Below are 57528 nucleotides of genomic sequence, written 5' to 3' on the forward strand. Positions count from 1 at the left end.
CGGAATACTTCTGGAATGAACGAGGAAGCCACAAAATTTTCGAAGGTAAGATAGGTTCTGACTTGACTTCCTCTGAGGGTCATATTTACGACCATGGTATTGAAGGATGGAACAAGGATATCTATTTCAATCCAGCCGAACAAGACACTGATACTAAGATCCAGTCAGGAATGAAAGTCAGCTTTGAGCTTGGTTTCTCTCCTAGAGGCCCTATCGGATGGGATTTAAGTATAACGGAGTCTTACTAAATTTCTGTTCATATAATCAAAATATAATCATTTGTGGATTTTTGATTGAAATATTGTAGCTTCACTAAACTGGGGTAGTTATTCACACCTATACTGCTGAATACGCTCTGGTAGCCCGACCTTCCCACAGACGGGACATTCCCGCAGTGGTGTCGGCGGCAGGTCGTCCCAGGCGTCCAGTGCGGCCGCTAACTGTGCTTCCACGATTGGCGAGTCGGTCGTCGGCGGGCTTCGCGGAGGTGAATAGAAGCCGCTCCCGGACCGTGAGTGTCGTCTCTTCGGTCATAGTGAGACGGGATCGCTGGTGGCCCCGCCACCCATCGCCGGGGGCGAGCAACACCACCCTGAGCGGTTAGCGAATATCCGGCTGGAGCGGAGCGAACTCCTCCCACATCGTATGGTGGCGCTGACAGAGCGTAATCAGGTTTTCAATCCGGTTCGACCGTTCGTAATCCAGTACTCCATCGGCATCGATGAATGCGCCAAGCGGCGTAATGTGGTGGACGTTCAGGTCACGGTCCCAGCGTTCGCGGTGAGTATCGCGATCAATCGGACAGCCCGGCATCTGGCACTCGAAGCCGTCCCGTTCCAGTGCTCGTTTGCGCTGTCGGTACCAATTTGGCCCATATGAGATGTCCCCGTAGCCGCCCTTCCAAGTGGGGTGATCTGGGCCGCTCGGATGGCCGCGATATTCCATCCCGGCTGCCTCCACAGCCCGCTTCCATGATCCATATCGTCGGATGTACGGGTAGATCGTGATCTCCCCGTGTTCTCTCATATCCACAGTTGAGGGGACATACCCCAGTTCATCGCGGAGCCGAGTGAGCTCCGTCAGTAACTCTTCGTCCGGGATATTTCGCCGCGAATGTGGGTCAAAACCTGCCTCCTGAAGTGCAGCGTTCCAACTACCGAATCGCCGCTGGGCGACTTTCGTTGCGTACTCTCCTTGTTCATCCATTTCGTAGGCGGTCGGTGGCCGCCCAAGGTCCTCTTCGAGAGTCTGAATCGCTGAGATTACTTCTTTCGGTGTAATCTTGGCCGATTTCGTTGTCGATAGCTCTGCAGCGTCGAGTCCGATATTCCACGATCCGAATCGCCGTTTCACCACAGCTGGAGATACTTCCCCATATGCCTTCATTTCCGATACTGATGGAGAGTGACCGAGCATCTCGGCCACGCGCTGTAACTCGTCGATTACCTCCGTTTCTGAGTAGGAATGATCGAGTGGTTCAAGCCCAGCTTCCCGCAGTCCCTCTCGCCAACTCCCGAGCGTTGATTGGACGGCACCAGCTGTGAACTCTGTCTCTTCCTCAATCTCGGGTTGCATCGGCGTTCGGCCTTTTTGTTCGGCGACGCGTCTGAGCTCCTCAATGATGTGGTCCGGTGTGATTGACCGCTTGTGGCCTGCTATGTGGGCAGCAATCTCGACGTTCGTTTCGAACGATTCGCCGCAGATGTCGCACGTGTAATCTCCTTCGACTTTCATGCGTAGCTCCGAGCGTTGGGCACGCCCGCACCCCTCGTGGGGTCGGACAAACACGCCCGGTCGCGCACCGTTTCCCCCGGTTTCAGGGATAAATCTCAGACCGGGTTTCGAGGTCGTGGCTGCGCGCGCAGCGAAGCCCTCGTGAGCACCGCGAACGAGGGCACGTGAGACGAGCAACAGCGAGTCTCACGGAGCGAGCACGGAGCGGAGGGTGGGGTGGCGGGGTCTGGGTCGGTCCGGCACATGGCAAAAAAAGAGGCTGCTCCAACCGGCTATTCGTCCCACCAGCGGCCGCGCTCCGGGAAATGAAGGGTTGACCAGCCAGTGACGGCCAGTGAGATGCGTCCGTCGTACCAATTTTTCGCTGCTCCGTGGATGCGCACCTGTTCACCTTCTTCGATCCAGGGGGCATTCGATTTCTCCCAGATCGTCACCTTCGTTTTCCCGCTTTCGTCTGCGATCAGCCCAACTTGAGCGATGGCTGGCGAGTCACTATCCCAGAGCACCTCGATTCGACCTTCGACACTCACTTCTTTGCGATCGACGTCCTCGAGGGCGTCGATGGGCACGGTGCCCCCCGGGGCCGTCTGCAACTCCTCGAACACCCGCACGACCGCACTCGTTATGTCCGTGCCGTCGACGACCGCTTCGGCTAGGCGTCGACTGACCGCCGCCCGCGACCAGCCATCCACCCGCGTCGCGAGTCGGTCTGCCTCCGTGTTCACTGTCGCCAGTTCATCCTGGGAGAGCTCCACTCGGGGATCATCCCGTTCGGGGTCGGCCATCGGGTCCACGCTCGCGGCACGCGTCTGGAACGTCCGCCGGCGCTGCTTGCTCCCTTGCGCGGCGACCTCCCGCGTGCGCTGTTCCCGACCCTCCTGCGTTCCCAGCTCGGCCTAGGCACTGATGCGCTCCAGTTCGGCTTCCCGCGCCCGAATGCGCTCCTCCTGTTCGAGGGTGACGCCGTGAATCCGGTCCTCGCTCGTGTCCGCGATCCCGTCCGGGTGGTTCGCATCCACCTTCGCTTGGGTCTCCTGTTCGACCGCCGCCTCGAACTCCGGGGTCTCGTCGACGACCGGGAAGCCGTCTTCATCGACCGCCTGACTGCCCGCTTTCTCGAATGCCTGTTCATCGACCGTAACGACCTTTCCGCTAGCGTTGTTACTATACATTGGAATCTCACCAGATTCCGAAGGCGCTCACGCGCCGACTCCGCGATGCTACCACATCGCGGTTTTCCGACGACAACGACCGACAGAACCACCTGCGCGCTCTCGCTCGCGCCTTCGCGAGCGCCCTGTGGGCGCGAGCGAGAGCGCGCCTCAGGGAGGCCATCCAACCAGCACCGCGCGCCGACCCGCCCGGAGCGAGCGGCCAGCGGGATATGCCCGTTCGTGTCCGGCCCGATGTGCGGGTCCGTGTCCAGGGCGACTGTCGCCGAGAACGCGCGCCGCTATGTGGCGCGCGACAGCGCAGGCGGCACAAAGCGCTGGAACGCGAAAGCCCGCAAGGGGCGCAACCGACGGGGATACCCGCTGGCGTCGAGGGCACATACACTTTAGCCCGGCAGTCCGCCCGCTACTGCAGGCAGACCGCCCGGAATGGTCGGTCGCGAGCGACGCGGAGGGCGGAACGCGGCGAGCGGTGCGAGCCGATGAGAATCACACCAGCCAGCCGAGAAACCTACTGCTGGCTGAATACGCCGCCGCTGAGTCGTTCGGTCACGTGCCGAATACAGGCGGCTACAGGACGCCAAAGAAGAGCAGTACTGAAAGCGCAATCAGCTTGAAAGGCGAGCGACCAGCGGATCGACATCCACTCCGGAACCCCGGAGCGTCCGCTCGCTGGTGTCACAGCGACACCACGGCGGCACCTTGCGGGTCTGTGCGCTATTCGTTGGAAGCCACCGCGTTCCCCTCAATGGGGTACCACTGGTGGTCGTCCCACTGGAACCGCACGGGCCGTGCCGTCGGCCTGACCGCAGTATTCGTCGCCTGTTCGAGCAGCGTCCGTGAGGCGACGAGGTCGGCGTGCCCCTCGAAGCCGCACGGACACCTCAGCGTCTCACGATGCCGGCGCGTCTGCTCGCGTTCGCCGCACTCCGGACACGTCTGAGAGGTCCACGCTTCGGAGGTTGCTGCCACGTCGATCCCGTACTCCTCGCAGACGTTTGCGAGCTGGTCAAGACACTGACGGTGTGCCCAGAACGTACGGGCTTTGAGGTTCGCCTCGACCGACCAGTACTCGCCGAGGACGCCGGTGAGATCGCCGTGATAGATGGTTTCGACGCCGTCGTCGTAGAGTCGCTGGACCAGATCACGAAGGAGCGCGTTCACGGCGTGGTCCCACCGGCGGGAGCGCTTCCGATAGAGCCGCTGGATTCGCGTGCTGGTCTGCTGTCCCGCCGGGAGCTTCGCCTTGGCGTCGGCGATGCGCTCGGTCGTCTCACGGAACTGCCGGAACGGCTTCTGACCGCTGTAGTAGTACTGGTCGTCGGCCGTCGTCGTACACGCGACGAGGACGTTCGCGCCGATATCGAGCGCGGCGACGTCCGATCCAGTCGGCGTCGCCTGTTCCGCCTCGGGAACCGTCACCGGCTTGTGGGCGCGATATGTCTCGTCGACGTCGTCGTAGGAGAGATGGAGGCGGCCCTGGTTGCCCTGCCAGTGCGGCTCCCCGCGGACGGCAACCCGGAGCCGTTCGGCCCGACCAAAGCCGTACTCGTCTTTGAGCTGGCTGCCGATGGGGAGTTCAAGCCGTGAGCGCTCGCCCCAGCGGATCGTGTAGGCGTCGTTGCGGACGTAGGTCCGCAGGTCGCGGCCGTCGGCTTGGTTCCCCCAGTAGCCGGGCGGACTGACCTCCTGGTCGGCCTCCTCGACTGTTTCGAAGAACGACCGCCAGGCGGCGTCGTTGACGCGGGTGATCTGCTGGGTCGTCGCCGATCCCAAGATGTCGACGTACTCGTCGTAGTAGTCGTCACAGTCCCAGACGTTTTCGCCGGCGAAGAACCGCTGCCGGCGCTCGTAGGTGAGCTGGTTCCAGAGGCTCGCTGACGCATCGAGGAGGCGTCGGAGGATAGTTTCGTCTTGTTCCGACTGGGGCACGACCTCGAAAGTGTTAGTCCGCCTCATTGCTCGGACTTACCCCACATTCGCGGCACGTAGCCGAGCTGTTCGATGTCGTTTGCGTAGTCTCGAAGGAGCCCGATCAGGACCATCTCCGGGACGCCGTTCTCGGCCTGTTCAACCAACCACTCCTCCAGTTCGACCTCGGCCGCCTCAATCTTGGTGAGGTCGACCGACATCGGTCATCGCGCCTCCGTTTGACGGTACACCTGTCGCTGCTGGTGGTCTCGCATCTCAAATCACTTGTGCTGTACAGGCACGACCGACTGCGCCTGCACCCTTTGCAGGCGTTCAAAAATACCACCGTAATACGCAGTCAAAGCTGAGTGTCGTAGAACAGCTGATACACTCGGTTTGAATCGGTAAGTACAAATAATCGATGTAGCATAATAGGTCGGAACATCCATGATTCTCTTCAGAAGCATTGTGACCGATACAGAGCACGAATCTTGTAGCAGTAGCGGATCTGGACCCACCACTGAATATAAATGTAGTTGTTGTATAAATCAGGCAAGATACTAATGGTAGATCTTCGGGACTGGATTCGGGATGTTTTGAATCAGTCCGACCACAGCGATAAGCACCCACTTGAGGAACTCTCCGAGTCGGACATCGATATCGAAATCAAGCACCTGCAAACCGAAATTGAATCAATCGAGCTCAAAATCAACAAGCTTGAATCAGAATTTAATGCAAGAATTGAAAAAGCCGCTCAAGCGGACGGTCCAGACGCTAACCGCTTGAAGCTGGAGGCCAAGAGGGTTAAACAGCAATACGAGCGACTCATACGGGAACATCGAGAGCTTTTGGCAGAGCTAACAGCCCTATACGGTGTCCGCGAAGTCAAACGTCGTAGCACTGAGGAATTAGACATAGAGGAATTGCCGACCGAGTTACGACACCAGTTGACCGAGGCGGGTATCCAAAATGAAACACAGTTTCATGAACTCTATGTAGATACCCAGAGAAGCTTCAACAGCGGGGCAACCGCAGAGTCGCACGTCTCCGAATCGATAGACAACCTTGTCTCAGCACCCACGCCGACCCTGTCGGACGACTCCATAGCTGAGGTCAACGTGAAACCCATCAGCTCGGACGAGTCAAGTGCCGAACCGGAGCAAACCAGCCTGAGAGATCAATTGTCCCCAACCCCCTACACCCTCTGGCAGTTTCCGAAATCGGACGTCTTCGCCTATTTTTACTACTTTACCGACGAGATATACACCCAAGACGAAAGCAAATTCACTACCCTTGATGACCAGCTGACCCTACTGGGGCGCAACCGCGGCGGATTAGAGGTTGGCATCTTTGATCGGGACAGGATGGCCGAGCAGGTTTGGCAGCTCATTATTCGGGGCTTGTCAATAGACAACTATCCTGCGCTGGTCGTCGCTGATGGCCCCATCGGTGTAGAAGAAATTGACGACCAGACCGAAAACTTCAGTCCCAACGATGTGGAGTTCGCTATTCTTGAAAACGGAATTATTAGCGACACTATCTTGAAGGACCCTGACGAAACCCGTGACTTTCTGAATACACTGTTCGATGCGGCCCGTGACAACGAGATCAAGCGCCAGATGCGCCACGAGAAGGTCCTTGAGTCATTGACAGTAGCGAAAGAAGAGGTTAAAGACCTGTTTACTGTCAATTGAAATATCTGAACCCCCCTTTGTTTACGGATAGCAGGGACAGAATCTGTGGCCAATTCAGTGGATTTCCAACCGACCATCTGAGCCAGCCATTCGGGATTGAGTAAAACTCTCACAGCCTGCTATACTTGCTCTCTATTCCTCACGGATATAAAAAAGTCATAAAACCGACACTTACACGTCCCCTCTACAAATAGTCGGTCGCGAGCGACGCGGAGGGCGGCAGCGGCGAGCGGGGCGGGCCGTGACGTACACACCTGTCCAGCCGGCCGCGACACTCGGCGACCAAGCTACCGTCCTGGCGGACTCAGAAAGGGCGAGGCCGCCTCGGCCGTCCCCCGACCCCGCAAGCACCGCAGGGACGAGGAGCGCAGCGGTGGTCGCGGGATGCCGAGCGGCCGAGGGCTTTCAGGGAGCGTCGCTGTCGACGAATCCGATCGCGCTAGTGGTCTGGTGACCCGGCCGGTTCATCGAGAAGGACGTCGACGCCATCCTGGGTGACGACGAGTTGGATCCCTTCCACAGTGAACCGGACCTCGACATCGCCGGCGGAGGAGACGAGCAGTCGTTCCAGTGCCTCGACGTCGACAGCGTCGTGGAGCTGATACGAATCGCTCGGCAGGCCGTGGGTTTCTAGCGTCTCGACGATGTCAACGAGCAGATCGGGGGATGTATCTGAGTCTCTCGGGGTGGAGGGTGCCATTATGGCCTCGATGCGTACGTAGGACGAATCGTGGTTAAAAGTGGGGACTCGGCGGTAGCTCCCTCCGGGCCCCTCAAACGACGACTCAGTCGTTGTCCTGTGCGTTCAACTCCTCGAGGAACCAGCTGGCTGCCGTCCCGATCCGAACGCCGTCGACGTTGCGCATCTCGAGGTCAGTCGTGGCGGTCCGGAACGGTTCGTCGTCGACGAGGATACGGTGGATGACCGTCCGGACCGACTCCATTCCGTATCTATCGACGAGAGCGGCCATCGCTGTATCGAAATGCGCATCCTCGTGCTCGGTTCGCGGGTTCTGCGCCCGTTGGATCACGAGGTCGATCACATCGTCGACCGATGCGTGTCCGGGATTCCCGGTCTGCTCACGAACGTTATAGAGGGGCTCAGTATCAGGCATTTCGAGTCACTCCGTGGCGTCGTCCGTATCTTCCGCTGTAAGGACTGCGTCGGACAGCGACGTCGAAAGCAGCCGGTCCGGGCCGACCTCGAGGGTGACAGAAGACCCGCACGCGGGGCAGTCCATAGGTATCCCGAGGAGCGCCCGTCTGTTGAAGATAGTGGGGGGACGAGACAGTAACACAAGCAGCGCTGCTGAGGTCGCGGGGTCGGACAGGTACAGGCAACTGTAGATCAACCGCCGTAGTCGCCGTACCACTCGTGTCGACGACTGCTCGTCGGGTCAGTCCGTGACGATGTGGGCCTCGAGGTCACGGGTCCAGTACGTTGCCGGCCCACCTGGACTACACCGCGCACAGACCTGTATCGGGCCTTCGAGATGGCCGAGCTCAATCCGAAACCGCGTGAGCGCGGCGAGCGTGTCGACGACGAGGCCACAGCTATCACAGGCGTACTGATCACGTTCGTTGGGATTCGGCGTCTCCTGAATCGCACAGTCGACGCAAATCGGGTGGCTGACCCGCTCCTCTTTCCCCCAGGTGTAGGCGGTCCCGGTCTCTGTCCCGGGTGGAGCCTCGCAGAAGGCACAGCCGGCCAGCGTCTGTTGACTCATTCGTCCCCCTCGCCGGCGTCCACCGCTGCTGTCCAGCCCTCGTGGAAGACGGCGAGCTGCCACATCGATTCGAACGCCGTGCCGCTGGGCTCGTGTACGAGGACCCGCTCGTCGACGACCGGCGTGACCGTCCCGGTATCGAGCAGCTCTCGGACGAGGTCCTGTGCCGTCTCGTCGTCGAGATCCGCTGTCGACACTCGCCGGGTATCCCGATCCTGCGCGAGTAGTTCCCGCTCGAAGCGTTCGTGATCGTCTGTCGTATCATCGTGTATATCTGGCCCGGACATACGAATCAGGGGGCAGCACACGAACCGCCCCGCATCCATTCCGGGGCGCTGAAAAACAGTTGCTACAGTCACCTACCCTCTGTCACTACGTCGACCTGTTCTCACCCTCCACGCCCCACGCCATCGTCCGGGTGGCATCCCGGTCTCGCTTGGGCTGCGGCCTGGCACCTCGGCCCCGTTGGCCGCGAACACAACTTTGGGCGGCCACCCCCACCACATATCGGTTGATTTTTCGCCTGTCAGGTCCCCACAAATCGCAAGACGACGTCGCCTGACAGCCGATTTCATAGATTACGGGAGAACACACCTTTTCGGAGACAGCTGTCTAGTGGAGCCGTCGTGCGATTTTGGAAGGTAGGCCGGGAGAGATTTGACGGCTGTCTAGTGCCGCTCGGAGGAGGTGTCAGGTTGCACCGGCAGTCGATAGATTCCGTATCTTCTCCTCTCAGTGGTCTACCATTCTGACCTTCTCCCCCGAATACTACTTCTGGGAAGCTGTGGCTTGGATTTCAATCGTCCTGCTCGTTAGAAATAAGATCCAGAGAGTAGCGAACGGCCTCCTCGGTGCGATATGGATCTATCGAGGCTTTCTGCTTAACCGCATCTCCATGTGCTAACGGATTCTCGAGTACTGCCAGTTCATACGACCCGTCCTCGCTGGATCCATCATACACTCGATAGAGATAGAACCGTTCTTGATGGCTCAGAGCTTGTTGGACCTGGCCGTCATCCAAAGTCACGTACCCCTGTTGACTTGTACTGCTTTTAACCTCAATATATCGATCTATGAGGGCTCTGTCAGGGTCTGATTCGAATGCCTCTTTGCGTTCTTCCGTCTCGAAACTCAATACGTCACACCCATAGCTTTCGCTTCCCTGGATATGTGACACGAGAATTGGGAAACGACCGGCGTCGATTTCGAACCAGTACGCGAGTTTTTCCGCCCCTTCAGAATCAGGGACATCGTATGTTCCCGATGTCGACCGACTCTGTGATGTAGGGGCTGTTCGGCGAATTGTGATGGATCTTCCCTCAACCGTTTCGAAGTCCTGTTGTTTTGATGAGACGCCCTCTATCGATTCGTCAATGCCAGATTGTGCTGTCGAAGCAGATGTTTCATTGGTTGTCTGTTGTGAATTGACAGCCGATCCGTCGCGAGAAGGACTACCTCCTGATTGATCTCTTTCTGGTTTCTTGGTTCGATCCATCCCGTCCGTAACCTCTGGCGCAGTGAAAACCGAGTCCGACTCTACAGAGGTCTCTCCTGTGAGATGCGCTTTAGATTCCCGTAAGCGTTCCTTCGCGGATTCGTCACCTAAGAGCACCTCCAAACGCTGTCCCCGATCATCTGCCGTTGCGAGTGAGAGAATATCCTTACTCAACTTCTTATCGAGGACATCTGAAAAGATGTCTCCGACCAACCGGGCAAGATGATCATCAGTGACCTGAGGCCTCCCATCGAGAATATCGGGCACAACATACACTGTCGATTCGTCAATAAGGTACGATCCTTGCTGAAGTTCGATATCGAAAGTGTCGCTACCGACCGATGCAGTTGCCTTTACCGCGTTACATAGGACAATCTCTACGTCACGTATCGCCCGTAGCTCCCTGCGGTTATCGTCACCATCAACCCGGAAGGCGTAGATGAATGGTTTCAGGTCTTCTACCTCCTGCGAAAACTCTTCCCTATACAGATGGTGGTCGTGGTCGACGTCTGAAATGTCGATATCAGAGTTTGTGAGGCCGTCTACGCCGAAGAACTGTTTCACCTTCTCAGTACCCTGACGGTTATCGAGCATCAGTGAGGGATATCTGTCCTCGACTGGCGTAGGAATTGAGTCGGTGTTTGTGTATCGCAGCTCCGACACCGGATAGTAGCCTTCTACTCCCTCGTGAGTTCCGAACATTTCCCCATTCTCGATGAAATCAGCACGCAGAGATGCTGGTGGAGTCTCGTCACTTTCGCGGTTCTTTAGCAAGGTTCGATAGACCCGCTTTGCCACCTTTCCGTCCGGATCGCGATCAGGAAGGTTAAACAGGATTTCGTAGAACGATTCCCACGAAAGATCGGCGAGTGTATTCGTTACACCCAGGTCTCGGAGCGTTTTGGAGATATCAGTTTCGTCAACACCCAGTTCGGAGAAGAGCGGATATTCTGGATCTACTGCCGGATATCCAACTAAAGGCGAGATATCCTCCGCTAACGAAGCTGTCGAGCAGGTCTGTGGGGTCTGAAGATTAGTCTCTTCACCTTGGACAGGAAGCCACTGGCTCGTTCGGAGAATCCAGTAAGGGTGGGAAGGTACAGACTGCTCGTTAAGTGATTTCCAATTTTGGTGGTACTTGGGTTTGATTTCAAGTATCGCGTCTGATCCATTCTTCCGCCAGCGATTGGTCGTCTCTGGAATCGTCGCAAGCCATGCGAGTATCGCATACGGATGTGCGCTTTCGACGATCTCCTCAAGTTGGTCGACTGTCTCCACCCTTCGTAGCCGATAATTCCGTGTCGACGTAACGTCATTCGGGGTTTCTTTTGTTTCACTCCCGAACTCAGCTGGATAGTCTAATGTCTCGAGGACGTGGTCGAAGAAGTCAGAATTACTCATCTCACGTCGCTCTAATCGCGGCTCATCGGCGACACCCAACCAAAGCAAGAACGACTCTAGCTTGCTCACATCGTCACAGAAGTCTAATTCTGTGGGATTTACGACGAACAACTCCTGATCAACCGACTCATACAGATGTTCGACCAGTTTGCCGTTGGGGTACTCACCCGTTAGATAGAGAGAGCTGGCCTTCGCGAAAGTCCCGGTACGCGTCGGAATAACAATCGAGACTTCTGTGAGGGTAACCCCCTTGGCGCCAGCTTCGTAGAGGTCCCACAGCCCCCGTAGCATCTTCCGGCGCCAACGTCCCTCTGCATCCGGATCCTGAGAAACGCGGTCGTTCGCTTCGGTGACAACCGCCTGGACCAGCCCTGAAAGCTCGTACTCACGAATATTAAACGACGATAGCTTCATTCGCAAATCCCGAATGCTGGTTAATCCCCAGCTTGACTGCAGCTTTGATGCAAGATCAGGGTGAAGAATATCTCTTGGAACCCATGAGGGGAGTGTAATCGACTCTCCCTGTGGTGGGAGGAATGTCGTTCGTTCAGACGGGATTGTACTACCCTCGCCATCAATCAGAAGACGCGGTGGAGTCTCGTCTCCAATGAGATTATTATCGACGAGGCGGGTGATGATGCCTGCACGGGCTGTCATAGACAGGTCGCTAGAAATACTATCAAGTCGGGTTCGTAGGTCTGTGTAGTCGATGTACCCAACGTCTAGACGATCCAACTGGCTCCTTACATCATGACTATTCGTGTGGAGACAGACATCGTCGAATAGCTCTCCTTGGAGTAGGTCATCAAAATCACCGGAAATCCGTTTTGCCTCTGCGGGGGTTGTAAAGGAACCATCCTGTACTGGAATAAGAGAACGCGTAGCAACTTCTGACTCAAGCAACTGCTTGAACGAGGTTTGGTCTTCATCCGGTGCTCCCAGGTTGTTTAGCGTAGAACCGATTGGTCCAGTGGGAGAAACTGTACGGAGAGCAGCCCACGGAGTTTCTTCAGATCGATGGTCCTCCGCTGCATCAATCATCTTCGACGCTAATTGTTCAGCGACGAATCGATTAGCATCGCTCTCTATCAGGTGATTTCGTGATTCTGTCACCTGAAACGTGGCGTGCGCCAACATCGGAAATGGGAACGAGACCTTGGTAGGGAAGAAAACAAAGAGATCAGATGGTAGTTCTGTCCACCCGGTGTTCTCGGGGATAGCGATTTTAATCTCGTACCGGTCTTTGGTTTGCGAAGCGGTGGTATATTCCTCTGGAATTTCTCCTGAGTCTTTGAATATTTTCCACGTAGTCGGTTCACCGCTGCCGTGGTCAACAATAACTTTCTCCCCACCGCGTTCAACACTCCAATCCTCTTCTCGTTCTGGACTGCGAATCCGAAGATCGTCTACGCTCCGTAGGAACAACGTGAGCTCTTTGAATAGGGAGTTGATCTCCTTCTGGACTTGGTTCCGACTACCGCTGTCAGACAGAGGAATACAGATCACAGTGTCGTATCCTTGGGCCTTGATCTGCTGTCCTTGTTTGTAGACTTCCTCAAAACGTGTATCTACAACGTCGCTTTCTGAGAGAAGTCGTGGCGTGCTCAGTGTTGCAATCGGGTTTGAGGTACCTCGCTGCTCGTATCGCTTCGCTTTTCTATCAATTTCGTCGTTTTCCGCACGAAGTTTGTTCAAAAACTCAGATGCGAACTGTTCCGAGAATCCGATCGATACCTCTCCGCTCTGAATGAGTACGTCTGAACTCCAATTCAAAATGGACCGGAATCCGAGCCCCTTGTAGCCGATACATTCCTCCCGGAATTGCTTCGGGCTATTATCGCTGAGCATTAAGGAACTGATTCCCTCACGGGAGAAGGGTTCCCCGCTATTAGCGACGAATAAGCCTTCCTCTGTCAGTTCTATCAGGACATCAACCGAACCAGACGATTCCCAGCCGGCGTCGTCAGCGTTCTGAATGAGCTCCAGCAGTCCACGACCAGAATATCCGTCAATATGCTTCGTCTCCCGATTATAGTCTGAAAAGAGTCGGTCCTCGTCACGATGGTAGACGTCTTCCATCTTCTGGAGTTGGTCTTCCACCCAACTCCCCCACTCTTCAGGCGAAGTATTTGGCACACATTCAGACAGTCATCCGGGGGATTTATTGGTGTTGACCAGTTTTCCAGCTGAGAGCCACTTTGAGGTCCGAGTGAGTGGGTCGGCTATAACGACGAGGGCAATCCTTCAGAATGATCCAAATCACGTACCGCAGATCGAGATAAAGCAAAACCTCTACCGATCAAACGGAACAATCTGCTTCGCTCGATCCAATGGGGACAGATTGTCAGTTTTACTCTCTTGATCTTGCTTGATCTTCTGTTCAGACTCCCGATCCTCGAGAGCAGTTTCCAATCGGTTACGTTCCGAACGGACCGTCGCGAGTTCCGTTCGAAGCTGGTCAACCTCCGCTTCCAGATCCTCGATTCGCTCCGATTTCTCCTCCAGTTCAGACTCGAGACGCTCAACCTTCGCTGTCAACAGCCGGTTCTTTTCCCGGAGATGAGCTCGGTCCAGGTCGCCGGTTGGCTCATCGCTTACAGGAGACTCGGCAGGAGACTCCGATTCACCGTCAGCTCCGTCGTCCTCGGGCGTGACTGGGTCTCGGCCGTGGTTCAGGCCCGCGTCTTCGATAGCTGACAACGTCTCGTTGTAGGTTTCGTAGCCGGGGAATCCCTCGTAGGTTCCATCCTCACCCTCGCGATCGACGAACGCGTCTTCGGGACAAACCTCGAGCGCAACAGCCGCTTTTCGAACGGCCCAGAAGGGCATCTGGTCGTAGGTCCCGCCATCGACGCGTTCTGCCCCAGCCTCTGGAATCCACACCGGAATGTCGTAGCCGGCGCTCCGCAGTTCGTCGACGGCAGTCCAGTAGTCCTCCCCATCGAGGTCCGCATCGGCGTCGGAGAGGATCCCCGTCGCGAGCGCCATCAGTTTCGCCGGCCCGCCCCCGGCGTTAACCTTCGAATCGCCGAAGGTATTGGCCTGCTCGTCGACGAAACAGGATTGCCCGCTCTCACTGTGGCGCCAGCACGGGTCGAACNTTCGCCGGCCCGCCCCCGGCGTTAACCTTCGAATCGCCGAAGGTATTGGCCTGCTCGTCGACGAAACAGGATTGCCCGCTCTCACTGTGGCGCCAGCACGGGTCGAACTGCGGCCGCGGCTGGTTCGGATCCGTATCGTAGGCATCGCTCGCGTAGTGACGGGCAATCTCGGTGATGTCGATATCCTCGACAGCCTCGTAGACGTCCTCTTTGAACGGCGTAACGGGACGGCCTTCGAGGGTACCGTCGAGTTCTGCCATTCGCTCTTCGCGTCGCTGGAGCGCTGCCTCACGCTGTCGCTGGCGCTCCCGTTCCCGCTCACGCTCCGCTTCCACCCATTCCTCCAGCGTGGCCTGCCACCCCCCGTGGTCCTCGTACAGGTCCGGCCAGAGCGTCGCGACAAGCGAGTCGACGCAGTCCGTGTGCTCGACTCGCGTGAGGTCATCGGCCCAACTGACCGCCTGCTCGAGGAGTGCGTCGTCGACACCCTCGAACGGACGGAGTTCGTAGCGGACGTTGTCGGTCGCGATGGGCGTGACGACGGCATCGTGGTCGGCGTGGATCGAGAGTGGCGGCTTGTACTGGCGGTTCTTGTTGTTCACCCAATCGGGCTGAATGACGTCGCCGGCGCCGTCGACGCGCTCGTTCACGCGGGCCTCTGCCTTCTGGAGCCATGCGTTCGAGCGGTCGAGGAACTCGTTGAACACCCGTTCGAGCGCATCCGGATCGTCATTGAAGTGGTCCGCAATTGGTAGTGTGGCCTCCGGGGCCCCAAAGACGTACGCGCCCCCGACGGAGTCCAGCGCATACACCGCCTTCCGCGTGCCGTAGAGCGTTGCATACTCGTCGATGTAGGCGTCGAGGGTACGCTCGACGAGGGCACGCGTCTCGCCATCCAGGTCGCCTCGCTGCGGCTTGATGTCGTCGGCGAGGTCAATATCGCCCCAGGTGGGAACTGCCCGGAGGTCGGCATACCCNTCGCCATCCAGGTCGCCTCGCTGCGGCTTGATGTCGTCGGCGAGGTCAATATCGCCCCAGGTGGGAACTGCCCGGAGGTCGGCATACCCGGGGGTTGGGGGCTCATCCTGCCAAACGGTCGTCCCCTCAGACTCGTCGTAGCGACAGGGTTCCCACTGTTGGAAGGCGGTCGGTGTCTTGTAGGTGGTGACGGCATAGAGGGTCCGGTTGAGGCGGTCGTNCTCGTCGTAGCGACAGGGTTCCCACTGTTGGAAGGCGGTCGGTGTCTTGTAGGTGGTGACGGCATAGAGGGTCCGGTTGAGGCGGTCGTGAATCTCGTCGTAGTCACGATCGAGGCGGGCAACCCGTCCGCGCTGCGGATCCCCGGCCTTAATCGCCTCGACGTCGTCGTGGTCGCGTTTGATGTACCATCCGACGAAGTCGTTCAACCCGATGGTTGGATAGTTCTTGACAGTCGCNTTAATCGCCTCGACGTCGTCGTGGTCGCGTTTGATGTACCATCCGACGAAGTCGTTCAACCCGATGGTTGGATAGTTCTTGACAGTCGCCAGCGCCTCGTAGATGGGTTTGGCACGACGGTAGTGCTCGCGGATGGCTGCCTCGGAGAGCGTCATTTCGTGTGCTCCTGCACCTCCTGAGCGGGAGCGAAACGACTACGCACTGGCATCATTCGGTTCCTCCTGGTCGCCGGCGTCGTCCAGCTCGATTCCGACGTAACAGCGTCGCGTCTGACCGTCCAACCACTTCTTGTCACGCTCGAACGCAACGTGGTCGCGAAGCGTACGTGTGAACCGGTTTTTTGGCTTCACCTCGTACTCCTCGGCCGTCGCATATTGCTCGTACGCATCGTAGACCTCAGCGACCGCGACGACCCCGTCGCCGGATTTAACGATGCTATCGCGGACGAATGCTTGGATGCCGAACGGATCGTTCTCGTGGTCTTCCTGCTTCATAGATTGCTTATCGGCAGGTTCGTCTGGCTCCACACCTGCCAGATGGAGTTCATTGTTTTCGATCGCCTCAATGAGCCCAGCAAGGTCTTTGGTCGCGTCAGAGTCTCGAGTGTAGAGCTCGAGATTCTGCTCATCCTCGATGACACCTATCGCATACGAATCATCCGTGTACTCCGGAACGGGTAGGTCGGTACTGGGCACGAACGGGCGCTTGACAGGTACCCAATCCGCTTCGAACGCCTCACGTGACTCGTAGGACTCGGGAAGTTCTCCCGGCCTAAAGACGGTGTATGACTCGCTCTCGGCGTCGTAGCTGTACGTCGCCGGGAACTGATCTTTCGACACAGCGTCGAAGGAGTCGATCCGGGCGTGCTGGTCTCCGGCACTATCCTCGAGGACGAACGCACCGTCCCGCTCGAACCAGCGGGTGTGGCGACTACCACCAGTGGCCGGTCGGACGGCCGTCACTCCATCCGCGGCTCGCGCACCACCGTTGAATGTGACGTTGTGGTTCATCGTATACAGCCGTGTTTCCCCGGAGGAGAGCTGATTTCGCGGCTCGCTGAGGATTTTCGCAAGCCGGTCGGCAATCTCGTCAGCCGGCTGATCGTCGTGGTCTGCGACGACGAACAGCGGGATTCGCTCCTGTTCCTGGGCCTTCCGGAGGTTCGTGAGGACCTTCGCCGGCCGGACGTGGGTGGTGGTTTCGACCTCCACCTGGAGCTCCCGGTCGAGATCCGGATGCGTCGCGATGGCATCGGGGCGGGACTCCCCGTTCTGATCGAGGACCTCCACGGAGAACCCCGCAGTTGCGAGGGATTGCTCGACCGTTTCAAGGACTGCATCGTGGTGCTCGCCCCCGCCGGTCGGTGATGTCGACGTGTCGGGCGCGGCTGCTTGCTCACCCTCGTCTGTGAGCCGACACTGCACCGACGAACCACCGTCCGGGAGATCGACCTCGATGAGCGAGGACGCCTCCCTCACTTCTGGTAGTGTCTCGTAGCCCTGCGCCTCGATGGTGTCTTCCTCGATGCGCGAGAGCAGTTCCTCATCGACGTCCTCGACGGAGACCCAGCCGTTCGTCTCACGTACGTCGTTCGACAGCTGGACGGCGCGAATCGCACGGGCCATCGCGACTTCCAACGGTAGGTCATCCGCGTTCTCCAGAGCGACGTCAGTCGCAGCGTCACGGCTCTCCACGGTCGTCCCGCCGGCGACCCCGTACTCCTCGCGGGTATGCTCGTGGACGGCGTCCAAGGCGTCTTGGAATCGCTCTTCTTGCGTCCCGGTCAGTGGCTGCTCGCTATCGGGATGACCGGGTGGAATCGGAAGGGGTTCGATACTGAACGGGTCGGGGCCGGTTTCGCCGAACTCTGGGCTCGGGAGCTGTGCGATCCACTCGCCACGCGGGAGGGAACTGATCCGATTCTTGAACTCGACGGGATCCATTGCCTCGTGTGAGAGTGCCTCGGCGATGTCGGCGTCGACGGCGATCTTCCCGACGAGCGGACTGCCGATGTTGTTCAGGACGTTCAGGTAGACCTCGCGGTTGCCGGCCTCCTTCATCTGCTCAGGGAACTGCGTCACGAGTTCGATGGATAGCCGGAACTCCCGCCCCTTTTCGAGCAGCGTCGTCAGCGTATCAGAGACGACGACCGACGACGCTTCGTCGATGAGCAGGTTCGCCACGTAGTCGTCTGGCTTGCGGGCCAGCTCGTCGCCGTCGCGACGCTTGACAGCATCGTAGAGCTGCGTCAGAATGACGCCGGTCATCACACGGGCGGCCTCGTCGCGGAGATCGCCGAGGTCGAAGATGACTACTTTGTCCTCGTCGAGGAGGTCGCGGAAGTCGAACTGTGACTCGGTATTGTTGAAGATCCGCCGGAGATGGGCGTCCTGCGTGATGTAGTCCATCCGGTTGCTGATGCCGCTCACGACGTTCGAGAACGTCGCCGGGTTCGAGCGCAGGTGTCGCTCCAGTTTCTCGGCGACCTGCGGGTCGCTGGCTCGCGGTGCATCTTCGGGTGTCGAATCTGGTGGCCCGGCGGCGTGGAACTGGGTCACCGCCTGCTCAAACTGGTCGTGGGTGAAGTAGTTTGTATCCTGCCGGAAGTGTCCGTTTTCGAGGCCGTACTCCTCGTCGTACATCGCCTTGATGAGGTACTTGATGAGCGTCGGCGAGGCGATGGCGTCCTCGTACCGCTCCGGCCCCATCACGAGCTTGATGAGCTCCTCGTAGTGGTCGGCCTTGTCCTGAATCGCGTCGACGCGTCGGACGCCGTCCTCCAATGCCGGCGTGATGTCGAAGAACGCGAAGCCAGGCAGGATGTCGGGCACCGAGAAGTGGAGGACGTTCTCCTCGAGGTCGTCGGTGCCGAAGCGCTTCGCGTGAGCCCGCATATAGTTCTCGGGGAAATTCCCGCCCTTGGAGTCGATGATGAACACTGGCCCGTTCGTCTGGTCGTACAGCGAGAGGGCGTCGTTTTCAAGCGCGACCGATTTGCCGGCGCCGCTCTTCGCGAACCGGCCGACGTGGAACGGAAGTAGATGCGGGGGAATCCGCATCGGCTCCGACGTGGGCGTACCGTCTTCCCCAAGACCGCGGCCGATCGCCATCCCGGCGTCCGTGAACGCATCCATGTGGTCCTGCGCCGGGAGTGGCAGGGGCGTCCGGCTCTCGGGTTCGGCGTCGGACCCCCGCCCGCCCTCGGTCGTGAGGTCAGTTGCCGGCGGAACGACCACGAAGTTCGCCAACTCAGCCGGCCCGAGGACGAGATCGGGGCGGGTCTTCCGCCAGTCGCTCTTGGTAGCCAACGTAGCGTTGAGTACCCGGTCGGCGTGCTTCTTGGCTCGCCGCCCCTTTCGAAGCCCACGGCGGATGCGCTTCGGTCGGAGCCGATAGTGCGGCCCGTTCAGGTGATCGAATACCGACCCGATATCATCGAGACGATGGTCAACCCGCTCTCGTTGTCGGTCGGAGGTCACGAGCGAAAGTGCCCGCATATTCACCGTGAACGTGTGCTGTGGCTCCTTCTCGTCGATAGCCTCGACCCGCTCTCGCCCACCGATGTCGAGATACCGACGCTGTCGCCCGGTGTTCGACGGACTCTGTGGTTCGTTCTCTGTGTTTCCGAGGAGTTCTCCGAAGAACCAGTCGACGACCCGGTCTTCGCCTTCACGGAGCTTCCGCTGGCGCTCTCGTGCCTCGTGCGTCCAGTCCGATTTCCGCTGAAAGAGTACCTGGAACGCGATCGGGTGTTCGGCCCGGGTCAGCTGATCGATGAGTGACGCGAGCGGGGCCCGAGCGTGATCGTCATCGTCGTCTTCCGTATTCGTGAATTGGGGTAGTGTCGTCATCCAGTCTTCCCGCCGGGTAGCCTGCCCGTGCCAACTGATTCCGAGTGGGGTCGTCTCATCGACGGTCGGTTGCGTATGAGCCGGCTGGTGATCGGCATCGAGTTCGGAGTCGGACGGACCAGCCGCTGTGGACTCGTCACTCGAATCGGCCTCGAACAAGACTTCGTCCTCGTCCTGCGACATAGTGCTCTCCGACAGCACACTTCCGCCATCACCGACCGGTTCCTGCCCCGTCGAATCGAAGAGAGTCACGGGCTCTGAATCCGAATTCGGGTCTCCGGAGAATTCCTCAGCTGTCCTGGGGTTCATTCCGTGGCTATCGTCACCTCCGGCACTGTGGTCCTGAGACGGGTCTGCTGTCGATGGGAGTAGCTTCGTTTCCAAGTCAAGGGTGACCCGCTCGAACGTGACGGTCGGAGGATACAGCGTCCGGAGGCGTTCTTCGAAGGCATCTAACCGGCGGTCGGCCCCGTAATAGAACTCGACCGGCTCGTCTGCCCCCTCACTCACTGCGAGGAACTCGAACACCGGTGGCGGATCGCCGAAGGGACCGATACTTGCGAGAAGTCCGTCGTTGCCAGCGTCAAGGCCGTGGAGGCCGGCCAGTTGACGGACTACGGTCTCCGGCGCGAGATCGCTCCGGGAGGGAGTGATCCGGATGTACTCGTCGCCGTTAGCCACTGACGGGATTTCTGACGGGGTCTGTTCAGTCATCCTCCTGAGTGGTAGTGCTAGTTGGTTCACCGCCGTCGGCACGCGTTCCGGCGGGTCGGCTATCTGGATTCGTCACGCTCGTCGTCGGCTCGGGTTCAAGCTCGGCCACGTCCGCAGCGCCGCCGTCGATAACGTGAGCCTCGTAGTCACTTGCCCGAATTCGGAGTGGGAACCATCCCTCCTGGTCGATACCGACGAGCGCCTCAGAGTAGCCGTCCTCGTCTTCCCCGGCCTTCGCGGAGGTAACCCAGTTCACCTGCCGCTCGCTGAGGTCGAACCACTTGGCGATCTTCTCTTTCTCCTCATTGACGCGGTGGAGGACGGTCAACGAACAGAGGTTCGCGATGGTGCGTGCCTCCGGCGTCAGCGCGAATTCACCCCCCGTTTGCGTGATGAATTCGAGGCTCAGATCGAAGTGGCGGCTGTGCCGGACGGCTGTCTCCAGGAAGTCCAACGAGACGGCGTCGTTCATCAGGTAGTGCGCCTCGTCGATACAGAAGACGACGCGCTTGTCGGTCTGTTTGACCCGCTCGTAGACGCTGTTGAACAGCACCTGCATCATCAGGCTGGTCTCCGCCCGGCCACGGGTCCCCTCCTCCTGGTGGAGATCGAGGTAGATGACCTTCGAATCGAGGTCGAACTCGGAGGGGCGAGCCAGATTCTCGAGTTCACCGCCCTCGCGGAATGACGGTCGGAGGTCCTTGAGTAGCGACTGAGCATCGGACTGGACGGCTTCCTGCTCCCCATCCGTGACGTAGCCGTACTCCTCGGGGTCTTCGACCATCTCTTCGAGGACCGTGATGACGTCGTGGATGGTGGGCGAGTCCCGGGTGTGCGTCTCTGGATCGCGGGTGATCCCGCGCTTCTCGTAGGCTTCTTGGACGGCCCGCCGGAGCGTCTGGTTGCGCTCGCCGAGTGGATGGTCTGCGACGTGCTCGAAGAACGTCGCGAAGAAGGTCATCACCCAGTTGATCTGCTCGCCCCACGGGTCGATGTCGTCGACCTCCTGCAGGACGTGGTCGGGCGTCGGTTTGATTTCCAGCGGGTTCAGCCCCCGCCGGCCACCGACCGTGATCCGCTCGCCATCGAGCGCCTCGTTGACGCCGGCGAACCCCCGCATCGGGTCGAGCATAATGACGACCGTATCCTCGTCGAACATCGCCCGCCGCACGAGCCGGAGCTTCGTCGCGAAGGATTTGCCTGCGCCGAGCCGGCCGATAACCATCATACAGTAGCCGGTTTGCCGTTTGAATCGGTCGAGGATGAGTGGACTCGAATTCAGCGCGTACGTCCCGTATTCGATACCGGGTTCCGCAAACGCACCGGAAACGAAGGGGAACATCGCGCCGACTGCCCCGCCGAGCATCGGCGTCTTGCTGTCGAGCGTCTCGTTGAACTGATCCAGGGCGATCGGGCTCGCTGAGGTGAACGTCTTCAGCTGTGACCACCGGGGCGTCACCGGCGTCAGATTCGCAGGCGCTTGTCGGGCTGTCGTCGACACCGACTCGGCGTCGATGTTCTCGCGATCGTTGCCCCTGACCGTGAGATACATCGAGACGTCGAACGCCTGCATCGTCGTGTTCCGAAGGACGTCGTACATCTCCTGGTGGTCCTCGAGGTCTTTCTCGACGCCCCGGGCGCTCGCACGATGCTTCTCGGTCAGGTACTCGTAGTCGGCTTCGAGGTCCTCGATCTTGTTCTCCAGCGAATCCAACGTCTCTCGCGTATCACGAGGATCGATGTGGATGCTGACATCTGTCTGTTGGGTCTCGGCGGCCGCGTACAGTTTTTCGAGGAAGCCATCCATCGGAGCATCGGGATACTCACCGACCCACAGACTCTGCGCCCACTGGGTGTCAGTCCGGAGGGCGCTGGGCGTTCGCTCGATACTCGACGGCGAGACGACGGTCTGATGGATCTCGGGGATGCCGTCGACTGCCTCACCGTCGGCCTCGTAGTCCACGGTAAACTGTGATTCAGCATCTTCCCCCTCTTCGTCGGGGGCCTCGTCTGCGGTCGCCTCGTCGTCAGTTTCTGAACTATCCGAGCCGGTGAAGGGCAGCAGGTTTCCAATCATGACTTGTTGATGACGGGGGACGTTCGAAGCACCTGTTCGGGGTCGCCGTACTCGATTTCCGTGCCGGTCCAGTATTCCGCGATGAGGCGGGTGAGTTCGGCCGCATCAACGGGGCGCGTGTCACACCCCTCGATGCCGCGGAGGCCGCGCTCGACCCGCCGGCGCCGCTCGTCCAGTTCCTCGAGCATCGCGGCTCGCTCTTCCTCCTCCGGCGGCGCCGTGACAATCTGGATGAGGATGCCCAGTACGGGGATCCTAGCGAGCTTTTCGAGGAGGCTGGCCCGTTCGTATCGGACCTCCTCAGGTCGTACCGGAATCAGGACGTAGTGGTCGCGAATGGTCATCTGACGCTGCGCCAGCTCCCGGTCGTACCAGTCGACGTAGTGTTCGATGAGCGCCTGGAGTTTCTCGTTCGATTTGACGTCCGGGTCGCTCAACCGGTCTTCGTACCGCCCGACGTACTCGTCGGCGGGGAACGCCTGCGTCGTCGAGTAAATCTGGATCGGGAACTCGACGGTCGTATTGACGAAGTCCTGGAAGGCCTCCGCCTTCTGGGCCCACTCCTCGTCGGTCGCGAGCGCCATCGTCGGTGGCGACACCTGAACGGCTCCGACAAGAGCCCGGTCCGTCCGCTCGATGGCGTCTTGTCGCGGGTAGACGCGCTCGACGTGAGTGTACTCCTTCGCCTCCTCGTGGGCGATCTCCGTCTCGCTGCGGTGGAAGTTCACGAACAGACCGAGCCAGTCGAGACTGTTGGTGTAGCCGGGCGTGAGGTAGACGAACAGCCCACCGAAGGCGATCGCAATCGCTGCGAGGGGGATCGTGAGGGCGGACACCGGAATGCCACGAACGGTGAGTGACGGTGGGATAACGACCTGCGTCACCAGGACTACCAGTACACCGGGAAGACCGGCGACGGCGAGGTCCGTCAGCGAGTACTTCCCGAGGAACTGGGTGTCGGTACCGAGTGACTTCGGAATTCGTTTCGCGGGGTCAGTTGCGGAGCTCATGGGTTGTTAGTGGATATAGCGTGGCGGGTCATCTGCTGAATCTGGATTCCGGTTCCGAGTCTGGGGGTCCCGGAACGCATCGTCTCGATCGAATTCCTCGCCTCCGTCGTTCCCACTACTATCCTCGCTGGTGGTGGAGCCGGCCGTAGAATCATCATTTCCGCCGCCGAGGTTTCCGCCTCCGCTGTTTCCTCCCCCTCCACCGCTGCCGTCGGTGATCGCTTCACGGAGGCGAGAGCCAGTCGTATTGAGTCGTTGGCCGGTAGAGTGGGCTCTCGAATCACCAGAGTTCAAGACGTATTGGCCACCGCTCTTGACTGCGGGCTCATCGCGCACTCCTCGAACGAAGTTTCTCCCACCCTGTTTGGCCGATTGGACTTGTTCACGCCCTCTAGACAACCGACTACGGGCCTTCTCAGCAGACATATGCCTGGCCGCCCTGTCGGCGATGAAGAACAACGCCCCGGCCTGCCAGAACAAAACAAACGGAGAGGCAACGGCGAGAAGCGGGATAACGAGTGCCGTCAACCAAGCCCCGAACTCACCGGCTGAGGGGCCGAAGCTCGTCCCCAAGATGTCCCCGAGACGGAACAGGAGAGCAACTGGAACCGTCATAAACAGGAAAGGGACGTAGAACCCGGCCAACTTCTTCATGAATTTCGAGACTAGGGCGAACGGCCCGACGCCAGGGATCCAGAATACAATGAGTAGTGGCATCAGGAACACAAATAGGTAGAGTGCCAGTTGTCTCGCTAGGTAAATCAGGCCGATCAACACGAATAGGAGCAAATTCGTTGAGAGAGCGACGACCGTGCCGAGCACGCCCATCCCAGTGAACGACAGCGTCTGGAATAGCGAGATTTCTGACACCGAGGGGACGAGGAACCCAGCCAATGCATCCATAAACCGCAACGATAGCGCTGAGATCCACCACCACGACAAGATACCGAGCAGTCCAGCGAAGGCGCGTTTCTTGAGCTTCGAGCGATGGTATCCGTTGAACAAGTGGCTCGTCGATTCAAGGAAAATGACGATTCCAATCGAGAGGCCGTACAGCGATAGCGAAAGCGGGATAATCATCTCCCAGTAGTAGTCATAAATTCCGGGCCACGCTGCGTTCGTCGGCTGATTGAACACCGAATCTGGATGGGGAGTACCCACCACTGTCCGCAAGACTGCATCACCGTGATTCTCTATGACGGTCTCTATAGGGCTGAAGAGTATCTCAAGGAGTTCTTGGATAGCGCTGATGATAATGTCTCCAAGAGCACCTCCATCGCTGCCTCCGTCACTTTGAGCTAAAACCGGAGCAGTGCCCGTAGTCAGTAGCCCGAAAAAGACGAAGATAGAGCGAACTAGGAATCGGACGGGACTACGCATTGTCTCCACCCCCGTCCAGTAGTTCAATCTGGACGTCTTTACACGGGTGTTGGATTGCGCCTTGATCGTCGATGTGGTATCCACCGGACAGTTCCGCCCGAATCGGTTGCTCAATATCTCCGTGTGGGGTCTGAACAACAACGGTTAATTCTGCAGTATCACTCTCACATGAGACATCGTCGTTGTCATCGATGACGAGAACACCCCGTTGTTTCAGGAATTCCCGTTCAGTACCGGGGCTGAGGAATTCTTCGCTCGCCTCCGGACGCTCGAACGTGGTATCAGCAACGCCGTCTCCTTCGATTACCTCAGGTGCGTTCCGATACGGCGCATTCCGGAAGCCAATATTATACACCCAAGAGGGACCAGTACCGACGTTCTCGACCGTCACAAAGAGCCGACCGCTACTGTAGCCATCATCTTCATCGAACTCCGGTTCGACATCGACGATCTGGATATCGGGCCGAAGCTCCAGGGACATCGACTCAGATGTCTCGCCCGAAACGGCGACTAACTCGTACTCGCCGGCAGAGTACGTCCCACCAGTCTTGAAGACAATCTGTATTTCGACTCTTGTAGCTCCCTGTGCAACGGTTGACTGTTCGAACGTAGTACCATCTGGACCAATCAGATTGAGTTGGTCGACATCGTGATCATCAGCCAGCGTCACCACAAGGTTGGGTCCCGCGAAGCTGATTTCCTCAAATACCGAATCTGTAGACGGCGACGTAGAGGACGAACCTGTTGGGGATTCAGTCTGGTTGCCGGGACCATCGGTTCCGGAACACCCTGCTACTCCTGCAAGCAGGGCTGTTCCAGACGAAGCCAAAAGACGGCGTCGACTAATCCACCGTTCCGAATTCCGGTCATGGGATTCTGAATGTTCTCTGATCATTATAGTGACCTCCACGGGGGCCAGATACGCCACCCTGTAATCCGATCGATGAAGAACACTGCAAGGAGGAACAGCGAGACGGGAACGCCGATCCGGAACAGCGTCGACACCAACTGGAGCACTGAGCCTTGCAGCAGGACAGTATCCGAGTCGCCGGTATAGCCGGGAGGATTGAGCCACCAGTGGCCGGGTTCGTATCGGGCCGACACACCGCCAGGGGAACGTTCAATCGTCGTCGTGACGGTTCCGTTCCCGGTCGTGTTCACCCGCTGCCCGTTGACGACGACGTAGCCGTCCCGTTCGTCGGTATTGATTGGTGCGCCGGTGTTCGCGTTCTGGAGGGTCACCCGGACGGTGACCGTATCTTCGGTCTGGTTCACCACCTCCAGAGAGAGGTTGCTCTCGTCGATCTGGATTCGAGCGAACTCATCGGCGGGCCGTTCTGCCTCAACCCCTCTGACGAGCCCCCACGCACGGACAGTCTCGGGCTGTTCGTCGGTCGTGGCCCGCGTCGCGATGCCGTAGCTGGCCGTGTACGACTCCGTGAGAACATCCAGGTGAACGTTCGACGGGAGCGTCGGCGGCGACGTCGACGTCCCGTACACATCCAGTATCGTCACGTTCCGGCGGGGCGACGGCGTCGGCCCCGTCTCGATGGGGTACGCGTTCACCTGGAGTGGATGGAGCGGTGAGTGGGCGGTCCGCTGTCCGTCGTCCGAGCTGTAGACCAGCGTATCCCAGTCCTTGTCTCGGGCTGAGTAGAACCGCCAGACACCTCGGACATCACCGTTGGGCAACTGGTAGCCGAGCCACGGCTGGTTCTTGTAAACGACGAGGCCGAGATCACCGTTCGGATACTCCGCGATGAACCCTGATACCGCGAGGTCATACTTCGTGACCTCGATGGAATCGGTTACCGTGACGGTCTCGGTCGGGTATGAAACGGAACTCTCCCAGTTGGTACAATCGCCTTCGTCGTTGTGAGCGGTACAAACTTCGACCTCCTTCCGAAGTCGGACCGAGATATTCGCCTGGAGCGTGAGCTGGTGGTCCTCGCCGGCGTATCCATCCAAGGAGTACGACAGTGCCGGCGTGTGGGAACCACCAGCCGTCGTCTCCTCGTCGCCGTCGACGAGGAGTCTCGTCTCCTCAACCTGATGGCTCTCCAGACTCCAGTAGACACGTCGATCGCCGGAGGTGTCGTCAGGCGGCACCGCCACCCGGTAATCGACGGTCCCGCGGAGCGTCCCGTCTGGAGCGACGTAAAGCGGCTGTCTAGACGACGAGAGGCGCGCTCGGGTGGACGGCTGAACGGCGAACACCTCAGTATAGGCTTCCTTGATGAACTGGTCGCTGGTGAGGTCCGCATCTGGTGGATGGATCGACACGGAGCTGTTGGTCGCCGGGAACTCCGAGTGGTCGCCACGGTTCCATCGCTCAACTGCACGCGGGGGCGAATCGAACGGGACATCGGTCCCCTCGCCAAGCTGCTCGACCGCCGACCCGTTACTCAGATTCGCACCGTCGGTCGCACCGTCTTGATCCCCCGACCACAGTTTGTGAAAGGTCTCCTCCGGAACGCCGTGGTCAGTACTATTCGGGGGATGGGCGCCCACTGGAACGGCGGCTGTCGATGCGACGAGGACGGCGGACATGACGAGTGCGAATCCTGGTGCGTGGTTAGAATCCACAACTCGTGCCACCGACCACGATGTTGTTCAGGATGAACTGGACGATCTCCGTCCCGAGGGGGGCGACGATCACGCCCCAGAGCAGGCCCTGATTCCGGACAGATTTCATCTCCTTCTTCCAGTCCGAGCGACGGGTGAACGGGATCGCCACCGTCGCGCCGAGCGCGAGGACGCCGCCGATGAGCGGCCCACCGAACTGGATGATGGTGAAGATGTTCTGGATGGTGTCGGCCATGTTCGAGTCGCAGAATGCGCTCCCCGGATCCGACTGTGCGGCCGCCGTCCCCACGAACAGGATCAGCGGGAGGAGCGCCAGCAGAATCGGGCCGATGGACCTGTGGATGATCCGAATGACGGACGTCGATTCCTCAGTACTGGCCGGCGTCTCGCCGGAGGGGACCTTAGCACACATCGTTTGTGGGAAAGGATAGCACGACCAAAAGAGGTCAGAAAATTTGAATGAATTTGTAGATCTTCAAAGTTCTCCAAGTTCTCTAGAGAAGTTCTCATTCTACTGGGATATATGCGACCGCATAGCCTGGGTCGAACTAATGTCAGACGCGGACACAGCAACCAGCGCCAGCAACTCCGACTCGGATGTTAGCGACGATGTGGCCCGAATCAATATGCGAATCCCGCAGGACAAATACGAGTGGTTACAGGAAGAACTCGACTCATTCACGAGTGATACAGGCCGATTCCAGTACCTCATCCAGTTCTATTCCGACCACAAAGAAGATGACACCGACTGCTGATCTGCGACCCACAGGGCGACTTAGACCTGCAGCGGAGCAACGATGAGAAGCGGGCAATCCTCGCCCTCGAAATAGTACTGCTTTACCGTCGTCGCGTCCTCGAACTCGTCCGCATCCTCAGGAAGGGTGATCGTGCGGGCGCTGCTGTGTTCGTGGATCGAGTAGATGCCGAGTTCGGAGAGGTCCTCACACTCGGCGGGATCCAGTTCTCTACTGACCGCCTCCAACCACGCTTCAACTGACACGGAGGACCGCTCGTCCGTATCAGTTTCACGGGGGGTACTGCGGGGACTGGCTTGTGCCATGATACATTTGCACATACTTGCGTCTTATCTACTAAATACTGACGGCCAATGACTTTCTTAAAATCTGACTATGTAACTAATGAAGTGTTTGTCTGACGCCGACCGAATACACGTTAAGAAACGCTATTCTGAGGCGTTGAGACACGCTTGGATATCAGCACCAGTCGGAAAAGTCAAAATCACGAGAGGAACGGCGACAAGCGACCACCCGACTGGATCCAACTGTGGAACCGGATTCGACGAGAGATAGGCTCCAATTCCGAGTACGACAATAGGGGTATAGAGGAGAGTCGGCGCGATCGAACCGAGTCGGATAGCGACCGTCGGAGCAGACGGGGCGTAAACGGCGTCAACGTATGGGCCACGTCGATTGACACCGAACGAGACTGATTCCGCATAGAGCCTGTGGACGGCGTAGTGTGCGGACTCATGGAGGATCCACGCTACACCACACGCGAGTAGGTAGACGCCGAATATCAGAACCGTCTCATGGAACATTGGAACTACCGTCGAACGGTTCGAAATGGGAGGACATCGCAGATAAGCCTGAAGGGTAACCGTGGCTAGCGACCTTAACCAACAAGCTCGTGAACAACGGCAGGCTGTTGGTTAACGCGGAGAGACAGTCGATACCGCTGCCGTTCCTCATTTGATCTCGATGACCTCGCCCTGGCCTTCGTGGAGTCGCTCGCGGATTTCAGTTAGTAACTCCTGCCCTTCCTCGTACAGCTCACTCCCTTCATCAAGTGACACCTCATCCGCGTCGAGTTGGTCGATAATCTCTTCGATTCGGTTCATCCGACTCCTGATGTCCGTGTCTTTTGCCATCGATTAGATCACCCCCAGCCAGAGTGCAGTAATGAGCAGCAACAGCACTAGGAGCACGACAATTGCAACCTTGTAGTAAACTGGCGACAGGCCCTCAGGCGCGGTCGCCTCTTCGACTGCCTCGGCCAGTTCCTGTTCGTGTTCGTGCTCCTGTTCAAAGGTCTCGTACGCGGCCTCAAGCTGTTGCTCAAGCGGGCCAATGTCGCTAGCCAGGAAGTCATTCCGAGACTTCGCGATGTACTCGCCGGCCGCTGTCGGTGTGATCGCGGCCATATCCGCTACCCGATCCGCGATTAGCCGGTCGTCAGTATGGCCAATTGCCGTGACGATCGGGGTGTTCGCGGTGAAGATCGCTTCCGCGACCCGCTCGGTGTTGAACGCCTGAAGGTTCGAATCGCTCCCACCGCCGCGGCCGACGATAATTGAATCGACGTCCTCGGAGCGGTCCAGATGGTGAATCCCGTTCGCGATAGACGTCGGTGCCTCTGACCCTTGGACGGTCGCATCCTTCACCAGGATGTCGACTGTAGGGTCTTGCTCGTGGATCGCGCTCTGGATGTCGTACCGAGCATCCCCTCGGAGTGAGGTCACAACACCGACCCGTTCCGGAAACGCTGGCGGGCGCTGTTTCTGCTCGTCGTCGAACCAGCCACGCTCTTCGAGCTCGCTGCGCAGTCGCTCGACCGCGGCCGCTTGGTCGCCGTCGCCGACGACGATCACTTCCCACGGCTTGAGGTCGATTTTCCCGCCTTCAGTCCAGTAGTCGATATCGCCTTCCAGGATGACCTCAGTCCCGTCCTCGAGCTCGGCGTCCATCTTCCGATAGCGGTTTGCCCAGATCATACAGGGGAGCTCGGCGTCGCCATCGGTAAGCGTGAAGTAGAGCGCTGTACTGTTCTGATGGAGATCCGTGACTTCGCCAATACAGCGGACACCGTCGAGGGCAGGCGCATCCTCGACGACCGAGGCGATTCGGTCGTTCAGCTGTGACACGCTGAGGACGTCTCCTGCCTCAGGCTCGACCGCCTGCCGTTCAGTATCCGGTGCGTCCGCCATCTTCGTTTCCTAACTTCTGTACAGGAACCTCAAAAAGCTACGTTCGAGTGACGGGCTTGGCTGCGTTACGCAGGCCTACAGGTCGCGGGGCTGGACCGTCTTCCGGTCGTTGGACTCGGCACGCTCTGCGGCGTCGTCGAGCAGTTCGGCGACCTCCTCGTTGAGCGTGTCGTAGAAATCTGCCGAGACGTTGTTGTCCGAGAGTGCGTCCTTCACGGCTGCTTTGACGATTAGGTCAGACATTCCATCGCGGAATTCACCTGTCCACTATATAAAGGTTCGAAGTTTTCACGCGATATCCCGACCCAGTCAAGCCAAAATCGCCTCGGGGTACCAGAGAGAACATATGCCACCCCTCAAAATAGAGAACAGACGGATGCACGATCTAACTGGGTTCCAGCGGGACATCTTGTATGTAACGGCCGGGCTCAAGGAACCACACGGGCTCGCAATCAAAGACGAACTCGACGACTACTACGAACAGGAGATCAACCACGGGCGCCTCTATCCGAATCTCGACGACCTCGTCGACAAAGGACTGCTCGAGAAGGGTGAACTCGACAGGCGGACGAACGTATACACAGTTACACAGCGCGGTCAGCGTGAAATAGAGGCACGTCGTGAGTGGGAAACCCAGTATCTGGGAACCGTGGACTCAGGGACTGCATAGCGTTCTATCCAAGTGGGTGCAGTAATCGAACAATCAAGTTCTCGTTTCAACGAAATACATCCGAGGGCTCGTTACGATCCATCCGCCAATAGGTTATCGACGAGGCGGGTGAACCGGTCGATCATCCGATCGGACAGCGAGGGGGAGATCTCTTCGAGGAGGCGAGCGGTCTCAGTCCGCTCGGCTGCGACCAGCGTCACGTGATTATTGACATCTCGGTGTTTCTCGATGAGATTCTGTTCCGTCAAATGATCCAAGTGCCACTCAAGGGTTCCCCGAGCAATCCCGAGGGACTCTGTGACAGCGTTCGGGCTGGATGTTCCCTGTTCGAGAACACAGAATAAGATGTCGCGTGCTGTTTCCCGGCGAAGGACAGCGATTGCTCCCCGCTCCCACGCATCATATTCCGGTGTGTAATAGTGGGTCCGGCCATAGAGAGGTAGGTTGACCACTCTCTCTTGATTCTGGAGTTTCCTGAGATGGTACTGTACCTGTCCTGGTGCGAGGTCGAGTCTCCGCGTGAGCGCGTTGAAGTGTTCTCCAGGGTGGGTGGCAATATACTCGTGAATTCGGTCACGTTGGTGTGTCATGTATCGAAGTTGGTCTCGTTCGAAATGGTTCGGGAGTGATAGACTGCAGCAATAACGAGCGCTACAAGAATGACATCAAGCCCGTGTTCGAGGAGGTGATGCTCGGCTTGTGAAAACAGGCCTACGATGGAGATCCCCGCAACCGCAGAGCGTCCAAGAAGGGCAGCCAATGCAGCGACGATTAACAGATATGGACGGGATTGGCGTTGAACGAACGCGCCGATCGCAAGTCCCAGAAGTACCGCTGTACCCGCAGCCGCGGCGGTGATCACCACGAGCAACGGAAGGGACTGCGAACCGGTAAACCCGCTATGGAGTGGGACAAATCCCGCCATGTGGGCTGAATTTGAAACGCAGTTACCTGAGAACGTCGATTCGAGTTACTCCGGATGTTAGAATTGTAGAGAGTGGTTGGTGGTTCCAAACCTCTTCAGAGGGAGCAGTACCCAGATGCGAACCCAAGATTGTCTCACTTTTTTGTCCTTCACTATCACGACATACACGTATGTCCTCGTTCTCAGATCGTGCGCTCCTGACGGCGGTCGTCGCGGATGTCACGCTGATTCTCGGGTACGCCATCAGTGCGGTTCATCCTGACCGTCGAGTGTGGCCCATCGGTGACAGCTCTTGGCGGTGGTGGTTCAATTGGTCAGCGCTCTCCGTCGTGTTCGCTGGGTTTCCCGTGCTGGGCGCGCTCGATCGGGACTCCTTCATTTTCACCGAACGTTGGAGCAAACTCACGGGTAGCGGTATCGCCGCACTCGGGATGGGATTTGCCCTCTCAGCACTCTTCGAACTTGGGTGGATGGAAAGCAGTGGAAGAGAAGGGGAACTTCGGACGAACGGTATCTACCAGTACACGCGCAACCCTCAGAGCGTGGGATTCATTACGTTCATCGTCGGCGCGATCATTGCAGTGAACTCCCGGAAACTGGCTGTACACGGCATCTTGACCATCCTCGTGTACGCACTGTTCCCGTTTGCCGAAGAACCGTGGCTGCGAGAGCAGTATGGCCAGGAATACGAGCAATACCGCAAGCGGGCCCCCCGATTTATCGGGTGGAACTTGGTGAAGAAGCTCATCACCAGATAGTCTACTACCGACCTTGAGCGGGGATTCAAGAACTCTACCAGAACCGCCTTTTCCGTTGGCTTCCTAACTGTCGTCAATGACTGATGAGAGAGGTATCCCTCGCAGAGAATTCCTCAAGTCGGCCGTCGCTATCGGAGGCGCAGCGGCATTCAGTGCCTGTTTAGGCCGTGAAGATGTTGACGTCCCAACAGGGCCGGATGATCTCTCGTCGTATCCACAACGTCAGCACGCTTGGAATGAGGCCCTCCCACGGGACGACCACGGGAACGTCGTCGCTCCGAGCCATCGTGTGCTCCTCTATCTAAATTACCGACGAGACGGGCCCCCGAACGAAGACGACCGTGACCAAGTTGAAACAGCTCTCCGTGGGATCGAACACGCCTACGAGCGAAGCGGGGGCGGGTTATTGCTCACGGTGAGTTATTCTCCGGCATACTTCGACCGATTCGACGAATCGCTTCCCGAAGACGTTGACCTCCCTGATCCAGAAGCACTTGCGCCGTTTGAGGATCCCGAGTTCGATACGCCCGATGCAGTCGTCCATCTCGCGAGTAACACGGCACAGGTGGTGCTCGGTGCCGAAGAAGCCCTCAAAGGGAACAAATCAACCCTCAACGGTGTCGATCAGCCTGACGCTACACTGACCGATGTTTTCTCAATCGCCGACCGGCGGACGGGCTTTATTGGGGACGGGTTGCCGGCGGAGAATGCTGACGATGCAGAGGGTGTTCCGGCAGATAAGGTCCCAGAGGACGCGCCGCTGTTTATGGGATTCAAATCGGGATTCAAAAAGAACCAGGCCAGTGAAGATCGCGTGACAATCCAGTCGGGGCCGTTCGCCGGTGGAACGACCCAGCACATCTCCAAGCTCCAGCTCAATCTCAATCAGTGGTACAATCAGGACGATCGCTGGCAGCGTGAGGCGAAGATGTTCTGTCCGTACCACGCCGAGAACGACGTAATCGAGGGCGCTGGAGACAATCTCGGAACCAGCAGCAAAATCGACGACTGTCAGCCAACGGATGAGACGGCCCGCGAGATGGGCGTCGTCGGTCACTCCCAGAAATCCGCCCGCGCTCGCGATGACGATGACTCGCCTCTCATCCTTCGGCGCGACTTCGATTCTACCGACGGTGAAACCGCCAGCCTCCACTTCCTTGCGCTCCAGCGACGGATCACCGACTTCGTCGACACGAGAGAAGCGATGAATGGCACTGACGTCACCGAGCAGTCGGCCGTCGGTCAGCGAAACAACAACGGCATCCTGCAGTACATCCGAACGGAGCGTCGCGGTAATTTCCTCGTCCCCCCACGGTCGTTGCGTTCGCTGCCGCCTGCGCGACCGGTCGAGAACGCACAGGAGGTGACGCATGAATCGTCGTGACGTGCTTCGGGCGGTCGGGGGCACGTCACTCGTGGGGCTCGCGGGGTGTACCGGCCTGTTTGAGACGCGGTCAGCGCGGGCACCACCGCTCCCCGAGAACCGCCCGGACGCAGTCTACTATCCGACCCACTACGAGGGCATGAAAATGCCCGGAATGAAGGAACAGGGCGGGTACAGTTGTGCGCTCACGTACTCGTATGCGCACCGGTTCTGGCTGATGAAGCCGAATGGGATCACGAAGGTCGAGATTCAATCCGAAGATTCGATTCACCTGATGCCGGTCGTTTGGGAGACACAGACGGGGATCATCCCACCCGATATCAATCCACAGCTCACGATTACACAGGACGGCGAGCAGGTCGACCAGTTCGCACCGTGGCCGATGCTCTCCCAGCCGATGGGGTTTCACTTCGGCGATAACGCACAGCTCCAGGGCGACGGCACATACACTGTCGAGGTCAGCATCGGCGGGCCGTCGACGCGACGGACGGGGTCGCTGGCCGAGAATCAGGGGAACGCCTCGTTCACGTTCGAGTTCGAATTCAGCGAATCGACGCTCAACGAGATCTCGTATACGGACATTCCCGACGACAGAGAAGGCACGAAGGGTGCTGTCGACCTGATGGACATGGAGATGTTACCGAGTTCGCAAGTGCCGACACCGGACGCGCTCCCGGGGGACGTTCGTGGCTCGGGGACGAGTGGGGACGCGAAGTTCGTGGTTACGATCCTCGAAGACGCGTCACGTTTCGGTGGGGACGAGGAGCAGAGGTATCTCGCTGTTTCTCCGCGCACACCCTACAATCGAACGATGCTGCCGATGATGTCGCTTTCGGGAACACTGCACCGTGACGGGATGTCAGTGTTCGACGGAATTCTACAGGCAACCATCGATCCAGAGCTCCGCTATCACTACGGAGCGACGGTCGCAGATGTACAGACGGGAGATGAGCTGACGATCACGGTCGATTCGCCCCCACAAACAGCTCGCCATGAAGGATACGAGACAGCCTTCGTTGATATGCCAGATGTGCAGGTGACGTTGTAGTTCCAAAGGTGTCTTTAGAATTCCAACCGAAGCCAAATCTATGGAAGAGAAGCACCTCCTACTGGCGACGTTACTTGGCGTTGTCTCACTCCTGGTACTCACCGGATTCGTCGTTCGCTTAGCGTAGACAGTCACAGAATGGCCGAGGCTGGCAGTTACAGAAACCCCCGGTTGACGACAGCGAGGTCGACTCAATGAATCTACCAAACATAGTATCTCAGAGGAGAACATGAATCGGAGAACGTTTCTCAAACAGGGGACTGCTCTCTCGGGGGGCCTGGTACTGTCTGGTTGCCTGGGGCGGCTCGGATTCGAGACGCAGTCTGCATGGCGTGATCCACCGATCGTGGAGGATCGACCTGACGCGGTCTACTATCCGGCAATCATCGAAGGGATGGGAATGTACGGAACGACGACGGCAGGCAGTCTCGGATTTGCACTGATGCACTCCTTCCCGCACCGTTTCTGGAACCTCACTGGCTCACGAAAGACGAAAGTCGTCGTTCAGTCGGATGATTCGGTGCATCTGATGGCGAGTGTCTGGGACACCGAGACGGAGACGATCCTCCCGGTCGACGTCTCTGTCGAAATCAGTAACAGCGACGGTCGAGTGTCCTCGACCAACCTCTGGCCGATGATCTCGCCGAATATGGGGTTCCACTACGGCGACAATATCGCTCTCCCGGGGGAAGGACAGTACGATGTGACGCTCCAGGTTGGCCCGTTGCAGACAGCTCGTACGAGTCCATTCAACGGGCGATTTACAGAGGGACAGTCTGCCACGATGCAGTTCACGTTCGATACGGATGAGACGTACAATTTGGAGATTCGCCGGTTAGGGGACAAAGCAGGCACCCGTGGGACAGTCGATCTAATGGATATGGAAATGATTCCTGAACCGGTCGTGCCGACAAAATCCGAGCTTCCCGGTCGACTACTCCACGAAGGGCAATCCGGTGACGCAACGATGCTGGTTGCTCTCGTTGACGGTGACCATCGGTTTAGTGATACTGAAGGACCCTTCCTAATCGTTTCTCCACGCACACCCTACAATCGCGTGATGCTCCCGAGGATGGCTCTTTCAGCAACACTCGACCGTGGAGGGGATACAATCACACAAGGGACACTCCAAGCGTCCCTTGATCCTGACCTCGGGAGTTTCTATGGGATGGGTATTGATGAACTCAAGACTGGCGATACGGTCAGAATCACTGTAGAGACACCACCCCAACTGGCGCGCCACGACGGCTACGAAACCGCGTTTCTCGACATGGACCCGATTGAGTTCACTGCCGAGTGATCTTTCTGGTTGAGTTCTGACCTTAGTGTGCGATCCGTTGTTCTCTCGAAACCACCAGAATCAGGGTAGATATGGGGGCGTCGCTCCTGGAAGTGAGAGAATCCAGAGGCTAATAACGGTGTACCCGATCATCACACCGATGAACGGGTACTGGCTCCGGATTGCGACGAGACGACTCGAGAAGAGTTCGTAGGCGGTCGCGTGCGCTGCCCAGATAGCGAGGAGATGCCCGATGAGCACGTAGGCGATACTCAAACCCTCGAACCACCCAGGTGGAGACAATGTCAGGGGATTCGCTGGGGGCGACAGTGGAGAGAGAATTGCCATGCCTAGAGCCGGACTGAGGGATACAGCCAGTCCGGTGTAGTGGGCGAGGTGATATCCCGCTGCGATGGCCAATAGCGAGGGTGCAAACCGAAAGGCGATACGTTTCGCTGTGATGTATGTCCCGGTCCGTCGCCGAGAGAGTACGCCCGCATACCAATACGCGGCGAAGAAAACGACGTAGCCACTGACGAAAAGGAGTGTGTAGATGAGGATCGCACGAATCTGTACGGCTCCCACTCCAATATTGGAGAGGCTGACGAGTGCCTCGGTAGTTGCTGCGCCCGTCTGCGTCGTGATGAAGCCGCTGTACGTGAGCTCCCAAATCAGCGCAATGACGAACGCAACATCGGAGGTGTCCGTGATTAAGTCTGAGTCAGTCAGGTCGCTACCGGGCAGTTTTACAGTGAGCTTCCCGTCCCGCCGTTTTACAGGGGCGACAGCCCCGAAAAATCGGAACAGGACGGATAACGGATCTGCGTTCTCGAACCACGCGTCAGGACCGAAGAGTACTGCGCCTGCGATTGTGACGGCACTGTAGCCGAGGATCGCAAGCGAAAGAATTGACGGAATCGTGCTGACAGGGAAAATCACCTCAATCCACACAAGGAGTAATAGGCCACCGACAGCTGGCCATCGGGCTAATTCTCTTGGATACGTTCTGTGTCCAGCTGGGAGAAGCGAGACGATCCCTCGCCAGGGGTTCAGTGCTGGCCAAACGTTCCCTCCAAGATACGTAAGCATCGGCAAGCCCGCTCGAACGACGACAAATGTGACGAGAATGGTGAAGCTTGCTGTCGGGAGCTGCGGTCCGGTCAGTCCGAGATACACTGCCAGTCCAAGGACGACAATCCCAAAACTACGTCCGATCCATCGAATCGGTGTCCACCAGTCGTCGACCGTCGGACCGGGGAGTGACCAGTTGTGGAGATAGCGGATAAAGGCTCGATCAGTAACGAAGCTCGCAAGTAGGGCAGAGGCGCCGATCGTGGCGCCGCCAGTGGCAAGATACAGCCATCGGGGAACGGCAAGGGTATCCCGAGGCTGCTTCGAGAGCGTCATCCCGTTACCGGCAGCGACTGTTTCGGTAAACAGCGTCAGTATCGAGACCCAGAGTACAAACTGTACGAAGAGTCTGAGCTTCGTGTTCGAGACGACCCAATGACGAAGCCTCGACCCTGGACCTGACTCTATGTGTACCTCTTCGCTTGCCCCGGTGTTCGTATCTGAGTCAGGCAAAGATAGCATACATGAATAGAAGACCGAAGTACAGGAGCACGAGGGCTCCAAGCGCTTTCAGACGGAGTGTACGCAACTCGTCTTCTTCGTCTGCTCGGGCAGAGAGGAATGCGTCCTCCTCGTCGTCATCCAGCTCTTGGGGATGTTCTAAGCCTTTGTGGAGGACGAGGCGGTCGGTCGTCGGGAACGGATGCCCACAGTAATCACACTCCCCTGCAGGTGAGTCACGCCGTGGAACCGTAGTGCCTTCGTATGACATACTCTCGAAAGCTGTTATTCGGCCGTAGGCCAGTCAGCGTTGAAACCGTTCTGGTTCGACGTTCGAACTTCTCCGCTCGCGTATCGACCTACGTGGCGTCATCAATGGCCAGAATGGTCGGTTACAACAGATCTGCTAGCGAAGAACGAAGTTGTCCAAACGCTCCCTTTGACAGCGTGGAAGTAGTCTTTTGTTCAGAGTGGTTGTCTTCGACTGGAGACTGACTCTCCGTTTCTCGCTCTTCTTCGTAGGCGTCGCAGTAGATGCACATAAAAAAGAGTAGGCAGAGCGTCTCTATAAAACCATTTGACCGTAAGATGGGATAGCGCGGAGAATCGGGACTAAGCAGTATTACCAGCTTCAGACTGTGAGGTTATACCGCACCAATATTAACTAACGGCTGAATTACAGCCATTTTCTATTAACTATAGGGGTATCAATAACAGCCGATTTATTATATCGTGAAGCTCAACTCGAGATAATGAGCGATTCCGAAGACACGGATTCAACCTTCACGGGAGCGAGTCCATGGCCACTCTTTGTCGCTATTGGATTTGCTCTCTCGGAGGTCGGTGTCGTTCTCGGCCTTCGTCCTGTCTCTGTTGCGGGACTGTTGTTGTTCGTCGGATCTGTTGCTGGCATTCTCACAGAGGCGGAGTATATTACTGAACCAGCGAAAGCAGCAGGTGTTCAAGGATTCGTCCTCTTCGGCATCGGTATCTTGCTGATCACACAGAACCAGACCGGGACGACAATCCGCGGTCAATCGATTGCGATCGCTGGTATCCTGTGTCTCGTTGGTGCACTTGTCTGGGTAGGCTTCGTTCGAAGGAAGACCCGCGCAACGGTATCGACAGCAGAGACGTCGGAAACAACATCTGATTGAGTTTCAGTAACAAACTATCGATGGAATTCGATAACACGAAAACGGTAATCGCGTTCGGGGTCCTGCTCACCCTCATAATTGGTGGGACGATGATGAGTCCGACGAGCAAAAGTACAGTCATGATGGTGAGCGTCGGCCTCGTCGTGTTTGGAGTCTTTACGCTCTTCCTCGAGGTCAAACACGGTGAGTATCGAGCAAACCATACTTAGGTCTGCATTTGAGATGAGACAACGGCCGAGTTAATAATATAGGGCAAAGTATTTATTAGGTATTGGCAGAAAATGGGTGTTTTATAGCAGTCGATTTAATAAATGTGTAGTGGCTAGGGGAGAGTGATGACCTCCCCCGACGACGATTCCCACAACAGGAGTGGTGAGCCACCGGATCGCGCCCACGAACACGAAGAAGGGTCCCACGAGCATAGTCACACGCATGACCACGACCACAGTGATCACGAACACGCCCAACACACAGAACAGGGCGTCGACGACGTTTCTCCACCCATAGACCAAGGGGACGTTGCACAATTCGCGGTCCCGGAGATGGATTGTCCATCCTGTGCAGGAAAGGTAGAGAACAGCGTCGAAAAACTGGACGGAATCCGCAGCGTCGACCCGCAAGTGACGAAAGGGACGCTGACCGTTTCATACGACGGCGAACAAACGAGTGCCACCGCGATTGCTAATCGGGTCGAAAAGGCCGGGTACACCGTGGAGGACACCGGCGAAGTGTCCTCGAAATTCACGGTTCCGGAAATGGATTGCCCGTCGTGTGCTGGCAAAATCGAGAACGCTCTCGAGAGGGTCGAGGGAATTACAACATTCGAAACCCAGCCGACGACCGGAACCGTCGTCGTCACGTACGATTCTTCGAGGACTGGAGAAGCCGATATCATCGGCGCTATCGAACGTGCCGGGTACAAGGTTACAGACACGTCGAGCGACGAATCAGGACGGCAGGACCCGACTGAGGAACGCGAGAGCATCTGGACGAGTCCACGAGCACTCAAGACGTGGATCAGCGGTGGATTCGTCGCTCTCGGCTTGCTCTTCGAGTTCTTCCTGACCGGGCAGAATGTACAGCTTGCAAGCCTTCTCGGAACGGAGCTGCTCGTCGCCGACGTACTGTTCCTCGTTGCCGTCGCGTCCGGTGGTCAGGAGATCTTCCGCAACGGCTACTACTCCGCTCGGAATCTGAACCTCGATATCGACTTCCTGATGTCGGTGGCTATCCTCGGAGCACTCGTTGCGAGCCTCGCCTTCGGTGAGGCGCTCTACTTCGAGGCGGCCACCCTCGCGTTCCTGTTCAGTATCGCCGAGCTGCTGGAGCGGTACTCGATGGATCGCGCTCGGAACTCGCTCCGGGAGTTGATGGACCTCTCACCGGATGAGGCAACCGTCAAACGGGACGATACCACGGAGACAGTTCCTGTCGACGAGGTCGCTGTCGGCGACGTGGTCGTCGTCAAACCGGGGGAGAAGATCCCGATGGACGGAACCGTCGTCGACGGTGAAAGCGCCGTCAATCAGGCACCCATCACAGGCGAAAGCGTACCCGTCGACAAGACGATGGGAGATGAGGTATACGCCGGCACGATCAACGAAGAGGGCTATCTTGAGGTAGAGGTTACCTCTGAAGCCGGTGATAACACGCTCTCGCGAATCGTGGAGATGGTCGAGGATGCCCAGTCGAACAAGACCGAGCGCGAGCAATTCGTCGAACGCTTCTCAACGTACTACACGCCAGTCGTCGTTGCCTTCGCCATTTTGACGACGGTGGGAAGCCCGTACGTTCTCGGCACGACCTGGCCCACGGCCGTCGTCTACGGGTTGACGTTACTGGTACTGGCCTGCCCGTGTGCGTTCGTCATCTCGACACCCGTGTCCGTCGTGTCGGGAATTACGAGCGCCGCGAAGAACGGCGTCCTGATCAAGGGCGGCAACCACCTCGAAGCGATGGGGGCCGTCGACGTCGTCGCCTTCGACAAAACGGGGACGCTCACGAAAGGTGAGCTCACCGTCACTGACGTCGTTCCATTAAACGAAAATTCGGAGGAAGACGTCCTCCGGTGTGCCCGCGGGCTCGAACAACGGAGCGAACATCCCATCGGCGAGGCGATCGTCGCTGAGGCCGGCAGCATGGGAGTCGCCGAGCGCGAGATCGATGATTTCGAGAGCATCACCGGCAAGGGCGTCCGGGCCGACCTCGACGGGACGCCCCACTTCGCTGGCAAGCCGGGGCTGTTCGAGGAGCTGGGATTCGACCTATCACACGTCCACGCGACCACTGACGGCGGTGTCGTCACCCAGACAGCTCGGCAGATATGCGACCGGAACAACTGCCTCGACCTTCTCGACGAGACCGTTCCCGAACTCCAAGCAGAAGGGAAGACCGTTGTCCTCGTTGGAACCGAAGACGAACTCGAAGGCGTCATCGCAGTCGCCGACGAGATCCGACCCGAAGCGAAGCGAACAGTGACGCGACTCAAGCAACTCGGCGTCTCCCGAACGGTGATGCTGACGGGTGACAATGAGCGGACTGCCCGCGCGATCGCCGAACAGGTCGGCGTCGACGAGTACCAGGCCGAATTACTCCCCGAGGACAAGGTGACGGCGATCGAGGAGCTCGTCGAGGAGTACGACGGCGTTGCGATGGTCGGTGACGGCATCAACGACGCACCGGCGCTCGCCACCGCCACAGTCGGCGTGGCGATGGGGGCTGCCGGGACTGATACCGCATTGGAGACCGCCGACATCGCCTTGATGGGTGATGACCTCGCAAAGCTCCCGTACCTCTACGAACTCGCACACGATGCGAACGGGGTCATCCGACAGAACATCTGGTCGAGTCTCGCTGTCAAAGCCGGGCTGGCAGTCGCAGTCCCGTTCGGATACGTCCCGATCTGGCTCGCCGTCCTCGCTGGCGATGCCGGAATGACGACGGCCGTCACCGGGAACGCGATGCGACTCTCTCGAATCACGCCGGAGACAGACACCGAAACCAGCGCTTCGGAGGGGTAAGATGGGTGCAGAGAATGAGGGAAACGCAACATCCCATACGGAGGCAGATCAGCAACGATACCCGTTCGGACTCTCGTCTCCGCAGTTTGCCGTCCTCGTTGTGCTCATTGGGCTCATCGGGCCCGGTTTGTTGGTATACACCTTCGAACAGGCGAACCTCTCTGCAGTTGCTGACCTCGTGTGGATCGTCGGCTATGGCACAACCGTATTTGTGGTTTGGTTCATCTGGCTTCGTCCGCTCGATTTCGCGGGCTCCTCCGCCCAAGATACATCACTCTCCGAAGAATCGGAGCGGTCCAAACCAGAACCGGAGGGAGCCGATGAGGAGATTACCTCTTCGGATAGCACTGAATCAACGGCGCAGGATTCGATGGTGACGAGTGAAGACGGGGCCCAGGAATCTACCCAGGAACAACCGGAATCCTCAGATTCGAAATAGAACCCCCTCTAATGTGAACTTATGACCCTTCACGAGCATACTGATGAGGAGACCGCAGAGCACAACCTCCCGTCTAAATCAAGTGGCAGTACGCGTCGGCTTGCGCTCGTCGCGGTCGTCAATTTCTTTGGATTCGTCATCGAACTGGCTGGTGGACTCCTGTTCGGGTCGGTCGCGCTTATCAGCGACGCACTCCACATGCTGTTCGATATGCTGGCGTACGCGATGGCGTTCGGCGCGAGCTACACCGCCGAACGGTTCGAGGGTGGCGAGGCGTGGTCGTACGGTCTCCACCGACTGGAGCCGGTTGCGGCCTTCCTGAACGGCGTCTTGCTCCTTCCAATGGTCGGATACATCGTCTGGGAGTCCTACCAGCGGTTCCTTGAGCCAGTGGCGATCAATCCCGAGTTGACGCTGATCATCGCTACGGGTGGCCTGCTGGTAAACATCGGCTCCGTGTACGTGTTGCAGGGTGGTGAGATGAGTCTCAACGAGCGCGGGGCGTTCTACCACCTGCTCGGTGACGCCGGTGGCTCTGTTGCGGTAATCGTCTCGACCGCCGCCGTCGCAGTGTTCGATCTCCCCATCGCAGACCCTGTGGCGGCCGTACTCATTGGGCTGCTGGTGCTCGCGTCGGCCGGGAACGTCCTCCGGGAAAGCACCTCGATCCTGTTGGAACGGAGCCCGGTGTCGTCCGAAGAACTCCGGGATGAATTGACGACACTCGATGGCGTCGACCAGATTGAGGATCTCCACGTCTGGCAAGTCTGTAGTCAACTCACCGTCGCAACCGTCCGACTGACAGATACGTCGACCACACTCGAGGAGCAACGGAGAATCCAGTCACGGGTTCACGACTATCTCACGAATCGAGGAATCGACCACGCAACCGTGGAGCTCGTCGGGCGTACCGATCCCGATACTGACCCTGTCGGTACGACGAATCACTCCCACTAACGATGTCCCACACAGCACCCGATCAAATGTTCGAGGTGTTGGACGAGACGAACGAGAACCTCATTGCGATTCGCGTCGGGAAGGGCACGCGAACAGGCTATCAAGAGCTGTACTCACTCCTCGTCGAAAAGAGCGATAAGCACGGGTACATCCACGTGTACGAGGAAGTTCCGAACTGGACGTTCAGGGCGTTTCTCACACACCTCCACGGGGTGGTTCCCGATCTCCGGTACGGCCCTGAGTTCGATATCGACCGGTACGCCGCAGTCGGCGATACACGATGGGCAAAACTCCTGTTCGACTGGTGGTATGCAATCCGACCGATCTGGCCAGTCGCCCCCAACGAAATGCGATATTTCGACATCAAGAAACGCGAGCGAGCTCTCGACTGGCTTCGAGAGGAAATTTAGTTACGAATACGATCAACTCCGCCGACGACAATGAGGAGTGTAGAGACAAGCGTCAGTCCAAGTTGTGGTTCCCGGAACCAGAATGGCGTTGACGGAACGACTGCCCGAAGCCCGACCAGCAGTAGTGAGAGAACCGGCACGCCGGCGTCAGGGCTGTCGACGCTGCTTCCGTTAGTCGTGTACTTCGGGGCTCCGACAGACTCACCGTAGGGCAGTCGGTCGGCTTCGTATGGGATACGCTCTGTTCGAACGCTCCAGACGACAGTCCCGGATTCGTCGACCTCTACGAGTCGCCGGTTGAGCGTGTCGGTGATAAGCGTGTTTCCGTTCGGGAGGCGATCCGCATCCCGGGGCCAATCGAGCTCGACACCCGCTGCCCGATCAAGAGCCCACGCTGGCTCCCATTTACCGCCCTCCGTTCGATGCAGTTCCACGACTCGGTCGTTCTCGCTGTCGGCAACGAGGACGGCACCATCCCCGAGCCACTGGGGGTTGTGCTGGTGGTTGAGCACGTCGGGGTCACCGCATCGAATATCGCCATCATTGTCATAGTCGTTCAACTGGCCGGATTTCCGGCAATTGGCATCGTTCGAATCGGTCGTATCCTCATTGATAACCTCAACGACGCCCTCGCCGCGCTCGATAACGAGTAGCTGGTTGGCATTCCGTACTGAGACGAGATAGCGCCCAGAGCCGATGACGTCCACGTCGTTGATGTGCAGCCAGTCGGTCGTCGTCGGATCTTGTGGGGCGTCGTAGAACGAACTCGCATTCCACTGCCACGTGACTTCGCCGTTCTTGACAGTAAAGATACGCTCGTACTCCATATCGGTGACCAAGTATTCTCCCGATTCGAGTCGTTCGACATCGTGGACTTCGCTGTTCTTGTTCGTTCGCACCGGGAAGCTATACTCCGAAACCACCTGCAGGTCTTTCCCGGGGTCAATGACTCGGAATCCCGTTCGGGTACAGGGAGACTCGTACGGTCCGCACGAAGCGTACCCGCTGTCCATGAACCCGGCTAACACTGTTCCGTTCTCCGTTTGTGTGACGTCAAAATAGCTATCAGCACTCGATTCACGCCAGGTAGTGTTCGTCCCGTTGAGAAGATAGACGCTGCCGTATTCGTGCCAGCCTGGGCCACCCCCCTGAGACCCGACCAAGGTTCGGGACGTCTGGTCTGTCTCCGAAGCCGTCCCAATCGCAGGGGCGAGCATTGCACTGCTAACAAGCGTGAGAACGAACAGAACAACGCCGAAAAGGATTAGGTAGCTACCCCGACGGAGATCAGGAACGGCAACATTCGGAACGGGGTTCATTTCTGGATATACAGCGAGTACATGATGACCGCGAGGCCAAGGGCGACGAACAGGCTGTTGATGAGCACGCCGAGGGCCAATCCGACAGAAAAGAACTGGTTGGCCACGCCAGTTAGAATTGCCCCGAGTGTGATGATACCGAACCCGACACCAAGGACACGTAGCGAATCCGCACCCGTACGTCGATAGGCTTTAAATGCAATATAGGTAATCCCGCCACCGAGAAGCAGGATTACGAACTTGACGACTGCAATCGCCGTGATGACGCCGTTCATACTTCGTCCCCCATCATCGACCAGATATCTGCAAGCCGTTCGTCTGTAGATTTCGGCGGCCGATCGACGCTCACCGAAAACGTACCTGTGTCGTCCATAGAGATCGTGACGTCCTCGAACGACCGCTCGTAGTAGGTAACCCGTCCACCTCCGGGGTTGATCGTCTCCTGTTCTCGAACGAGGGAAGCGGAACTGAGGAGTTCTAATTTTCGATACAGCGTCGACTTGGGGATGTCACATGCGTCGAGGAGTTCGTTCGCAGTCATTGGTTCGATAGTTTCCTGGAGAATAGCCCGACACGCGGGATCATCCAGCGCATCAAGGACATCCTGTACCTCCGGAGTGTCCTCGGACGACACTGAATCATCTCCCATTATTCGATAATACGTGGTCCTCGGGATATGGTGTCCGATTGCTGGAGAGGCATCCCATTGGTCCCACGAACTCAGTCGGGATCGTGGTTCCAGAGTCATGACGGTCGATCCATCGAAAGAGGGGAGACATGGTGACACAATTATGAATCGTGCTGAATTTCGAGTCGTTGTTCGCCTGCGTCTGTGATCTCGTAGAGACCCCTCCCCAGTGGAACAATACAGCCCTCACTATGGAGGTGAGCACACGTTTGGTCAATGGTGATCGGGTGTCCATCGACGGCGTTAGTGATCTCCATCACATGGCACGGTGACTCATCAACGAGCAGCTCCAATATCTCGACCTCGGTCTGTATTGAGAACTCGCTCATGGTAAATATCGTATCATGACCCACTCAGTAGCTGGATTTCGCCCGGCAGGGGCTATCCGGTCAGTCATACTGCGCGTACACCTCGAGAAGCTCTTGGTATCGATTTCGGATCGTGACTCGACTGACGTGGGCGACCTCACTCACCGTCTCCTGTGTGAGCTGTTCGTTCGTGAGGTGGGTCGCAGCATACAGAGCGGCAGCCGCCAACCCGGCTGGACTCTTTCCACTGTGGACGGCATTATCTGTAGCTACCTCAAGCAGTTCTCGAGAGCGCCGTTCTGCTTCGTCGCTCACGTCGAGCGATGACGCGAATTGTGGAATATATTGCATGGGATCCTCCGGCTCGATCTCCAGCCCAAGTTCTCGGGACAGATATCGGTACGCTCGCTGGATCCGGATTTTCTCGACACGGCTGACATCGGCGAACTCCGTCAGCGGCCGTGGCATTCCGTGCTGTCGAGCAGCCGCATACAACGACGCCGTCGACATACCCTCGATCGAGCGACCGGGGAGCAGGTTCTGCTCCACAGCACGCCGGTACAGGACGCCTGCAGTTTCCCGAACCGATTCAGGAAGTCCCAGAGCGGACGCCATGCGGCTGATCTCCCCGAGCGCTTGCTTGAGATTCCGCTCGTGAGCATCCTTCGTACGGAACCGCTCGTCCCACGTCCGGAGGCGCTGTAATTGAGCACGTTTGCGACCAGAGACAGCCTGTCCGTAGGCATCCTTGTCCTGCCAGCCGATAGTCGTACTCAGACCCTTATCGTGCATCAGCTGCGTCGTCGGAGCCCCGACCCGACTCTTTTCATCGCGTTCCTCTGAAGTGAACGCACGCCACTCAGGACCGTGGTCGATTGGATTATCTTCAAAAACCAACCCACAGCTTTCGCAGGTCGCCTCACCGCTGTCGCTAGTCCGTGTAATATGACCCTGACACTCGGGACAGATGTTGTCGTTGGCAGACTTCACCTCGCGGTCGCGTTCATCTATTGACCGTTCCTGGGTATGTTCTTGAGCCATCATACTATTGGCATATAGGGGTTTTCCCTACAAACCGTGTGTCTTCTTAACAGTATCATGAGACGGCTCCTCAATGAATAGCAGGCGGTGTCCCACTCGCTGGGAATCCGGCTTAACACTTTGTCTCCAAGACATCAACTCGTCACACCGCAAGTCAACGTCCCTACCCAATATTATGTCTCAAGCCCGACTCCGCAGGCACGATATACGAACCGCGATTTCAAGGATTCCGGTCGAGTACAGGCATATCGCCAGTTTGACGCTACTAGTGACGTATATTGTGATGCTTCTTGGAGCCTACACCAGTGCAATCGGTGCTGGACTTTCCTGTCCCGATTGGCCGACCTGCTACGGGACGTGGGTCCCCTTCCTTCAACCCGAGATCATTGCTAACTCGCCATACTCTGCACTCCAAATCTTCGCTGAGTGGGCTCACCGTGGACTGGCGATGACGGCCGGGGTTCTGATCGTCGGCACGACCCTTGGAGCGTGGGTGACACACCGTAATACCCCGATTGTCAAATGGTCGGCCACGGCCGCTCTCGTCCTCCTTCCGTTACAGGTTATCCTCGGAGGATTGACCGTCACGGAAGATCTCCAACCGACCATCGTGACGACGCATCTGGGCGTGGCAATTCTCATTCTCCTCTGTCTCCTGACGACCTGCCTCGTCGCATATCTCCGCCGCTGATGACCCCTTGCGTATAACACAATGCCACAGATACCGACGATTCAGCTCACTATGAGAGCAGAACACGGAGCCTATGAAATCTACACTTGGAGTAGTGATCACGAATGACTGCCCATACCTGCCCGATCTGTACAGATCAATTCGAAACAGCTGGAGCAGCGCGTGACCACACATGGAACGTTCACAGCGCCTGCCATTATTGTGGCGAACAACTCGGTGACGAGACTGACGAGCAGCTCTACAGACACTGGCTCGTCGCGCACCCCGACGACCTCTCAGGTGTGGATTACAAACGGGCTGAGACAGCCGTTGATTCACTCACGTTCTCAGAGCGGCTCTCCGAGGGAGGTGTTGGAGCTGCTGTCGGAGGACTAACCCGCCGACAGCTTCTCCTCGGCGGTGGTGGTGCCGCCACTGCCGGTCTCGTGATCGGCGCCACCGCTCTCTCTAACAATACGAGCACTGAGCCGGATGACGGCGCGACTGCTGGAGGTGATACGGGTGCCGTTACCACTGCCCCGATTCCCGACTCGCCTGGAGACTTCCGCTATGCGACGATGGGGTCTGCTGATGCCGATGTCATGGTCACATACTTCGGGAGCTGGAAGTGTCCGTACTGCGCCCAGTTCAGTACGGAGATGCTTTCACAACTCGTGACGGACTACGTGGAACCAGGAACAATTGCGCTCGAGTTCCGCAATCTGGCATATATCGGTGGCGACCCATTTTTGGGCCCCGATGCACCGGCAGCCGGTCAGGCCGGATTAGCCGTCTGGAACACCGACCCAGCCTCATACTGGGCGTTTCACGAATACGTGTTCGGGAATCAACCACCCGAGAGCGACCAGTGGGCGACCGCCGAGAGATTGGTCGAGTTTGCTCAGGCCGCAGGCGTCTCCGAGACAGCGTCGGTCCGCACGGCCATCCAAGAAAATCAGTATGACGACGCGCTGCGGGCGACTGACAGGGCTGCGAGCGATGTCGGTGTCGATGCCACACCCACGCTCCTCATCGATGGCATGACGGTCAATCCACTCGGAAACGAAGAGCGAGTAAGACAGCTGATCGAAGATGCAGCTGGATCAAACTGAGTCATGGATGTCCGACGGACGATTCTGGCTTGCAGGCGGGGCAGGCGTCGCGGCGATTGCAACCCTGGGAAGCCTCTGGTTCAGTCTCGGCCTCGGTCTCGTTCCGTGTACCCTCTGCTGGTACCAACGTATCCTCATGTATCCGCTTGTCGTCGTTCTCGGCGTTGCCGCCCTCGAGAGCCACAACACAATCTGGCGAACAGTCGTGCCACTATCCGTGGTGGGAGCTTCAATCGCGGGATATCACTCCGTACTCCAAGCAACGACGGCCTCATGCACCTTTGCTGGCCCCTGTGCAGTTGTCCAGTGGCAGGCTCCGGTGCTCGGACTTACAATTCCGAATCTCTCACTCATCGCGTTCGTGCTCGTGATAATTACAGTCCTCGCTGGATCCAACCTCGTCGAACCTGAACGTCAGCTATGAACAAAATCACTACCGCGGGATGTCTTGGAATGAATAGCGCCGGAATCGACCTATCGAAGCCAGCTTGTAGGGTGGAGCCCTACGCTCACATCTGATTAATGTCGTCGATATCTCGTTTCCGGTCTGTCGCCTCGGCGATTGGTCTCACGTATGGATCATACGTCGCGGGGGCTATCGTAATCCTTGCCGTCGCGACGGTAGTCGGGTTGTTCGGAGTCGACCTCGCGTCGCGCCCAGCCCTCAGACTGGTTGTGAGCACGTTCTTCCTCCAAGGAGTGACGTTTGGGGGCATCGCCATCCTTTATCTCAAAGGCCGTGATCTCGGATTGGGATTCGTTCCAGTTCGTTCACCTGACAAGCGTGATGGAGCAGTGATTGTTGGCGGGAGTATAGCGATCCTGGGGTTGCTCTTTGTGGCGTCCTCAGTAATCACAGCCCTCGGTCTGAACTCGGCTCAGAATCAGATCGTCGAGGTCGGGCGACAAAATCCGAGTGTATTCCTTCTTCTGATCCCCCTTCAATTCCTGTTAGTCGGCCCGGGAGAAGAGCTGTTGTTCCGGGGCCTCGTACAGGGCACCCTCCGTGAAAGTCTCCATCCGGCTCGTGCAATCATCCTCGCAAGCGCTCTGTTCGCATCGATCCATCTCTTCTCGTTGTCAGGGGAAGGCAAACTGGTGTACATCGGTATCGCATTCGTCCTGGCCTTAGTACTGGGAGCAGCGTACGAGTATACGGACAACCTCACAGTGCCGGCTGTGATTCACGGGACGTATAACGCGGTGCAGTTTGCAGGGGCCTATCTGACGGCGACGGGCGGACTCTAAAAATCTGACCACTTTGTCGTCTCAATTTCAGACTCCTAACGGCGAACAAGTATAAATAAAAAGCCGCCATCTCCATTCGCCTTTTGCCGAACATATCCACGCACTGTCCCGTGAATTGGGACACCGCAGTCGCCCTATGTTTAGGCCAACCAAAATGCCGAGTGTATCATGACCACACGTTTCGGCGCACCCGGAACCGGACTGTCCCGGCGTGAGTTTCTCGCGGCAACTGGCGCGACGGGTATCGCTTCGTTAGCAGGCTGTTCGGCGGGCGGAGCTAACGAGCCAGCAGCAACGAGCGATACGGCCACGCAGACACAAACTGACTCGCCTAATCTCCCCTACACCAGCCCTCCAACAGTCGTCAACGTCGACGAGCAGGGTGGTGGAGTGACGATGCGGACTCAACAGGCCCGCCACGCCGTCCACCCGCTCGATACAATGGGTGGGCCCGTCGAATTCCCACGCGTCTGGGCGTTCCAGGCCGACGACAACGACCCCAGCGTCCCAGGCCCAATTCTCAGAACGACCGAGGGTAACGCGATGGAGGTGACACTCGACAACACCGATGGCCGACGTCCCCACACGATTCACTTCCACGGAATTCGCAAGACGTGGGAGAACGACGGCGTCCCGACGACGACCGGGATTCAGGTCCCGCCAGGGGAGACACACACCTACGAGATTCCCGCTAACGTCCCTGGAACGCATTTCTACCATTGCCACTTCCAGACCCACCGGCATATCGACATGGGCATGTACGGGATCTACCGAGTTGATCCCGAAGGCTACGAACCGGCGGACCGCGAATACTTCATGACGATCAAGGACTGGGATTCGCGGGTTCCGCGGAAGTGGGCCGGTGAGGCGGACTTCACATACAATTCGGCCAGTCGCAATCCGGACGTGTTCACCGTCAACGGGAAGAGCGCACCCCGAACGCTGCACCCCGAAGAAGGCTCACCGATCATCGTCGACGAGGGCGACTCAGTTCGCATCCACCTCGTCAACGGTGGATACATGTCGCACCCGATGCATATCCATAACCACCGCTTCCAGCGTGTCGAAAAGGACGGCGGGACGATTCCAGAGGCTGCCCGCCACGACATGGACGTCACGAACGTCGCCCCCGCTGAACGACACACGATCGAATTTACTGCCGATGCAGACCCCGGCATCTACCTGATGCACTGCCACAAGGTCAACCACGTGATGAACGGCACGTTCTATCCCGGCGGGATGCTCACCGGCGTGGTCTATCGGTCCGTCATGGATACTGACATTTTCAACCAACTTATGGAGTACGCTGGCTACTCCACGTAGAGACCCTCTACACCACGACCAGGACAGGATCTAACTGAACGATAGGGGTTACCCAACCCAGGTGGACTCCTGTTGGTTCGACATCACCCCGCTAAAACAGCCGTCGCTAGGACTGCGAACCGGTCATCGAAATAATCTGAATCAACACAGCTGGGGGCTAGCATGGACCGCAACACAGCGGATTCCGGCTACTGGGTCGGCCTATTATGCACTGGCGCGGAACTCGCCATGTTTCATTCCCAGGAAGAACGCGATGACCGAGAAGATAATCATCGAGGGCAGAACCATCATAAAGACCGTCGAGGAGGTCATCACGGTCGTGAGCGCAATCGCCGCGACGGCGACAATTACGACAAGGGGGGCCACCGAGCGCACAAAGTCGAATTCCATATGTACAGTTGTGACCGGATAGACAAAACCGTTAACAAAGTAGATTTGCTGGAAGCCGGTATTGACACGGTGCGAGCGGAAGCCCACCCTTTCACAGTCATTGCCGGAGTCGATTATCTAACATGTTCGACGCCCACTCACGCCGATTCTGAAAGCCGTGCACCCGGTGCACGGAGTTCCTCGATTCCATCGCTGAGTTTGCCAGCACTAATCGCAGCCAAATCAGCAACTACTGTTCAGCCATAGGACGACGTCAAGACAGAGTAGGAGGTAAAAGAGAGGACTACTCATATTGGGAGATGATCTCCAAGATATCGACAAACGTCGCCAATACCGGATAATCAACCTCCAGACCCTCATAGAGATATGAACAGAGGTCAGTGTAGGCATCCACGTCTGCCGACCGATCGATTCGATGAGCGTGGATTTCCTCCTGCCGTTGCTGGATCCAACTCTTACATTCATCATTCAACGTATGAAGCGTCTCGTATCGGTCGGTTAGTTCAATATCTGAGTTCCCCTGTAATTTCGTAGAATCAAGTTCTGCTATCGCCTCTCGAATCTCTTGAACTGTAGATTGCACGTCTTTGAGGGTAGTGAATTCATCCTGGAGGCTCTCCAGAAAGACTCGGCGGTTGTCAATACACTGCTGTGCGGCCTCGAGGAGCCGTTGTTTGATGAGCGGTGAGAACGTAGTCGCTTCTGAGATCAGGAGCAACACATCGGCCCCGAATTCGGCACTGAGGCTCGCCTCGAACGAATCACCGTACACGTCGCCGTAGTGGTCGACCGCCATCACAGTATCATGATACCACGGCTCGATGGTATTACGGACCGACTTCTCTTCGGATGTAAGGTTCTGATCCACTCCAACAACGGACCGTTCGAACCGAGGAGTCTGTGTGTCGACGGTCTGGATACGCTGGCGAAACCGTTGGAAGGCTTGACATTCGCGCTCAACCTCACGTCGTTCTCGTAGAACACTATCGAGGGCAGCATCCGTGTATGTCGGCCACGGGCCTTGTGCGAGTGTCATCGACAGCGTATGTCTCCATACTGTCGGTCCGAAGCACAGTCAATGTCGGCCATATGGTGTACAAGCGATTCCGGAGCGCACAGCTCGCAGTATACGCGGCCGCCTACCCGGAGAACGAGCTGTACGAGACGCTGCCTTGATCAACGATGGTCTGGCTTTCGGGGACGTCTCCGTCCGGCGGCATACTCCCCTCCGCGGGACCGCCGGGTTCGCCAACGACGATCCGACCGACCATCCCCAGAGTCTTGTGCGGGATACAGAAGTAATCGTACGTCCCCGTGGTCTCGAACGTGTGCTCGAACGTTGCGCCCTGTTCACTCAGCGTTTCGCTATTGAACGTTTCTGCGCTTTCGGGAATCCGGGTAACTGATGCTGAGCTCGTTCCCTCTTTGTAGGCGGTTGCCGAGTGACTGCCGCTCTGGATTTCGAATGTCACAGTTTCCCCGGATTCGATGAACAGACCAATGGGATCGAAATAATACTCGCTCCCGTCAGTGACCATCATAACAGTATTCGAGTCTCCAGACCCACCAGCTGTCTCCTGCGTTTCAGTCGTGGTCGGCTCACCGCCACCGTCTCCGTTCCCCGAACTACTGCATCCAGCGAGACCAGTTACGCCACCTGTTGCGAGAATTCCGGCTGTCTTGAGAACCTGTCGACGCTCCATACCACATTATCAAAGACCCCAACATAAGGGGAAACGGCGGATTCCCACTGAATAGGACACCGACCAGACCTGAAGTACTGAAGCTCCAAGTTGAAGCTGCTCCGTTGGTGTAGCTCGGCCAACCATCTCGGCATCTCACGTCGAGGACCGAGGTTCAAATCCTCGACGGAGCATCCCCGATCTGATCCACTGCCCTACCCATAACCCTCACAGATGGCTACCGCACAACAAGGGACTGAGGAACACATTTTGACCCGCTATGCCTCCGTAGAGATCGGTACAATCACCAGTCCGTGTCTGATTGTTCTTGCCACCGCAACGGTTGTATACAACTGGCCACCGGCTGTACTCGGCTGGTTTGTATCCGGCCTACTCGGACTTCTCATCGCAGTAGTATCCGGCCGGACGTCAGCAATCAGGCCCAGTCTCATCAAATGGCTCCGGGCTGAGTCAAGAGGCGATTTAGCGGTGAATGCGATTGCATACAACGGCGTCTTGATTATTGGCACCGTACTTGGACAGATCGTGTGGACAGCATCGAATAGTCTCCTACTCGCTGCAGGGGTTGGAGCCGTTCTTCCGGTCTGGTTCTTCAAGCATATACAGTTCCTCGTATTTCTGGACGGCGAGTGAATTCACCGTGCCGATCGTACTTTCGGAGGGGGATATTTCCACAGCCAGCAGGATCTAACGACAGTCAAGCCCAGGATATCAGAGGTAAATCAGTCAGGTAGAAGTGCCTCTCTGTCCAAGACAGAATAATGTCACCGGAAGAGCGTCACCCACGTGGAGATCCCTCCCGTGGACAGACCACTCGAATCGGGTCTGTTCGGCCACTCTCTGTACTTCTTGCCGCAATTGTTACGCTCACTCAGGTTCCCGTCGCGTCCGCCCACGGTACAACCGGAAGCGGTGGACTCTCGCAAGGACACGGTGTACTTCTTGCTTTCGTTGGTGCCGTTATTCTCGGCGGCTTCATCCTTCTCAAACGGACCGATCGCATCACCTCAACAACCGCCCTTTACGGCGTATTTGTCGGGATCTCCATCACGGCACTCGGAGCAATTCTCTTCGAAGGGCTCTCCCCAGATCCGACATATACTGCGAGTTCGATGCCGTTCCCCCGGTCGTGGTATCAGCCGTTGGCCCTACTGAGTGGCTTGGGCATCATGGTCGCGAGCTTCATCGTTGGGTGGCTCCGCTGGCCATCCCGCCCACGATACACGTTCCTCGGCATCCTCATGGGATTGTGGATCTCGTACCCCTACCTCATTCCTGGACTGGCAAGTGATACACACCCACTTGGGTACGCAATCGTCCTCGGAACACCAATTCTAGTCGGCTACGTTGTCTGGAAGGACGCAGGGAGTGTCATTCGCGCAGTCATGCGTGATCCGGTTGCGCGTCGCTTCGGCATCGGCGTCGGTGTCGTGTTAGCACTCTTTTTCGTCTCTATAACAGGATACCTCTCGTTTTTCCCCGAGGAGGGCTTCCCCGAAGAGGTGACGGTCGTCGTTCTACCCGCAATCTATCAGCTAGTATCGTGGCCGACGCTCGAAATCGCGATTCCGCATCTCCCGTTCATACATATCCCGTTCTTCCTAGCCCTGTCACCCGGCCAGGTCATCGTCGTCGGGATGCTAAGCGCACTCATCGGGTTAAACGCCGCTCTCATCGCCCGTCACTGGCGCGTCGAGGAACGAGCCGGCATGACCGAAGGGACCGCCGGAAGCGCTGCAATCGTCGGGACGTGTACCTGTGGATGCTGTGGGCCACTCGTCGCGAAGATCGCGGTACTTGCTGCCGGGCCATCGATTGCCGCCCCTCTCTACTGGGTGTTCGTCGATTCGGCCTCGCCGCTCAGTGCAGTATTCATCGTTGGAAGCTTCGTCCTCTTCACGGGGAGCCTAATCTACTCGGTCCAAGCAGCCCGACAGCCCGATCAATCGGCTGCCATCATCCCGGCGGACTGAGGTAAGGTATCTACTGTGATCTCACGGTACCTAGGGGGACAAATGCCTCAATATATGAGGGGAAAACGTCGTCAGTACGTGTTTTTGGAACTGGCAGCGGTACTGATCGTTGTCGGCACCTTCGCAACCGGCTTCCTCCCGTCGACGCCGTTCTACCAAGTCCTCTCCGGAGGCATCATCGTTGCGGGCTTTGCGGTCGGGTACGCGGGGCTCGGTGCCTTTGAATTGCTCGAATGAAGCGATAGGAATCGTCTTCACCCGGTTACAGCAGGTATCTGCCGCTTCGCTGGGTTGGTGCCGCTACTCGTGAAGCAGGTCTCGAAACGAATTCGCTGCGAGGAGACCGCCGGTCGCCACGACCGCACCCATCGCGAACACCGGATTCAGCAACCCCGTCGCTGCGAGTGGCATCGTGACCCCATTATAGAGCAGCGCTAGCCCGTTGTTCTGTTTGACACGCCGACGAGCTGCATCTGCGAGATCGAACGTCGTCTCCACCGCCGCGAGGTCATCATCGACGATAGAAATATCCGCGGCATCGGACGCGAGTGCCGTTCCACCACCGAGCGAGATTCCCAGGTCTGCGGTCGCAAGAGCCGGTGCATCGTTCGTTCCATCACCAACCATTGTAACCTGTCCCCGGGACTGTAACCGCCGGATCGTCGCGGTCTTGCCTGCCGGCGGGACCCCCGCAAACACGTGATCGACGGCAGGATGACTGTCGAGAAAGTCAGTAGCAGCCTCGTCATCACCGGTCAGAACAACGATCTCGATATCACGGTCATTCAGCTGCGTGAGTGTGTCATCCCAACCTGCCCGTGGTTCGTCCCCCACGACGACGACGCCCTCTGCATGACCGTCACGACCGACGACGACCGGAAGGTGACCGGCCGTTCGTGCCTCTGCGGCACGCGTCTCGATCTGCTCGCTCACCGACCACCCAAGTTCCGCGAAGAGATCGAGATTCCCGACGAGAACGCGCGTGTCCTCGACGACTCCTTCGACGCCGGTCGCGTGGCTCGTGAATTCGGTGATGTCCGCTGCGTACTCGTGGTCACTGCCATCGGCAACCCCCCCATCGGCTCTTGAGCGATCGCCCTCCTGATTCCTTTGTGCAAACGTATTCACGATTGCGTCGGCCGCTGGGTGGGATGCTCGCTGTTCGAGGGCCGCGACGGTTTCAAGGAGATCCGACGGTGCATCCACCTCGAGGACATCCATCTGGCCGGTCGTGAGAGTCCCTGTTTTGTCGAAGACGACGACGTCGACGTTCCGAAGGCGCTCGAAGACTGTCTCGTCGAAGATGACGATGCCCCGCTCTACCGCTTGTTCGATACTGGTTGCCACCGAGAGCGGGGTTGCCAGGCCAAGTGCCCACGGACATCCCACTAAGAGAACTACCAGCGCCGTCAGGACGGCGACGGGAATACCAGTCCCCACCAGAAGCGACCCCAATCCAGCGAGTACCGCCCCACCGACGACGACCGGGATGATGACTGACGCGAGCTTATCGGCCTGCCGCTGGACACCGTGATCCCCACTCTGGAGATTCCAGACAGAGGTGACGAGGCGATCGATACTACTGGTTGTCCCATCGCTCACCGTGAGGACAGCAGCCCCATTTGTGACGACCGCCCCGCCGACGACCTCGTCCCCAGCTTGTTTCGATACCGGGAGCGACTCGCCCGTCACGATCGCTTCATCGACCGTGCACTCACTCTCAGCGAGAACACCATCGACTGGGATGCGTTCGCCCTCACGGACGAGAACCCGTTCCCCGGGTTCCAGACTGTGTACGTCGACCATCGTCGTCCCATCGGCGCCATACCGCCTGGCTTCGGTGACGTGGGAGATAGTGAGATTCGTCAGGCGATCCATCGCTCGCTGCTTGCTCAGTGAT

54 protein-coding genes, 1 tRNA gene and 1 pseudogene (1 of these 56 only partly in view) are annotated in these 57528 nt (G+C 58.0%); 22 read left to right on the top strand and 34 right to left on the bottom strand.

The genetic code is table 11. The features are described from left to right. Positions 1–600 precede the first annotated feature (600 nt). The 4 genes and pseudogenes from C444_RS18210 to C444_RS22465 all read right to left on the bottom strand — a co-directional run bounded on the left by C444_RS18210 (position 601) and on the right by C444_RS22465 (position 5038). Positions 601–1734 (bottom strand): homing endonuclease associated repeat-containing protein, encoded by a 1134-nt coding sequence (locus C444_RS18210; protein ID WP_004594524.1) that lies wholly within the window; start codon positions 1732–1734, stop codon positions 601–603. 272 nt (positions 1735–2006) lie between these two features. Continuing rightward, positions 2007–2906: pseudogene (locus tag C444_RS18215) on the bottom strand (DNA-binding protein). A gap of 717 nt (positions 2907–3623) precedes the next feature. Beyond that, positions 3624–4865, bottom strand: a complete 1242-nt coding sequence (locus C444_RS18220) for an IS200/IS605 family transposon protein TnpB (protein ID WP_004594525.1) — start codon at positions 4863–4865, stop codon at positions 3624–3626. Next, on the bottom strand, positions 4862–5038 hold the full coding sequence (locus C444_RS22465) for a hypothetical protein (protein WP_004594526.1): 177 nt from the start codon (positions 5036–5038) through the stop codon (positions 4862–4864). Before C444_RS22465 ends, C444_RS18220 begins: the two co-directional genes overlap by 4 nt. A 342-nt stretch (positions 5039–5380) precedes the next feature. On the opposite strand from C444_RS22465, the gene C444_RS18225 reads away from it, so the two are divergent. Further along, the gene (locus C444_RS18225; protein ID WP_004594527.1) at positions 5381–6511 is read left to right on the top strand and encodes a hypothetical protein; all 1131 of its coding nucleotides are present in this window, start codon (positions 5381–5383) and stop codon (positions 6509–6511) included. A gap of 439 nt (positions 6512–6950) precedes the next feature. On the opposite strand, the gene C444_RS18230 is transcribed toward C444_RS18225, so the two are convergent. From C444_RS18230 to C444_RS18295, 13 genes are all read right to left on the bottom strand, one after another. After that, positions 6951–7211: a HalOD1 output domain-containing protein gene (locus C444_RS18230; RefSeq protein ID WP_004594528.1), complete on the bottom strand. Its 261-nt coding sequence runs from the start codon at positions 7209–7211 to the stop codon at positions 6951–6953. Positions 7212–7296: 85 nt separating this feature from the next. Then, positions 7297–7626, bottom strand: coding sequence for a hypothetical protein (locus tag C444_RS18235; RefSeq protein WP_004594529.1), 330 nt, complete (start codon positions 7624–7626; stop codon positions 7297–7299). 282 nt (positions 7627–7908) lie between these two features. After that, entirely contained in the window at positions 7909–8238 is a 330-nt protein-coding gene (locus tag C444_RS18240; RefSeq protein ID WP_004594531.1) for a DUF7558 family protein, read from the bottom strand. Beyond that, positions 8235–8525 carry a hypothetical protein gene (locus tag C444_RS18245; RefSeq protein ID WP_004594532.1) on the bottom strand — a complete coding sequence of 97 codons (291 nt, stop codon included), beginning with the start codon at positions 8523–8525 and terminating at the stop codon, positions 8235–8237. The genes C444_RS18240 and C444_RS18245 overlap by 4 nt, the downstream gene beginning before the upstream one ends. Before the next feature lie 509 nt (positions 8526–9034). Beyond that, positions 9035–13213 carry a DUF3883 domain-containing protein gene (locus tag C444_RS18250; RefSeq protein ID WP_152420831.1) on the bottom strand — a complete coding sequence of 1393 codons (4179 nt, stop codon included), beginning with the start codon at positions 13211–13213 and terminating at the stop codon, positions 9035–9037. 213 nt (positions 13214–13426) lie between these two features. After that, a complete protein-coding gene (locus C444_RS18255; RefSeq protein ID WP_049909611.1) occupies positions 13427–14122 on the bottom strand; it encodes a hypothetical protein in 696 nt (231 codons plus the stop codon). 1744 nt (positions 14123–15866) lie between these two features. Continuing rightward, the gene (locus tag C444_RS18265; protein ID WP_004594534.1) at positions 15867–20237 is read right to left on the bottom strand and encodes a type IV secretory system conjugative DNA transfer family protein; all 4371 of its coding nucleotides are present in this window, start codon (positions 20235–20237) and stop codon (positions 15867–15869) included. Next, positions 20230–22314 carry a VirB4 family type IV secretion system protein gene (locus C444_RS18270; protein ID WP_004594535.1) on the bottom strand — a complete coding sequence of 695 codons (2085 nt, stop codon included), beginning with the start codon at positions 22312–22314 and terminating at the stop codon, positions 20230–20232. Before C444_RS18270 ends, C444_RS18265 begins: the two co-directional genes overlap by 8 nt. After that, on the bottom strand, positions 22311–23324 hold the full coding sequence (locus tag C444_RS18275) for a hypothetical protein (RefSeq protein WP_004594536.1): 1014 nt from the start codon (positions 23322–23324) through the stop codon (positions 22311–22313). The genes C444_RS18270 and C444_RS18275 overlap by 4 nt, the downstream gene beginning before the upstream one ends. A gap of 6 nt (positions 23325–23330) precedes the next feature. Next, on the bottom strand, positions 23331–24704 hold the full coding sequence (locus C444_RS18280; protein ID WP_004594537.1) for a hypothetical protein: 1374 nt from the start codon (positions 24702–24704) through the stop codon (positions 23331–23333). Continuing rightward, entirely contained in the window at positions 24697–25374 is a 678-nt protein-coding gene (locus tag C444_RS18285; protein WP_232508509.1) for a hypothetical protein, read from the bottom strand. The genes C444_RS18280 and C444_RS18285 overlap by 8 nt, the downstream gene beginning before the upstream one ends. A 224-nt stretch (positions 25375–25598) precedes the next feature. Next, positions 25599–27290 carry a hypothetical protein gene (locus C444_RS18290; protein WP_004594539.1) on the bottom strand — a complete coding sequence of 564 codons (1692 nt, stop codon included), beginning with the start codon at positions 27288–27290 and terminating at the stop codon, positions 25599–25601. Then, entirely contained in the window at positions 27280–27702 is a 423-nt protein-coding gene (locus tag C444_RS18295; protein WP_004594540.1) for a hypothetical protein, read from the bottom strand. The genes C444_RS18290 and C444_RS18295 overlap by 11 nt, the downstream gene beginning before the upstream one ends. Before the next feature lie 139 nt (positions 27703–27841). Between C444_RS18295 and C444_RS18300 the strand changes: the two genes are divergently transcribed. Then, entirely contained in the window at positions 27842–28045 is a 204-nt protein-coding gene (locus C444_RS18300) for a hypothetical protein (protein WP_004594541.1), read from the top strand. Positions 28046–28065: 20 nt separating this feature from the next. Here the strand turns inward: C444_RS18300 and C444_RS18305 are convergent, their stop codons facing one another. The 4 genes from C444_RS18305 to C444_RS18325 form a co-directional block, all read right to left on the bottom strand. After that, positions 28066–28350 (bottom strand): hypothetical protein, encoded by a 285-nt coding sequence (locus C444_RS18305; protein ID WP_049909612.1) that lies wholly within the window; start codon positions 28348–28350, stop codon positions 28066–28068. Positions 28351–28995: 645 nt separating this feature from the next. Further along, on the bottom strand, positions 28996–29178 hold the full coding sequence (gene xseB, locus C444_RS18315) for an exodeoxyribonuclease VII small subunit (RefSeq protein WP_011222436.1): 183 nt from the start codon (positions 29176–29178) through the stop codon (positions 28996–28998). A gap of 3 nt (positions 29179–29181) precedes the next feature. Continuing rightward, the gene (xseA, locus tag C444_RS18320) at positions 29182–30234 is read right to left on the bottom strand and encodes an exodeoxyribonuclease VII large subunit (protein WP_004594545.1); all 1053 of its coding nucleotides are present in this window, start codon (positions 30232–30234) and stop codon (positions 29182–29184) included. A 75-nt stretch (positions 30235–30309) separates the two neighbouring features. After that, positions 30310–30477, bottom strand: a complete 168-nt coding sequence (locus tag C444_RS18325; protein ID WP_004594546.1) for a DNA-binding protein — start codon at positions 30475–30477, stop codon at positions 30310–30312. A gap of 133 nt (positions 30478–30610) precedes the next feature. Between C444_RS18325 and C444_RS18330 the strand changes: the two genes are divergently transcribed. Next, on the top strand, positions 30611–30904 hold the full coding sequence (locus tag C444_RS18330; protein ID WP_004594547.1) for a PadR family transcriptional regulator: 294 nt from the start codon (positions 30611–30613) through the stop codon (positions 30902–30904). A 71-nt stretch (positions 30905–30975) separates the two neighbouring features. On the opposite strand, the gene C444_RS18335 is transcribed toward C444_RS18330, so the two are convergent. Then, positions 30976–31494, bottom strand: coding sequence for a winged helix-turn-helix transcriptional regulator (locus tag C444_RS18335; protein WP_004594548.1), 519 nt, complete (start codon positions 31492–31494; stop codon positions 30976–30978). After that, positions 31491–31769, bottom strand: a complete 279-nt coding sequence (locus tag C444_RS18340) for a DUF7471 family protein (protein ID WP_225935279.1) — start codon at positions 31767–31769, stop codon at positions 31491–31493. Before C444_RS18340 ends, C444_RS18335 begins: the two co-directional genes overlap by 4 nt. A gap of 230 nt (positions 31770–31999) precedes the next feature. Here C444_RS18340 and C444_RS18345 point away from each other — a divergent pair, with 230 nt between their 5' ends. The 4 genes from C444_RS18345 (at position 32000) to C444_RS18360 (ending at position 36319) form a co-directional block, all read left to right on the top strand. Continuing rightward, entirely contained in the window at positions 32000–32587 is a 588-nt protein-coding gene (locus C444_RS18345; RefSeq protein ID WP_004594550.1) for a methyltransferase family protein, read from the top strand. A gap of 76 nt (positions 32588–32663) precedes the next feature. Next, positions 32664–33971 carry a twin-arginine translocation signal domain-containing protein gene (locus C444_RS18350; RefSeq protein ID WP_011222434.1) on the top strand — a complete coding sequence of 436 codons (1308 nt, stop codon included), beginning with the start codon at positions 32664–32666 and terminating at the stop codon, positions 33969–33971. Continuing rightward, positions 33958–35019, top strand: a complete 1062-nt coding sequence (locus C444_RS18355) for an iron transporter (RefSeq protein WP_004594552.1) — start codon at positions 33958–33960, stop codon at positions 35017–35019. Before C444_RS18350 ends, C444_RS18355 begins: the two co-directional genes overlap by 14 nt. Positions 35020–35248: 229 nt before the next feature. Then, the gene (locus tag C444_RS18360) at positions 35249–36319 is read left to right on the top strand and encodes an iron transporter (protein ID WP_011222433.1); all 1071 of its coding nucleotides are present in this window, start codon (positions 35249–35251) and stop codon (positions 36317–36319) included. A gap of 60 nt (positions 36320–36379) precedes the next feature. Here the strand turns inward: C444_RS18360 and C444_RS18365 are convergent, their stop codons facing one another. Together C444_RS18365 and C444_RS18370 are read right to left on the bottom strand one after the other, a co-directional pair. Beyond that, positions 36380–37891, bottom strand: coding sequence for a hypothetical protein (locus C444_RS18365; RefSeq protein WP_004594554.1), 1512 nt, complete (start codon positions 37889–37891; stop codon positions 36380–36382). Next, entirely contained in the window at positions 37875–38141 is a 267-nt protein-coding gene (locus tag C444_RS18370; RefSeq protein WP_004594555.1) for a hypothetical protein, read from the bottom strand. The genes C444_RS18365 and C444_RS18370 overlap by 17 nt, the downstream gene beginning before the upstream one ends. A gap of 481 nt (positions 38142–38622) precedes the next feature. Between C444_RS18370 and C444_RS18375 the strand changes: the two genes are divergently transcribed. The 6 genes from C444_RS18375 (at position 38623) to C444_RS18400 (ending at position 43853) form a co-directional block, all read left to right on the top strand. Further along, a complete protein-coding gene (locus C444_RS18375; RefSeq protein ID WP_004594556.1) occupies positions 38623–39027 on the top strand; it encodes a DUF7541 family protein in 405 nt (134 codons plus the stop codon). 20 nt (positions 39028–39047) lie between these two features. Continuing rightward, positions 39048–39236 carry a DUF7333 family protein gene (locus C444_RS18380; protein ID WP_004594557.1) on the top strand — a complete coding sequence of 63 codons (189 nt, stop codon included), beginning with the start codon at positions 39048–39050 and terminating at the stop codon, positions 39234–39236. Positions 39237–39362: 126 nt separating this feature from the next. Then, positions 39363–42047 (top strand): heavy metal translocating P-type ATPase, encoded by a 2685-nt coding sequence (locus C444_RS18385; protein ID WP_004594558.1) that lies wholly within the window; start codon positions 39363–39365, stop codon positions 42045–42047. Position 42048: 1 nt separating this feature from the next. Continuing rightward, complete coding sequence (locus tag C444_RS18390; protein ID WP_004594559.1) at positions 42049–42486, top strand: hypothetical protein; 438 nt, start codon at positions 42049–42051, stop codon at positions 42484–42486. A 21-nt stretch (positions 42487–42507) separates the two neighbouring features. Next, positions 42508–43443, top strand: coding sequence for a cation diffusion facilitator family transporter (locus C444_RS18395; RefSeq protein WP_004594560.1), 936 nt, complete (start codon positions 42508–42510; stop codon positions 43441–43443). 2 nt (positions 43444–43445) lie between these two features. Further along, positions 43446–43853, top strand: coding sequence for a SpoIIAA family protein (locus tag C444_RS18400; RefSeq protein ID WP_011222432.1), 408 nt, complete (start codon positions 43446–43448; stop codon positions 43851–43853). Here the strand turns inward: C444_RS18400 and C444_RS18405 are convergent. The 5 genes from C444_RS18405 to C444_RS18425 all read right to left on the bottom strand — a co-directional run bounded on the left by C444_RS18405 (position 43850) and on the right by C444_RS18425 (position 47212). Continuing rightward, on the bottom strand, positions 43850–45172 hold the full coding sequence (locus C444_RS18405) for an arylsulfotransferase family protein (RefSeq protein WP_004594562.1): 1323 nt from the start codon (positions 45170–45172) through the stop codon (positions 43850–43852). The two genes, C444_RS18400 and C444_RS18405, sit on opposite strands and share 4 nt — an antisense overlap. Further along, positions 45169–45447, bottom strand: a complete 279-nt coding sequence (locus tag C444_RS18410) for a DUF7521 family protein (protein WP_004594563.1) — start codon at positions 45445–45447, stop codon at positions 45169–45171. Before C444_RS18410 ends, C444_RS18405 begins: the two co-directional genes overlap by 4 nt. Further along, complete coding sequence (locus C444_RS18415; protein ID WP_004594564.1) at positions 45444–45821, bottom strand: winged helix-turn-helix domain-containing protein; 378 nt, start codon at positions 45819–45821, stop codon at positions 45444–45446. The genes C444_RS18410 and C444_RS18415 overlap by 4 nt, the downstream gene beginning before the upstream one ends. A gap of 140 nt (positions 45822–45961) precedes the next feature. After that, the gene (locus C444_RS18420) at positions 45962–46189 is read right to left on the bottom strand and encodes a hypothetical protein (protein ID WP_004594565.1); all 228 of its coding nucleotides are present in this window, start codon (positions 46187–46189) and stop codon (positions 45962–45964) included. A gap of 60 nt (positions 46190–46249) precedes the next feature. After that, the gene (locus C444_RS18425) at positions 46250–47212 is read right to left on the bottom strand and encodes a transcription initiation factor IIB (RefSeq protein ID WP_004594566.1); all 963 of its coding nucleotides are present in this window, start codon (positions 47210–47212) and stop codon (positions 46250–46252) included. A 172-nt stretch (positions 47213–47384) separates the two neighbouring features. Here C444_RS18425 and C444_RS18430 point away from each other — a divergent pair, with 172 nt between their 5' ends. The 5 genes from C444_RS18430 to C444_RS18450 all read left to right on the top strand — a co-directional run bounded on the left by C444_RS18430 (position 47385) and on the right by C444_RS18450 (position 51562). Next, complete coding sequence (locus C444_RS18430; RefSeq protein ID WP_004594567.1) at positions 47385–47900, top strand: COX15/CtaA family protein; 516 nt, start codon at positions 47385–47387, stop codon at positions 47898–47900. 104 nt (positions 47901–48004) lie between these two features. Beyond that, a complete protein-coding gene (locus C444_RS18435) occupies positions 48005–48991 on the top strand; it encodes a thioredoxin domain-containing protein (RefSeq protein WP_004594568.1) in 987 nt (328 codons plus the stop codon). Positions 48992–48998: 7 nt separating this feature from the next. Beyond that, positions 48999–49415, top strand: coding sequence for a disulfide bond formation protein B (locus tag C444_RS18440; protein ID WP_049909643.1), 417 nt, complete (start codon positions 48999–49001; stop codon positions 49413–49415). 98 nt (positions 49416–49513) lie between these two features. Further along, complete coding sequence (locus tag C444_RS18445) at positions 49514–50239, top strand: CPBP family intramembrane glutamic endopeptidase (protein WP_004594570.1); 726 nt, start codon at positions 49514–49516, stop codon at positions 50237–50239. A 168-nt stretch (positions 50240–50407) separates the two neighbouring features. Continuing rightward, complete coding sequence (locus tag C444_RS18450) at positions 50408–51562, top strand: multicopper oxidase domain-containing protein (protein ID WP_004594571.1); 1155 nt, start codon at positions 50408–50410, stop codon at positions 51560–51562. Positions 51563–51766: 204 nt separating this feature from the next. Here the strand turns inward: C444_RS18450 and C444_RS18455 are convergent, their stop codons facing one another. The 3 genes from C444_RS18455 to C444_RS18470 form a co-directional block, all read right to left on the bottom strand. Then, positions 51767–51952, bottom strand: a complete 186-nt coding sequence (locus tag C444_RS18455; RefSeq protein WP_011222429.1) for a DUF7333 family protein — start codon at positions 51950–51952, stop codon at positions 51767–51769. Between the two features lie 283 nt (positions 51953–52235). After that, the gene (locus C444_RS18460; RefSeq protein WP_011222428.1) at positions 52236–52988 is read right to left on the bottom strand and encodes a DUF7260 family protein; all 753 of its coding nucleotides are present in this window, start codon (positions 52986–52988) and stop codon (positions 52236–52238) included. A gap of 103 nt (positions 52989–53091) precedes the next feature. Beyond that, positions 53092–53655, bottom strand: coding sequence for a plastocyanin/azurin family copper-binding protein (locus C444_RS18470; protein ID WP_011222427.1), 564 nt, complete (start codon positions 53653–53655; stop codon positions 53092–53094). 98 nt (positions 53656–53753) lie between these two features. Between C444_RS18470 and C444_RS18475 the strand changes: the two genes are divergently transcribed. The 4 genes from C444_RS18475 to C444_RS18490 all read left to right on the top strand — a co-directional run bounded on the left by C444_RS18475 (position 53754) and on the right by C444_RS18490 (position 55865). After that, positions 53754–53828 (top strand) — tRNA-Glu (locus C444_RS18475). 40 nt (positions 53829–53868) lie between these two features. Beyond that, on the top strand, positions 53869–54288 hold the full coding sequence (locus tag C444_RS18480) for a hypothetical protein (RefSeq protein ID WP_004594575.1): 420 nt from the start codon (positions 53869–53871) through the stop codon (positions 54286–54288). Between the two features lie 479 nt (positions 54289–54767). Continuing rightward, positions 54768–55628 (top strand): hypothetical protein, encoded by an 861-nt coding sequence (locus tag C444_RS18485; RefSeq protein ID WP_152420832.1) that lies wholly within the window; start codon positions 54768–54770, stop codon positions 55626–55628. Positions 55629–55682: 54 nt separating this feature from the next. Continuing rightward, the gene (locus C444_RS18490; RefSeq protein ID WP_225935282.1) at positions 55683–55865 is read left to right on the top strand and encodes a hypothetical protein; all 183 of its coding nucleotides are present in this window, start codon (positions 55683–55685) and stop codon (positions 55863–55865) included. Positions 55866–55928: 63 nt separating this feature from the next. Here the strand turns inward: C444_RS18490 and C444_RS18495 are convergent, their stop codons facing one another. Next, a protein-coding gene (locus C444_RS18495; protein ID WP_004594578.1) for a heavy metal translocating P-type ATPase crosses the window boundary here: on the bottom strand, positions 55929–57528 show its 3' portion. It continues 773 nt past the right edge of the window; only the last 1600 of its 2373 coding nucleotides appear in the window; its start codon lies beyond the right edge, outside the window; its stop codon occupies positions 55929–55931.

The sequence above is a fragment of the Haloarcula japonica DSM 6131 genome (genome assembly GCF_000336635.1).
Lineage (GTDB): Archaea > Halobacteriota > Halobacteria > Halobacteriales > Haloarculaceae > Haloarcula > Haloarcula japonica.

Excerpts from the sequence above, each read along its gene's own strand:
- C444_RS18385 (WP_004594558.1), top strand. The coding sequence starts at position 39,363 with ATGACCTCCCCCGACGACGATTCCCACAACAGGAGTGGTGAGCCACCG.
- C444_RS18410 (WP_004594563.1), bottom strand. The coding sequence starts at position 45,447 with ATGAACGGCGTCATCACGGCGATTGCAGTCGTCAAGTTCGTAATCCTG.
- C444_RS18480 (WP_004594575.1), top strand. The coding sequence starts at position 53,869 with ATGGCTACCGCACAACAAGGGACTGAGGAACACATTTTGACCCGCTAT.
- C444_RS18455 (WP_011222429.1), bottom strand. The coding sequence starts at position 51,952 with ATGGAATTCGACTTTGTGCGCTCGGTGGCCCCCCTTGTCGTAATTGTC.
- C444_RS18420 (WP_004594565.1), bottom strand. The coding sequence starts at position 46,189 with ATGAGCGAGTTCTCAATACAGACCGAGGTCGAGATATTGGAGCTGCTC.
- C444_RS18330 (WP_004594547.1), top strand. The coding sequence starts at position 30,611 with ATGCACGATCTAACTGGGTTCCAGCGGGACATCTTGTATGTAACGGCC.
- C444_RS18265 (WP_004594534.1), bottom strand. The coding sequence starts at position 20,237 with ATGACTGAACAGACCCCGTCAGAAATCCCGTCAGTGGCTAACGGCGAC.
- C444_RS18375 (WP_004594556.1), top strand. The coding sequence starts at position 38,623 with ATGAGCGATTCCGAAGACACGGATTCAACCTTCACGGGAGCGAGTCCA.
- C444_RS18350 (WP_011222434.1), top strand. The coding sequence starts at position 32,664 with ATGACTGATGAGAGAGGTATCCCTCGCAGAGAATTCCTCAAGTCGGCC.
- C444_RS18435 (WP_004594568.1), top strand. The coding sequence starts at position 48,005 with ATGACTGCCCATACCTGCCCGATCTGTACAGATCAATTCGAAACAGCT.
- C444_RS18240 (WP_004594531.1), bottom strand. The coding sequence starts at position 8,238 with ATGAGTCAACAGACGCTGGCCGGCTGTGCCTTCTGCGAGGCTCCACCC.
- C444_RS18295 (WP_004594540.1), bottom strand. The coding sequence starts at position 27,702 with ATGTGTGCTAAGGTCCCCTCCGGCGAGACGCCGGCCAGTACTGAGGAA.
- C444_RS18275 (WP_004594536.1), bottom strand. The coding sequence starts at position 23,324 with ATGAGCTCCGCAACTGACCCCGCGAAACGAATTCCGAAGTCACTCGGT.
- C444_RS18425 (WP_004594566.1), bottom strand. The coding sequence starts at position 47,212 with ATGATGGCTCAAGAACATACCCAGGAACGGTCAATAGATGAACGCGAC.
- C444_RS18300 (WP_004594541.1), top strand. The coding sequence starts at position 27,842 with ATGTCAGACGCGGACACAGCAACCAGCGCCAGCAACTCCGACTCGGAT.
- C444_RS18235 (WP_004594529.1), bottom strand. The coding sequence starts at position 7,626 with ATGCCTGATACTGAGCCCCTCTATAACGTTCGTGAGCAGACCGGGAAT.
- C444_RS18390 (WP_004594559.1), top strand. The coding sequence starts at position 42,049 with ATGGGTGCAGAGAATGAGGGAAACGCAACATCCCATACGGAGGCAGAT.
- C444_RS18325 (WP_004594546.1), bottom strand. The coding sequence starts at position 30,477 with ATGTCTGACCTAATCGTCAAAGCAGCCGTGAAGGACGCACTCTCGGAC.
- C444_RS18365 (WP_004594554.1), bottom strand. The coding sequence starts at position 37,891 with ATGCTATCTTTGCCTGACTCAGATACGAACACCGGGGCAAGCGAAGAG.
- C444_RS18415 (WP_004594564.1), bottom strand. The coding sequence starts at position 45,821 with ATGGGAGATGATTCAGTGTCGTCCGAGGACACTCCGGAGGTACAGGAT.
- C444_RS18270 (WP_004594535.1), bottom strand. The coding sequence starts at position 22,314 with ATGATTGGAAACCTGCTGCCCTTCACCGGCTCGGATAGTTCAGAAACT.
- C444_RS18255 (WP_049909611.1), bottom strand. The coding sequence starts at position 14,122 with ATGGCGCTCGCGACGGGGATCCTCTCCGACGCCGATGCGGACCTCGAT.
- C444_RS18405 (WP_004594562.1), bottom strand. The coding sequence starts at position 45,172 with ATGAACCCCGTTCCGAATGTTGCCGTTCCTGATCTCCGTCGGGGTAGC.
- C444_RS18280 (WP_004594537.1), bottom strand. The coding sequence starts at position 24,704 with ATGCGTAGTCCCGTCCGATTCCTAGTTCGCTCTATCTTCGTCTTTTTC.
- C444_RS18370 (WP_004594555.1), bottom strand. The coding sequence starts at position 38,141 with ATGTCATACGAAGGCACTACGGTTCCACGGCGTGACTCACCTGCAGGG.
- C444_RS18210 (WP_004594524.1), bottom strand. The coding sequence starts at position 1,734 with ATGAAAGTCGAAGGAGATTACACGTGCGACATCTGCGGCGAATCGTTC.
- C444_RS18400 (WP_011222432.1), top strand. The coding sequence starts at position 43,446 with ATGTCCCACACAGCACCCGATCAAATGTTCGAGGTGTTGGACGAGACG.
- C444_RS18220 (WP_004594525.1), bottom strand. The coding sequence starts at position 4,865 with ATGAGGCGGACTAACACTTTCGAGGTCGTGCCCCAGTCGGAACAAGAC.
- C444_RS18230 (WP_004594528.1), bottom strand. The coding sequence starts at position 7,211 with ATGGCACCCTCCACCCCGAGAGACTCAGATACATCCCCCGATCTGCTC.
- C444_RS18360 (WP_011222433.1), top strand. The coding sequence starts at position 35,249 with ATGAATCGGAGAACGTTTCTCAAACAGGGGACTGCTCTCTCGGGGGGC.
- C444_RS18440 (WP_049909643.1), top strand. The coding sequence starts at position 48,999 with ATGTCCGACGGACGATTCTGGCTTGCAGGCGGGGCAGGCGTCGCGGCG.
- C444_RS18380 (WP_004594557.1), top strand. The coding sequence starts at position 39,048 with ATGGAATTCGATAACACGAAAACGGTAATCGCGTTCGGGGTCCTGCTC.
- C444_RS18335 (WP_004594548.1), bottom strand. The coding sequence starts at position 31,494 with ATGACACACCAACGTGACCGAATTCACGAGTATATTGCCACCCACCCT.
- C444_RS18395 (WP_004594560.1), top strand. The coding sequence starts at position 42,508 with ATGACCCTTCACGAGCATACTGATGAGGAGACCGCAGAGCACAACCTC.
- C444_RS18470 (WP_011222427.1), bottom strand. The coding sequence starts at position 53,655 with ATGGAGCGTCGACAGGTTCTCAAGACAGCCGGAATTCTCGCAACAGGT.
- C444_RS18345 (WP_004594550.1), top strand. The coding sequence starts at position 32,000 with ATGTCCTCGTTCTCAGATCGTGCGCTCCTGACGGCGGTCGTCGCGGAT.
- C444_RS22465 (WP_004594526.1), bottom strand. The coding sequence starts at position 5,038 with ATGTCGGTCGACCTCACCAAGATTGAGGCGGCCGAGGTCGAACTGGAG.
- C444_RS18355 (WP_004594552.1), top strand. The coding sequence starts at position 33,958 with ATGAATCGTCGTGACGTGCTTCGGGCGGTCGGGGGCACGTCACTCGTG.
- C444_RS18460 (WP_011222428.1), bottom strand. The coding sequence starts at position 52,988 with ATGACACTCGCACAAGGCCCGTGGCCGACATACACGGATGCTGCCCTC.
- C444_RS18450 (WP_004594571.1), top strand. The coding sequence starts at position 50,408 with ATGACCACACGTTTCGGCGCACCCGGAACCGGACTGTCCCGGCGTGAG.
- C444_RS18485 (WP_152420832.1), top strand. The coding sequence starts at position 54,768 with ATGCCGTTCCCCCGGTCGTGGTATCAGCCGTTGGCCCTACTGAGTGGC.
- C444_RS18250 (WP_152420831.1), bottom strand. The coding sequence starts at position 13,213 with ATGGAAGACGTCTACCATCGTGACGAGGACCGACTCTTTTCAGACTAT.
- xseA (WP_004594545.1), bottom strand. The coding sequence starts at position 30,234 with ATGGCGGACGCACCGGATACTGAACGGCAGGCGGTCGAGCCTGAGGCA.
- C444_RS18245 (WP_004594532.1), bottom strand. The coding sequence starts at position 8,525 with ATGTCCGGGCCAGATATACACGATGATACGACAGACGATCACGAACGC.
- C444_RS18305 (WP_049909612.1), bottom strand. The coding sequence starts at position 28,350 with ATGGCACAAGCCAGTCCCCGCAGTACCCCCCGTGAAACTGATACGGAC.
- C444_RS18445 (WP_004594570.1), top strand. The coding sequence starts at position 49,514 with ATGTCGTCGATATCTCGTTTCCGGTCTGTCGCCTCGGCGATTGGTCTC.
- C444_RS18225 (WP_004594527.1), top strand. The coding sequence starts at position 5,381 with ATGGTAGATCTTCGGGACTGGATTCGGGATGTTTTGAATCAGTCCGAC.
- C444_RS18430 (WP_004594567.1), top strand. The coding sequence starts at position 47,385 with ATGTCTCAAGCCCGACTCCGCAGGCACGATATACGAACCGCGATTTCA.
- xseB (WP_011222436.1), bottom strand. The coding sequence starts at position 29,178 with ATGGCAAAAGACACGGACATCAGGAGTCGGATGAACCGAATCGAAGAG.
- C444_RS18490 (WP_225935282.1), top strand. The coding sequence starts at position 55,683 with ATGAGGGGAAAACGTCGTCAGTACGTGTTTTTGGAACTGGCAGCGGTA.